The organism is Streptomyces coffeae, assembly GCF_016741875.1.
GTDB classification, from domain to species: Bacteria; Actinomycetota; Actinomycetes; order Streptomycetales; family Streptomycetaceae; genus Streptomyces; species Streptomyces coffeae.
The window spans coordinates 1-57671 of sequence record NZ_JAERRF010000018.1 but is presented as its reverse complement, the minus strand read 5'-3'; the positions used below and the strand labels follow the sequence as shown (position 1 = coordinate 57671).

At 69.4% G+C, this 57671-nt stretch carries 46 protein-coding genes and 1 pseudogene (1 of these 47 running past the window's edge); 23 read left to right on the top strand and 24 right to left on the bottom strand.

The genetic code is table 11. The features are described 5' to 3' along the window. From JK363_RS27085 to JK363_RS27075, 3 genes and pseudogenes are all read right to left on the bottom strand, one after another. On the bottom strand, nucleotides 1-745 hold the 5' portion of the coding sequence (locus tag JK363_RS27085; protein WP_201878047.1) for a DUF2268 domain-containing putative Zn-dependent protease. 143 nt of this gene lie to the left of the window's left edge; only the first 745 of its 888 coding nucleotides appear in the window; its start codon is at nucleotides 743-745; its stop codon lies off the left edge, out of view. A gap of 95 nt (nucleotides 746-840) precedes the next feature. After that, nucleotides 841-1020 (bottom strand): annotated as a pseudogene (locus JK363_RS27080) (SCO0607 family lipoprotein); the annotation flags it as partial. A gap of 42 nt (nucleotides 1021-1062) precedes the next feature. Beyond that, the gene (locus JK363_RS27075) at nucleotides 1063-1335 is read right to left on the bottom strand and encodes a hypothetical protein (protein ID WP_201878044.1); all 273 of its coding nucleotides are present in this window, start codon (nucleotides 1333-1335) and stop codon (nucleotides 1063-1065) included. 91 nt (nucleotides 1336-1426) lie between these two features. On the opposite strand from JK363_RS27075, the gene JK363_RS27070 reads away from it, so the two are divergent. Next, complete coding sequence (locus JK363_RS27070) at nucleotides 1427-1900, top strand: MarR family winged helix-turn-helix transcriptional regulator (protein ID WP_307821881.1); 474 nt, start codon at nucleotides 1427-1429, stop codon at nucleotides 1898-1900. Nucleotides 1901-1923: 23 nt separating this feature from the next. Here JK363_RS27070 and JK363_RS27065 read toward each other — a convergent pair whose 3' ends face one another. Next, nucleotides 1924-2685: a PIG-L deacetylase family protein gene (locus tag JK363_RS27065; RefSeq protein ID WP_201878042.1), complete on the bottom strand. Its 762-nt coding sequence runs from the start codon at nucleotides 2683-2685 to the stop codon at nucleotides 1924-1926. Nucleotides 2686-3027: 342 nt separating this feature from the next. On the opposite strand from JK363_RS27065, the gene JK363_RS27060 reads away from it, so the two are divergent. From JK363_RS27060 to JK363_RS27050, 3 genes are all read left to right on the top strand, one after another. Next, nucleotides 3028-3315: a glyoxalase/bleomycin resistance/dioxygenase family protein gene (locus tag JK363_RS27060; protein WP_201878035.1), complete on the top strand. Its 288-nt coding sequence runs from the start codon at nucleotides 3028-3030 to the stop codon at nucleotides 3313-3315. A gap of 127 nt (nucleotides 3316-3442) precedes the next feature. Beyond that, nucleotides 3443-4255, top strand: coding sequence for a class I SAM-dependent methyltransferase (locus tag JK363_RS27055; protein WP_201878033.1), 813 nt, complete (start codon nucleotides 3443-3445; stop codon nucleotides 4253-4255). A gap of 340 nt (nucleotides 4256-4595) precedes the next feature. Continuing rightward, on the top strand, nucleotides 4596-6011 hold the full coding sequence (locus JK363_RS27050; RefSeq protein ID WP_201878032.1) for an SMI1/KNR4 family protein: 1416 nt from the start codon (nucleotides 4596-4598) through the stop codon (nucleotides 6009-6011). Nucleotides 6012-6150: 139 nt separating this feature from the next. Here JK363_RS27050 and JK363_RS27045 read toward each other — a convergent pair whose 3' ends face one another. Further along, entirely contained in the window at nucleotides 6151-7047 is an 897-nt protein-coding gene (locus JK363_RS27045) for an IPT/TIG domain-containing protein (protein WP_236076133.1), read from the bottom strand. Nucleotides 7048-7765: 718 nt separating this feature from the next. Here JK363_RS27045 and JK363_RS27040 point away from each other — a divergent pair. Further along, nucleotides 7766-9853, top strand: a complete 2088-nt coding sequence (locus JK363_RS27040; RefSeq protein ID WP_504752279.1) for a HelD family protein — start codon at nucleotides 7766-7768, stop codon at nucleotides 9851-9853. A 159-nt stretch (nucleotides 9854-10012) separates the two neighbouring features. Here the strand turns inward: JK363_RS27040 and JK363_RS27035 are convergent, their stop codons facing one another. Continuing rightward, complete coding sequence (locus tag JK363_RS27035; RefSeq protein ID WP_307821880.1) at nucleotides 10013-10813, bottom strand: aminoglycoside adenylyltransferase domain-containing protein; 801 nt, start codon at nucleotides 10811-10813, stop codon at nucleotides 10013-10015. A 725-nt stretch (nucleotides 10814-11538) separates the two neighbouring features. Between JK363_RS27035 and JK363_RS27030 the strand changes: the two genes are divergently transcribed. Together JK363_RS27030 and JK363_RS44290 are read left to right on the top strand one after the other, a co-directional pair. Continuing rightward, a complete protein-coding gene (locus JK363_RS27030) occupies nucleotides 11539-11952 on the top strand; it encodes a hypothetical protein (RefSeq protein WP_201878025.1) in 414 nt (137 codons plus the stop codon). A gap of 329 nt (nucleotides 11953-12281) precedes the next feature. Next, nucleotides 12282-13958: an RICIN domain-containing protein gene (locus JK363_RS44290; RefSeq protein ID WP_201878024.1), complete on the top strand. Its 1677-nt coding sequence runs from the start codon at nucleotides 12282-12284 to the stop codon at nucleotides 13956-13958. Between the two features lie 92 nt (nucleotides 13959-14050). Here the strand turns inward: JK363_RS44290 and JK363_RS27020 are convergent, their stop codons facing one another. Beyond that, nucleotides 14051-14839, bottom strand: coding sequence for an MBL fold metallo-hydrolase (locus JK363_RS27020; RefSeq protein WP_201878022.1), 789 nt, complete (start codon nucleotides 14837-14839; stop codon nucleotides 14051-14053). An 86-nt stretch (nucleotides 14840-14925) separates the two neighbouring features. Between JK363_RS27020 and JK363_RS27015 the strand changes: the two genes are divergently transcribed. Then, complete coding sequence (locus JK363_RS27015; RefSeq protein WP_201878020.1) at nucleotides 14926-15525, top strand: CGNR zinc finger domain-containing protein; 600 nt, start codon at nucleotides 14926-14928, stop codon at nucleotides 15523-15525. A 123-nt stretch (nucleotides 15526-15648) separates the two neighbouring features. Here JK363_RS27015 and JK363_RS27010 read toward each other — a convergent pair whose 3' ends face one another. The 13 genes from JK363_RS27010 to gvpJ all read right to left on the bottom strand — a co-directional run bounded on the left by JK363_RS27010 (nucleotide 15649) and on the right by gvpJ (nucleotide 24493). Further along, nucleotides 15649-16203 carry a hypothetical protein gene (locus JK363_RS27010; protein ID WP_201878012.1) on the bottom strand — a complete coding sequence of 185 codons (555 nt, stop codon included), beginning with the start codon at nucleotides 16201-16203 and terminating at the stop codon, nucleotides 15649-15651. Nucleotides 16204-16273: 70 nt separating this feature from the next. After that, nucleotides 16274-18139, bottom strand: a complete 1866-nt coding sequence (locus tag JK363_RS27005) for an alpha/beta fold hydrolase (protein ID WP_201878011.1) — start codon at nucleotides 18137-18139, stop codon at nucleotides 16274-16276. A gap of 132 nt (nucleotides 18140-18271) precedes the next feature. Then, nucleotides 18272-18529 (bottom strand): hypothetical protein, encoded by a 258-nt coding sequence (locus tag JK363_RS27000; protein ID WP_201878006.1) that lies wholly within the window; start codon nucleotides 18527-18529, stop codon nucleotides 18272-18274. Nucleotides 18530-19013: 484 nt separating this feature from the next. Continuing rightward, on the bottom strand, nucleotides 19014-20054 hold the full coding sequence (locus JK363_RS26995; protein ID WP_201878004.1) for an iron-containing redox enzyme family protein: 1041 nt from the start codon (nucleotides 20052-20054) through the stop codon (nucleotides 19014-19016). Continuing rightward, the gene (locus JK363_RS26985) at nucleotides 20051-20857 is read right to left on the bottom strand and encodes a methyltransferase (RefSeq protein ID WP_372444854.1); all 807 of its coding nucleotides are present in this window, start codon (nucleotides 20855-20857) and stop codon (nucleotides 20051-20053) included. The genes JK363_RS26995 and JK363_RS26985 overlap by 4 nt, the downstream gene beginning before the upstream one ends. 19 nt (nucleotides 20858-20876) lie before the next feature. Then, nucleotides 20877-21233 carry a gas vesicle protein K gene (locus tag JK363_RS26980; RefSeq protein ID WP_201878000.1) on the bottom strand — a complete coding sequence of 119 codons (357 nt, stop codon included), beginning with the start codon at nucleotides 21231-21233 and terminating at the stop codon, nucleotides 20877-20879. Next, nucleotides 21223-21411 (bottom strand): gas vesicle protein, encoded by a 189-nt coding sequence (locus tag JK363_RS26975; RefSeq protein WP_201877998.1) that lies wholly within the window; start codon nucleotides 21409-21411, stop codon nucleotides 21223-21225. The genes JK363_RS26980 and JK363_RS26975 overlap by 11 nt, the downstream gene beginning before the upstream one ends. Next, nucleotides 21408-22199, bottom strand: a complete 792-nt coding sequence (locus JK363_RS26970; protein WP_201877996.1) for a GvpL/GvpF family gas vesicle protein — start codon at nucleotides 22197-22199, stop codon at nucleotides 21408-21410. Before JK363_RS26970 ends, JK363_RS26975 begins: the two co-directional genes overlap by 4 nt. Then, the gene (locus JK363_RS26965) at nucleotides 22196-22555 is read right to left on the bottom strand and encodes a gas vesicle protein (protein WP_201877994.1); all 360 of its coding nucleotides are present in this window, start codon (nucleotides 22553-22555) and stop codon (nucleotides 22196-22198) included. Before JK363_RS26965 ends, JK363_RS26970 begins: the two co-directional genes overlap by 4 nt. Beyond that, nucleotides 22552-22983, bottom strand: coding sequence for a gas vesicle protein GvpO (gene gvpO / locus JK363_RS44285; RefSeq protein ID WP_201877992.1), 432 nt, complete (start codon nucleotides 22981-22983; stop codon nucleotides 22552-22554). Before gvpO ends, JK363_RS26965 begins: the two co-directional genes overlap by 4 nt. Nucleotides 22984-22986: 3 nt before the next feature. Continuing rightward, nucleotides 22987-23238, bottom strand: coding sequence for a c-type cytochrome biogenesis protein CcmI (gene ccmI, locus JK363_RS26955; protein ID WP_201877984.1), 252 nt, complete (start codon nucleotides 23236-23238; stop codon nucleotides 22987-22989). 2 nt (nucleotides 23239-23240) lie between these two features. Then, nucleotides 23241-24044 carry a GvpL/GvpF family gas vesicle protein gene (locus JK363_RS26950; protein WP_201877977.1) on the bottom strand — a complete coding sequence of 268 codons (804 nt, stop codon included), beginning with the start codon at nucleotides 24042-24044 and terminating at the stop codon, nucleotides 23241-23243. After that, nucleotides 24044-24493, bottom strand: a complete 450-nt coding sequence (gene gvpJ / locus JK363_RS26945; protein ID WP_201877975.1) for a gas vesicle protein GvpJ — start codon at nucleotides 24491-24493, stop codon at nucleotides 24044-24046. Before gvpJ ends, JK363_RS26950 begins: the two co-directional genes overlap by 1 nt. 419 nt (nucleotides 24494-24912) lie before the next feature. On the opposite strand from gvpJ, the gene JK363_RS26940 reads away from it, so the two are divergent. From JK363_RS26940 to JK363_RS26930, 3 genes are all read left to right on the top strand, one after another. After that, a complete protein-coding gene (locus JK363_RS26940; RefSeq protein WP_201877973.1) occupies nucleotides 24913-25602 on the top strand; it encodes a DNA polymerase ligase N-terminal domain-containing protein in 690 nt (229 codons plus the stop codon). Between the two features lie 91 nt (nucleotides 25603-25693). After that, nucleotides 25694-26707 carry an ATP-binding cassette domain-containing protein gene (locus JK363_RS26935; RefSeq protein ID WP_201877972.1) on the top strand — a complete coding sequence of 338 codons (1014 nt, stop codon included), beginning with the start codon at nucleotides 25694-25696 and terminating at the stop codon, nucleotides 26705-26707. Next, entirely contained in the window at nucleotides 26704-27522 is an 819-nt protein-coding gene (locus tag JK363_RS26930) for an ABC transporter permease (protein ID WP_201877967.1), read from the top strand. The genes JK363_RS26935 and JK363_RS26930 overlap by 4 nt, the downstream gene beginning before the upstream one ends. 410 nt (nucleotides 27523-27932) lie before the next feature. Here the strand turns inward: JK363_RS26930 and JK363_RS26925 are convergent, their stop codons facing one another. Then, on the bottom strand, nucleotides 27933-28496 hold the full coding sequence (locus JK363_RS26925) for a diguanylate cyclase (protein ID WP_236076132.1): 564 nt from the start codon (nucleotides 28494-28496) through the stop codon (nucleotides 27933-27935). Nucleotides 28497-28886: 390 nt separating this feature from the next. Between JK363_RS26925 and JK363_RS26920 the strand changes: the two genes are divergently transcribed. Continuing rightward, nucleotides 28887-29567 (top strand): MOSC domain-containing protein, encoded by a 681-nt coding sequence (locus JK363_RS26920; RefSeq protein ID WP_201877957.1) that lies wholly within the window; start codon nucleotides 28887-28889, stop codon nucleotides 29565-29567. Nucleotides 29568-29607: 40 nt separating this feature from the next. Here JK363_RS26920 and JK363_RS26915 read toward each other — a convergent pair whose 3' ends face one another. From JK363_RS26915 to JK363_RS26905, 3 genes are read right to left on the bottom strand one after another with little or no spacing between them, the layout of a single operon-like run. Continuing rightward, on the bottom strand, nucleotides 29608-30729 hold the full coding sequence (locus JK363_RS26915) for an enolase C-terminal domain-like protein (RefSeq protein ID WP_201877955.1): 1122 nt from the start codon (nucleotides 30727-30729) through the stop codon (nucleotides 29608-29610). Then, nucleotides 30729-32537, bottom strand: a complete 1809-nt coding sequence (locus tag JK363_RS26910; RefSeq protein WP_201877953.1) for a thiamine pyrophosphate-requiring protein — start codon at nucleotides 32535-32537, stop codon at nucleotides 30729-30731. The genes JK363_RS26915 and JK363_RS26910 overlap by 1 nt, the downstream gene beginning before the upstream one ends. A 15-nt stretch (nucleotides 32538-32552) precedes the next feature. Further along, nucleotides 32553-35663 (bottom strand): FAD-binding and (Fe-S)-binding domain-containing protein, encoded by a 3111-nt coding sequence (locus JK363_RS26905; RefSeq protein ID WP_201877951.1) that lies wholly within the window; start codon nucleotides 35661-35663, stop codon nucleotides 32553-32555. 542 nt (nucleotides 35664-36205) lie between these two features. Here JK363_RS26905 and JK363_RS26900 point away from each other — a divergent pair. The 11 genes from JK363_RS26900 to JK363_RS26850 form a co-directional block, all read left to right on the top strand. After that, nucleotides 36206-36532 (top strand): plasmid stabilization protein, encoded by a 327-nt coding sequence (locus tag JK363_RS26900; RefSeq protein WP_201877946.1) that lies wholly within the window; start codon nucleotides 36206-36208, stop codon nucleotides 36530-36532. A gap of 270 nt (nucleotides 36533-36802) precedes the next feature. Continuing rightward, nucleotides 36803-37318 (top strand): DUF6328 family protein, encoded by a 516-nt coding sequence (locus tag JK363_RS26895; protein ID WP_201877944.1) that lies wholly within the window; start codon nucleotides 36803-36805, stop codon nucleotides 37316-37318. A gap of 717 nt (nucleotides 37319-38035) precedes the next feature. Beyond that, nucleotides 38036-38764 carry a 4'-phosphopantetheinyl transferase family protein gene (locus tag JK363_RS26890; RefSeq protein ID WP_307821886.1) on the top strand — a complete coding sequence of 243 codons (729 nt, stop codon included), beginning with the start codon at nucleotides 38036-38038 and terminating at the stop codon, nucleotides 38762-38764. A 200-nt stretch (nucleotides 38765-38964) separates the two neighbouring features. Continuing rightward, nucleotides 38965-39408, top strand: a complete 444-nt coding sequence (locus JK363_RS26885) for a cold-shock protein (protein ID WP_307821879.1) — start codon at nucleotides 38965-38967, stop codon at nucleotides 39406-39408. Nucleotides 39409-39634: 226 nt separating this feature from the next. Further along, nucleotides 39635-40003 (top strand): hypothetical protein, encoded by a 369-nt coding sequence (locus tag JK363_RS26880; RefSeq protein ID WP_201877932.1) that lies wholly within the window; start codon nucleotides 39635-39637, stop codon nucleotides 40001-40003. A gap of 262 nt (nucleotides 40004-40265) precedes the next feature. After that, nucleotides 40266-43091 (top strand): ATP-binding protein, encoded by a 2826-nt coding sequence (locus JK363_RS26875; protein ID WP_201877930.1) that lies wholly within the window; start codon nucleotides 40266-40268, stop codon nucleotides 43089-43091. A gap of 187 nt (nucleotides 43092-43278) precedes the next feature. Beyond that, nucleotides 43279-45852 (top strand): AAA family ATPase, encoded by a 2574-nt coding sequence (locus tag JK363_RS44280; RefSeq protein ID WP_201877928.1) that lies wholly within the window; start codon nucleotides 43279-43281, stop codon nucleotides 45850-45852. 5 nt (nucleotides 45853-45857) lie between these two features. After that, nucleotides 45858-48653, top strand: coding sequence for an AAA family ATPase (locus JK363_RS26865; RefSeq protein ID WP_201877926.1), 2796 nt, complete (start codon nucleotides 45858-45860; stop codon nucleotides 48651-48653). Between the two features lie 562 nt (nucleotides 48654-49215). Continuing rightward, complete coding sequence (locus JK363_RS26860; RefSeq protein WP_215911323.1) at nucleotides 49216-49923, top strand: LuxR C-terminal-related transcriptional regulator; 708 nt, start codon at nucleotides 49216-49218, stop codon at nucleotides 49921-49923. 57 nt (nucleotides 49924-49980) lie between these two features. Beyond that, nucleotides 49981-53046, top strand: a complete 3066-nt coding sequence (locus JK363_RS26855) for a helix-turn-helix transcriptional regulator (protein WP_201877919.1) — start codon at nucleotides 49981-49983, stop codon at nucleotides 53044-53046. Between the two features lie 307 nt (nucleotides 53047-53353). Beyond that, on the top strand, nucleotides 53354-57671 hold a 4318-nt coding region (locus JK363_RS26850; protein WP_201877917.1), incomplete at its 3' end, for a type I polyketide synthase.

Here is a 57671-nt window from a genome sequence, read left to right as displayed (position 1 = left end):
CCACGGGCTGTTGCCCCATGCGCTGCGCGGTCCCGTCGCCGAGGACGTACGCGGTCAGGTTCTGCATCCCTGCCACATCGATATCGGCGGTGATCCTTTCGTAGGCGCTGTCCAGCTCGGCGCCGGTCAGTGCCTGCGACCATGGGCCCATGGCCTGCTCACCGGCCAACTCGCGGACGAACGCCTCGGCCAGTCCCTCCGCGACGACATGTTCGCCGACCGTGACGGTCGTCGGATTCCAGACCACATTCGCATAGCGCACGTTGTGGTGGAGCTCGTGTGCGGCGGCGTGGCCGATCTTTGCGAGGCTTGTGTCGGTGGGCCACATCGTCAGATGGATCGCGCCGGGGATACCGCCCATACCGAAGTAACCGGCGCTGCGTACCGTCAGATGGTCGTCGTCGGGATCGCCGAGCACCGTGACGACGTGCACGGTCTCCGCATGCTTGATGCCGGGCACCGCCCCGCTGATCCGCTTCCACGCGGCGGCGAGGGAGTCCTCGATCCGGTTCCACACCCCCTCGTCCTGCATCCGGCGCAGCGCGGGCAGGTACCGCGGGTCCTCACGGTCGAGTCGGAAGCCACTGCCCATCTGGTGCATCTGGACCAGATCCATGTTTCCCACGGCCGGCATCACACTCTGGAGCGGGCCGAGCATGTCCCGGAGGGCGTCGGGCCGCTCGGCCGGCGGTCGCCGCAGGAGTTCGAGCATGGCGGACGCGGTGTCGTGAACAACGATTTTCATGACTCGGGACCGTAGGGCCTCACGCCACGTGAGGGGCAAGCCGTGTCGAGCCCATGTGCCCCACAGCCCCTGCGCCTCTGCCCGGCCGGCCGAGGTCACCGGTCATGAATCTTGATGATCTCGCCGTTCTCGTCGACGGTGTGGGTGTCCCCGTACGTGTCCCACGTGTCGCCGACATGCTCGGGAACCTTGCCCGAGGGGTAACGGGTGTATCCCTTGGGTGGCTTCTGGCCGCCGGGCACGCAGGTGCTATCGCTGCTCCCGACGGCCAGAACCGGATATTCCCGTGTGCACCACCGGTGCCCGTTCGCTCCGCGTCAGGCGGCGTCGGCGAAGATCCGCCTCACCTCGGGGGATCGGGGCTCGAAAACGTCGAGGAGGCCGATCGTGCGCAGGACCGGGGCGAGTTCCTGCATCTGTGTGATGAGGGTCGTGTACTCGGGGGTGCCCTCGGTGAGGCCGTCGAGCTGGATGGCGTTGGCGACGAACGCGGCCACCGAACCCTTACGCACAGTCTGTCCGTTGATCGCGGTCGTGTCGGCTCCGGCGGGCAGGACGTCTTCGGGCCGTACGGCGGTCTGGTGCGACATGACAGTTCTCCCTATGTGTTGAAAGCACGTGCTTTTTGCACGTACATTTACTGTAGCAGTGCTCCGTGTTTTTTGCACGTATCATCGGAGGGTGAGCGAACCGAGCCCTGACAACACCTCCGCCGCCCGCGTGGCCGCAGCCATCGGAGCCCTGGCCCAACGTGCCACCCGTGCCGGGCTCTACGACAAGCTGACCTCGGGAGTCGAGGGTGTGGACGCCACGACCTACCCGGTGCTTTCCGGGCTCGCCCGCTGCGGACCCGTGACCGCCACCAGGCTCGCCGAGGCGATCGGCATGGACCGCACCGTCACCACCCGCTATGCGACCCGCCTACAGGAGGCCGGGCTGATCGTCCGCCGCCCCGACCCCTCCGACGCCCGCGCCACGCAACTGGCCCTGACCGAGGACGGTGAGCAGGCGGTCCTGGCTCTGCGCGGCGCGATGGAATCCTTCGTGGCCGAGGAGCTGTCCACCTGGCCCCCGGGCGAGGCCGCCGCCTTCGCCACGCGCCTCGAACGGCTGACGGACGCGATCGCACGCCCCGACACGGGCCGCACGCCCTGAAAGGTCACCCGCCCGGCAGGAGTTCAGGAGGTCAGTTCCGTCTGAGCTGCCGCGGTGGAGACGAGGCTGCGGCGGATGTACCACTCCGTGGACAGCAGCCTCACCCGGTCGGTGGCGGGGAGCCCGGCTATCCGGCCCGGCAGGGCTCCCCGCTCCACTTCGGAGCGGTGGGCCAGCACGGCGCCCACCTTCTGCTCAAGCCACGGGCCCACATCCACAGTTGTGGTGATCCAGTCGTCCGGGACGCTGTACAGCGCCCTGCCTTCCCGGAGCAGGGGACCACCCAGCTCCCGAGCCGCGGTGTCCGGGTGCGTGGCGAGGTAGAGGGCGCTCGGCTGCCAGGAGGTACCGGTATCCGGGTAGAGCTGGTCCCACGCGGCGGCCTGGACCGCGAGGGTGGCCACCCGGTGGGTGTGGACATGGTCGGGATGGCCGGTCAGCCCGCCATGGGCGTCATGAGTGACGATGATGTCCGGGCGAAACTCCCGGATGTGCGTGACGAGCGCTCGCACCGCCTCATCAAGCGGCGCATCGCAGAACCGGGCACTGCCCGGAGCCGACTGCGGTACACGAGCATCGGCATAGCCGAGCATCCGCGGCTCGCCGGCGCCGAGGATGCGGAGGGCATCCGCCAACTCCTCAGCGCGCTGGGTGTCTTCAGCCCAGGTCGCCGTGACGACCGCGGTTCGACCTCCCAGGGCCGCGTGGCGAGCGAGCACACCTCCCGCCGTCAGAGACTCGTCGTCCGGGTGCGCGAAAACCGCGAGGAGGTTCGGAAGGGGCATGCTGGGTCACCCTCCAGTGCGGAAAGACGCGGTGATGGGCCAGGGCAGGCTACCTCTCGTTGCCGAGCTGGGACGACCTGGCGAAGCGGTCACACACTCCGCGAAGAGTCTGCCGAGGGCGTCACGGTGGACGGTGCGTGCCCCCGGGATAGGAGCACGCACCGTCACGGACTGCCGGGCGGACCAGCACCCAGAGTTGCCACTTACCGCTGGCCCCCCGCTTGCAGTCCCAGTCCTCATACGCGGAGTTTCTCCTGTCGGCCTGACATGCCGACAGGCTCCTGTAGGTGCTGACGTAGATCCAGTCGACGAAGTGCTCCTGTTCGGGCGCTCGCCACGAGAATGCCGAGCGGCAGGGCGCACGGCCTTACCAATCCGCGCCGCGCGTTCTGCACGGACCTGGGGCTGTCCTTCGTCCAGGAGCAGCACGGGGACGGCCCGGTCCACTACGCCGCCACTCTCCCGGACCGCACGGTGATGGAGCTCTACCCGGCCACGGCCAAGCGGCCCGCCTCCAGCCTGCGTCTGGGCTTCACCCTGGATGGCCGGACTCTGAGCCCGCGGCTGGCCCCCGGACGTCATGTCGTACAAGATCCAGACGGGCGGTCCGTGGAACTGTACGCACGCTGAAGCTCGTCGCCTTTCCCGCGCGGTGTGGCCCCTTCCACGTCGCTTCAGCCATATAGCCACACCACAACCGGCGCCGCGGGTGTAGCGCGAACACCATCCCCGGCCACGACAGAACAGAGATGACCTCATGACCATCAAACCACCCGCTACTACTGGCCAATTGGGAGAGGACGCCGCGCTTGAGCGTGCTCGTCTGGCGTCCATCCAACGCAACGTGGACGCTTTCACCATCGGCCTCATCGAAGACCTTGGCATCGAAGCCTCCTGGAACTGCCTGGAACTGGGCGCGGGTGCCGGTTCCATCGCCTACTGGCTTGCCGAGCGTTGCCCGGACGGCCACGTCGTCGCCGCGGACATCGACACCCGCCACCTGGATGTCGGTCGAGCCGCCAATCTCCGCGTCCAGGAAGCCGACATCTCCGAAGAGGACTACGCACCGGGCAGCTTCGACCTCATCCACGCCCGCTACCTGTTCTGTCACCTGGCCACGCGGGACGAAGTGATCAGGCGGGCCGCCGGCTGGCTCTCGCCCGGCGGCCGGCTCGTCGTCGAAGAGCCCTATCACCTACCGGCCGAGACCTCGCCCTTCCCTCTGGTCCAGCGACTCCTGGCCGCCTATCAGCGCAAATACAGTGAGCAGGGGGCCGATATGACGTGGGCACGTGGCCTTCCCGCCCACCTCGCCCGCTGTGGGCTGAGCGAAGTGTCCTATTCCGGGAATCTCGGCTGCATGGGCGGCCTCGACAAGGACCGCTGGCTTCCTCTCATCACGCAGGCAGCCCCGGCGCTCATCACTGATGGCCTCATCACCGAAACGGACCTGACCGCGTTCTCAGACCTGCTGGAGGACTCAGCGTTCATCGACATCCCACAGATCACCATCGCCGCATGGGGACGCCGCCCCCTTGAGCACGCGGCGGAACGCTCCTCAGCAGTCTGATACCCGTAGAGTCGCGGGTGCGTTGCTCGACCGAGTCGGGCCGATGTCTTCGACGGCAGCGGTTCCTTCACGGCCTCAATCCCCCGTCGCACAAGGGTAGATGGCCCTGATTGCCTCCGTACACCCAGGGCTTCGGGTGTCGGCGAAGGCTGCTACAAATGCGCACATGGCACGTCGACGAGAGATCAGCCTCGCTCAGCTCATCGAGCACCTTGCTCGTAAAGTCACCGAAGCCGCACCGAGAGGGTGGCAGCGTGGGCGAGTGAGGGTCTCAGGGAGCAGAACCAGGTCTTGCCGGCACGCTGCCTGGTACGACGTGCGCCATGGCCGCACTGCCGAGATGGACGTGGACATCATCGGTGACCCGTACTGGACGTTCTACTTCGACACGGTGGCGCCGGGCCCGCTCGACCTCGAACTCGTCGTCGAGTCATCCGGCCGCTTCGAGGCATTCACCAGCCCGGCTGCCGTACGTCCTTGGCCCAGCCCTGACACCCTGCTGCTGGTGCTCGAGCCCGAGAACCTCCCACCCGAACCGGGCGACCTGGAGGAAGGGCCGGCTGACCCGACGTTCGCGGGAGACCCGGAGGAGGCGGTCCGGCTGTTCCGTGAGTACCTCGGCCGTCGCACCGGGATTCTCGGACGGGAAGACGGCCTTCACCCGCCACTCGACGCGGCGGTCCGGGCCCGCCTCTCGCAGGGGTACGGCGTCACGATGCCGCCCGATCTGATGGCTTTGTACAGCGTGGCCGATGGCGAGAGTGGTGAGGGCATGCTCTGGGAGAACCAGACCTGGTTCGCGCTGGAGCACACCCTGGACCGGTCCGGCTTCTGGTCTCCCAAGCTGACGTGGACGGACGACCCCCTGTGGTCGGCCGTCGCCGACTCCGATCCGCCGGGGGCGGTGAAACGGTCCGCACACCGCGAAGGGTGGTTCCGGTTCGCCACGAACAGTGGCGGTGACTTCCTTGCCGTCGATCTGGACCCCGGCCCGTCCGGGCGTCCCGGTCAGGTTGTCCGTATCGGCAAGGACTACGGGGCCGTATACGTTGCCGACTCCGTCACCACGCTGCTGCGACGCCACATTGAGGCGCTGGGGCGCGGGGACTACACCCTTCGCACCGACGATCCCGCTCTCGAAGACCTCGACGATCTCGATCCGGAAGACATCGACCTCGAGGTACTGAACCAGTACCTGGACGAAGAGGACCTCGAACGCGAGGACATCGACCTCCGTCTGCACATCGAAACCGGGCTGCCGGGACAGCACCCGGCGGTCGGCGGCGACAACCGCCGCCGCGTGACGCTGACCGGCCGCGATGCCCCCGACCTCGCGGCCCTGCGCGAGGCCGGGGTCGAGGCGCTCCGGCTCGTCCTTGAGCCCGCCGACCAGGAGGTGGCGGATCTGGCACCGCTGGCAGGCCATCCGACGTTGCGCACGCTCACACTCTGCTCGCAGCAACCCGTCGCGATCCAGGTGCTGCGCACCCTCCCCCGGCTGAGTGGCCTTGACCTCTCTGGTGCGGAGGTCCGCGGTATCGAGGCGATCGCGGAGCTGGACGGGCTGCTCCACCTCTGTCTCCGGTACGAGCAGTGGCAGGAGTTGTGGGAATACCGCGTCAAGGTGCCCCCGCTCGCGGCCGTCGCTCTCGGGGGTGATCCGTCACCGCGCGAGGCGCACACATGGACCCTCCGGTTCGGGGCCGAGGCCGAGCACCACAAAGGTGATCTGCCTCGCTGTCCCGACCCCAGATAGGCGGTGACACGCGGCTTCGGTCCAGCGCCGTGGTGTGCGATCGCGGGTGCCGTGGACACATGACGGTGCCGGCCTCCGGAAGGGTCTTCCGGAGGCCGGCACCCACCGCCGACATGCTCAGTGGCAGTGGTTCAGCGGGTCACACGTAGGTGAACCCGCCCGGGACGGTCGCCGTGCCGCCGGCGGTGGTGACCACGACCGGCTGGACACCCACGGTGCCGGCCGGGGTGATGCCGACCAGCAGGGTCCCCGTGGCGTTGACGCTGACCCCGGTGGCCGCGGCGCCGCCGATGGTCACAGAGCCACCGGTCAGGCCGGTGCCGATGATCACGAACGGGGTGCCGCCGGCTGCCGGACCTGTGGCGGGCGTGATGCTGGCCGCGGTCGGGGGCACCCCGGTGTAGGTGAAGCCGCCGGGCACGGTGGTGATACCGGCCGGGGTCACCACGGAGACGGTGACGTTGCCAGGAGCGAGGCCCGCCGGAGTGATGCCGGTCAGCGAGGTGCCGGCCGGGTTGACGGTCACGCCGGTGGCGGGCAGACCGTTGAAGAGGACCACCGCGTTGGCCAGGTTGGTGCCGGTGATGGTGAACGGAGTGCCACCGGTGACCGGGCCTGTGGTCGGGTTGATCGACGCGGCGGTCGGCGGGAGGGTCAGCGCCCCGTAGGTGTAGTTCACCGCGTTGCTGGGGCCACTGGGGGTGATGACGGTCACGGGTACGGTGCCCGCGGCGTGGGCCGGCGCGGTGACGGCGATCGCCAGGCCGAAGGGGTCCCGAGCCAGAATGGTCGCCGGCGTGCCGCCGAAGGAAACACCGGTGGCGCTGCTCAGGCCCAGGCCGACGACCAGGACGATGTTGCCACCGGCCGTGGGGCCGGAGGCGGGTACGACCGCGAGCAACAGCGGCGTCGACGGCGGGAAGCCCCCGCCCGGCCAGCCCGGTCCCGGCCAGCCCGGGCCGGGACCCGGACCGGGCCAGCCGTCGCCACCCTGGCCGAGACGGCCGCCATCGTTCGCAAGCATCTGCAGGGACATGGATGTCCTCCTGTCGAACTGTCCGGAGTGACGGCGAGCGCAAGCCGTTTGCACAGCCGAGTACACGGGTTCGTCGGCTGCCGGTGCACGCCGGCACCTGGAGCAGGGGTGGAGTCCGCTGTCGGTGCGGCGGGACGCGCGTTCTCGTTCCGCCCCCGAGAAGTGAGGTAGGTGCACCCTCGCCGACACCGGAGTCGGGCCCGAAGTGGGCCTGTGACCCCTTCCAGAGGGAGCTCGCCGCGGGGCAGGGACCATGACCGCTGCACGCACACACACGCGGAACAACGGGCGGGTCGACTGCCGAACTCCCGGGAAGGGATGGGCGACCCACCGGTTGGATGCCTTCAGTAACCCATAGGGGCGACGGGACGGCAAGAAGGTTGACGAATGGTCACCCGGTCGGCGTAGCGCGCACGGATACCCTGCGGGCATTTCCTCTGCACCCCGGGGCGGCGGTGAGCGACGGCGCGGTGCGCATGTTCATCTCGTGCGGTCGTGATTCTCCTCGCGGTGTTGCCGTGGGCATGGCGCGACCGCGCACACGGGGCCACTGCGCGGGCAGCGCCGATTGCCGGGCAACGCATCGGTTCGGGCAGGCGCCCCGCTGAGCTGCTGCTTCTCGTCTCGGGCGGCTGACGGGGGCAGGTAAGTCAAGCCTTACTTTTGCGGGAATTCGGTCGCATAGTGGAGGCCCTGTCGAGGGAAGGGCTGACCGTTGGTGGGGTTCAACGACGATGTCGCTGCGTGCCAGATAGAGGCGGAGCAGACGCGGGTGTCCGCCATGTACGGGGTGTTGGACCAGCGGCTTGAGGACGCGCGGAAGCAGTTGAAGGATGTGCTGCTGTCCTCGGGCGGCAGCGCGGGCGACGTGCATGCGCGCGAGGTGGCTGCCGGGCGCCTGGCCGGGCAGATTCGCCGGCTGGAGAGGGCCGATGCGGGGATGGTCTTCGGCCGGATCGACCGGGCGGACGGGACGCTGCTGCACATCGGGCGGATCGGCCTGCACGCCGACGAGCACGATGTGCCGCTGCTGGTGGACTGGCGCGCGGAGGCGGCGCGGCCGTTCTACACGGCGACACCACTGCATCCGATGGGCCTACGACGCCGTCGCCACCTGCGCGTCGAAGGCCGCACGGTGCGAGCGGTGAGTGACGAGCTCCTGGACGGTTCCGCTCCGGCCACTGACGATGTTGTGGGCGACGACCCGCTGGCGCAGGCGCTGGAGGCTGGACGGACGGGACGGATGCGGGCTGCCGTGGCGACGCTCCAGGCGGAGCAGGACGCCATCGTGCGCTCTGCGCGTCGTGGGGTGACCGTGGTCCAGGGTGGCCCTGGCACGGGCAAGACCGTGGTCGCGCTGCATCGGGCCGCGTTCGCGCTCTATGCGCTTCCACGCGTCGCGGCGCAAGGGGTGCTGGTACTCGGGCCCAATCCGCGATTCCTCGACTACGTCTCCCAGGTGCTGCCCTCGCTCGGGGAGAACGACGTGGTCCTGGCGGAGTGTGCCGACCTCGCACAGGTGGTGCCCGACCGTGTGGAGCCGTTCGGCACCGCTCGCCTCAAGGGCCGCGCCGAGCTGGCCGATGCGCTGGCCGGCCTGCTCCGCTCCGCCCAAGCCACGGGCGGGGATTTCGCCGTGTGGGTGGGACGGGAACTGGTCCGTCTGCCGAACGAAGAGGTCGTGAGGGCGAGGGACGCCGCCGTCTCCAGCGGCCTGGCGCACAACCCCGCCAGAGAGGAGTTCAAACGGCACCTGGTGAATGCGGTCACCAGCGCCATGGAGCGGGCCACGATCGACACCCTCGAGGACTTCGACGCCGAGGCCCTGGCGAGCACAGGTATCGACCTCGACCAGACCGTCGAGGCCGACCTGCGCGCCCTCGGTCTCGACGACCCGCCGGCCGAGGGACCGGCCGCCGAGTTCGATGCCGACACCGTCCGCGCGGACCTGCTCGACAACGCCCACATCGACCGGGCGGTGGAATCACTGTGGCCGCGCCTGACCCCCGGAGCCCTTGTCCACGCCCTGCTGGCAGACACCGACGCGATGGGCATCCACCTGCCGTCGCTGACCGCTGACGAGCGATCCCGGCTGCTGCGCGCCCCCGGCGCCTCCTGGACCGACGCCGATGTGGCGTTGCTGGACGAGGCGGCGAGCCTGGTCGACGGCCCGCCCGAACGGACCTTCGGCCACGTCGTCGTCGACGAAGCCCAGGAACTGACCGCCATGCAGTGGCGGATGGTCCTGCGCCGCTGCCCCACCCAGTCGATGACACTGGTCGGCGACTTCGCCCAGGCCGGTCCCGCGGCGACGGCGCAGGACTGGACCGAGGCCCTGGGACCGCACCTGGGCACCCGATACGCCCTGCACACCCTGACCGTCAGCTACCGCACCACCCACGAGATCCTGGCAGCCACCCGCAGTCTGCTCACCCGCATCGCCCCAGGACAGACGCCGAGCCGCGCGATCCGCCACGGCCAGATGCCGCGCACCCTCAGCACCCACCGGCGGGATCTCACCGCCACCTTGACCGCGGACCTACGGGCACAGGCCACGGAGCACCCCGGCGACCTGCTGGCAGTCATCTGCGCGGACACCAGAACGGAACAGCTGGTAGCGGCAGGGATCACCCAGTGGGCACGCGTGGTGCCGGCGTCTCAGGTTCGCGGCCTGGAATTCGACGCGGTTGTGGTCGCCGACCCGCAGGAGATCGCCGCGGCCCGCCCCGGTGGCGAACGCGACCTGTACGTCGCCCTCACCCGCGCCACCAAGAGACTCTGCACCATCGCCATACAGCCCGCATGACACGATCACGGGCCGGATGCAGGGGCCCAACTTCGCGTTCTGGGCCGTCGATTGGCACGACCGAGCACCGCTCTGGACGTCGAGTCGGTCCGACGGGCCCGGTTGCCCGCATCGGTGCGGAATGCGGCGAGCCGTTCTGAGTACGGCTGGAGCTGAGGCTCAGACCCCGGCCGCCGAGGCGGTCTCGTCGACGCGTTCGCGGACCCAGGCCAAGAACGCCTGCACCTCGGCGGTGGGCAGGGGGACCGCGGATGAGCGGGGGCGCTCGAAGCTGTGCACAGCGCTCTCGATGAGCGGCCGGAAATCCTCTTCGGTCGTAGCGATTTCCTGCGCGGCCCCGCGCTTGGCCATCCAGCGACCCGTACGGCAGAACACCACTGAACGGCAGCCGTTGAGTACACGGTTGTCGGCGAGGTGACCTTCGCCGTCGCTGTGCTCGAGGACCGAAGCGCGGAGTGCGGCGAGCACATCCGCGCGATCCGGTGCGGCGACCCCCTCGCGTGCGGGCCGACCGAACAGCGAGAGTCCGGCCTGGTGCCCAACGGAGCGGTCGATGACATACCAGAACGACGGGGATTGCGCCGCGTCGAAGCTGACCCGGTTCGACAGCAGCGGGCCGGTGTTGAGGTCCAGAAGATACCCCGCTTCACCAGAAGGACGGCCGACGAAATCCCTTCCGTAGACCACCAGCTCCAGCCCCGCTGCGGGACAGGACAGATGAGGGTGGGCGAGGGCCCCGGCCAGGTCGTGCAGAGCTGATCCGGACAGTGACGGCTCCACGACGACCGTCACATCGACATCGCTGCGCCCGTGCCGGTAGTCCGCCAGCGCCAGAGAACCGACCGCGAAGACACTCACCAGATGCGGTCCGCACACCGCGCGTGTGCGTCGGAGGAGTTCCTCCAGGTAGGCATGCAGCTCGGTGGGTAGGGACTGCGGTTCTTCCGGAGTGTGGATCACTTGCCCAGTATCATCCGTGGAATCCCGGCCGCGAGCATCATCAAGCCGCTGAGTTACTTCAGCACGGACCGTGTGCAGGCGTTGCGGGCCCCCTCCCGCAGGGGCCGGCGATGGCAACGACGGTCTCGTCGGCCTCGGCCACCTGGGTCGGGATGACACCTCCCCCTGCGCGGAGCCGGATCGGGGCCGAAGGGTCACCCGTCTGGTGCCCGGCGACTTGGTGTTGTGGGACCCCGTGGGGCCCTTCGATGTGGCGGGGGTCGGCAGAGAGCAGCTGTCCCGGGCGATGATCCTGCACTTGCCGGGCACTGAGTTGCCCGTGTCCCATGACGCGCTGCGGTCCCTGGTGGCCCGGCCCGTCTCCTCGGAGGCCGGGGCAGGTACGTTTCTGGCGCGCTTCGTCGAGGGACTCGCCGGGCAGGCCGCGGCGCTCGGACGCCGCAGCTGGCCTGGCTGGGGCGCGCGGCGGTCGACCTGGCGGTCGCCTTCCTCACCAACGTGGCAGACCTGCAGGGCCCCGGGCCAACGCTGCCGTGACAGAAGGCACTTCGGCAGGAGATCAAGGGCTGCATCCACCGTCACCTGGTCGGGGGAGTGTCGGCCAGACCCGGGCACGGTGGGGTTTCCAGGACGCCGCCGCACGCTCGACGTGTCCGCACTGTCATGCCGACGCTCGAGGCGGCACGGCACCGGAGCCGTCCGGCGTCACCAGGGGGGAATCGACCATGCCCGTACACAAGCATCTCGCCGCAGCGGCGGCGGCCGTGGCTCTGGTCAGCGGAGCGCTTGCCGTCGGCCCGGCAGACGCGGCCAGTCGCTCCACCGGGTCGGCGTCCGGAGCGGCGGCCCAAGCCGGGACGAGCAGGGTGCCCTCCACCACGGTCTGGATTCACGGCAAGGCCGCCCACGTCTGGAAGACGTGGCACCACTACAGCGGCGGGGGTTACAAAGGGCACTTCGGGGCAACTTCCGTCGACCGAGACGTACAGGTCATGGCTGAGATCTACTGGAATTCCGGCCGCTACCAGATCGTCCCCGTCAAGCCGCGCTCCACACATACGTACAACGGGGCGCGAGCCGTCTACCTCCGGGCCTGGGACTGGCACGGCCAGAACATGTACTGCGGCGACCGTTGGTAGCAGCGCGTGTCCGAGTGCTGCGGATGAACGCGATCGCGGAACGCTGGATCTGATCAGGCCGACGCAAGGCAACCGATCGCATCCGGCGAGTAGACGGACAGCCAACTGAAATGTGGACGCTGTGCTATCGCCAGTGTCTCCAGTCGGGACAAAACTGACTGGACGCGCGCTATTGCGTGCGCCCGGACAAGGCTCCGGGGACAGTGAAAGAGGAACCCATGCGTCTTCAAGGGATCGCGAGGAAGGCTCTCGCGACCGGTACTGCGGCACCGGCACCGGCACCGGGCGGGAGGAGCGGCCGCCATCGCCGCCGCCGGGTGCGCTCCCTGGTGGCGGCACTCATCTCGCTCGCCGCGGTCGCGTTCGCCCTCACGACCGCAGGAACGGCTTCGGCCGAACCCGACACCATGGAAGGGCCGTTAACCGCTCTGCCCGCCTCCGAGTACAAGCAGTTCCGACTCAACATCGACCGCGCATCGAATTACGACGCTTACGGTGCCGCGATCCGCGGTGTGGAGAAGAGCGGCAAGGTCACCACGAACGGGCCACTCGGCGTGGCCCTGTCGGGGCAGCACGCCGGTCGCCCGCTGTGCCACACCACCGGGCTCAACGGTACGTTCCAGTACAACGGCTTCTGCTGGGACCCAGGCGACGACACATCGCCCGACTGGACCCCGCAGGGCCTCACCGCGTCGCACGACGCCGATCCCAGCGGCACCTACTCCGGTCACCACCTGTACGTGGCGACCTGGCACTACAAGAACGACGACGCGTACGCCCGGATCTCCATCGTCAACTCCACCGGCAAGGAATGGACTTACGGCCACGTCCTGCTGGTCGAGCCGACGGGCGACGAGAACAACGGGAACTTCAAGGAACTCACCAAGAACCACGCCGACGGCGCGGTCTGGTACGGCAACAAGCTGTTCGTGGCCAACGGCAACACGCTCCAGGTCTACGACTTCCAGCACCTGTGGAAGATGCAGACGATCTCCGAAGATGTCGGCATCAAGGACGGTGTCTCCTCCGCCGCTCATCACCAGTGGGCCCTCCCCATGGTGGGTAAGTACACCATCGACACCTCTAAGGACGACCCGCGCGCCTGCCCAGCACCCCATGTCACGGGACGCGCCTGCCTCGGCTCCCTGAGCCTGGACCGCAGTGGCTCGGTGGACCATCTTGTGTCCGGCGAGTACTACAAGCGCGACCACAAGGCGGTGGCCCATCTGGCACGCTGGCCCCTGAACCCGGCAACCGACCTGCCCGCGGCGGACAACGGTGACACCATCGGCTCGACCACGGCGAGCGGCGGCTTCAAGGCGCCGGTCAGACAGTTGCAGGGCGTTGCCACGGACGGCACTTACTACTACATGGCCGCCGAGTGCCCCGAGGGGTACATGGGTGAAAACCGCCCATGGGACAGCTACTCGTGCATCTATCAGGCGAAGCCCGGCGAGGTCGGAACGGTCCTGACTCGCTCACCGATGTACACACAGAACCTTTCCTACTCGCCTTCGTCCGGCCGCCTTTGGGGCCAGAACGAGGTCAAGGGTCAACGCTCCGTGTTCTCCCTCAAGCCCAGGGCGGCCGACCACAGCGTCTACCTGCGCAACTCCTATAGCGCCCTGTGCGCGGGTGGCGGCGGCAAGACCGGGAACGGTGCCCCCGTCATCCAGTGGGGCTGCAACAACGCCCGGGACGAGCGCTGGGTCTTCGAGAAGACCACGGACTCCAACGGCAAGACAGCGTATTTCGTGCGCAACGAGTACTCGGGCAAGTGCATGGGAGCCGCCTCGCACCTCAATGACGGCAGCGGGATGATCCAGTACACCTGCAACGGGGCGGTCGACGAGAAGTGGTGGTACGACAGCGGCACCAAGGCGCTGCGGAACGTGTATTCCGGTAAGTGCCTCGCTCTGGGCGCCACCGCCACGAAGGGTACGCAGCTGATCCAGTACACCTGCAACGGCAAACCGGATGAGAGCTGGGAGCAGATTCCCCGCTGAGTCCAACGCCCAGCCCTGCCCCCGGCCGAGCCTGAGAGGCGGGGGCAGGGCTGGGCACAGAAGGACAGCTGTGCAATGAGGTGGCTGTGGGGTCAGCCCCGGTTACCCAGGTCCAGGCGGTCACGGAGCCCGGCGTTGGTGAAGGCGGTGACCAGTTCGTCACGGCCCTCGGTGAAGTGGGCCCAGCTGTCGTAGTGGACGGGAACGACTCGGCGTGCGCCGAGGATCTGGGCAGCGGCGGCGGTTTGCGCGCTGTCGAGGACGATGAGCGCGCCGTCGAAGAGGTTGGGGAAGCGGGGAGCTCCGGCGAAGAGGATGGCGGTGTGCACCGGGCCGAACCGTTCGGCGATCTCCTTGACGAGATCGAGCGAGGCGTTGTCGCCGCTGACGTAGAGCGTGGGCATGCCCTCCCCGGTCAGGACGAAACCGACGACCTGACCGGTGATCGGTTCGACGTCCTCGCGCGGGCCGGGACCATGGATGGCGGGCACGCCTGTGACGGTGATCGTGCCGCCGCCGGGGCGGTCCAGCTCGGTCGACTCCCAGTCGGCCAGCCCCCTGGCCCTGGCTCCCAGGCGCTGCCCGCCCCCAGGGGTGGTCAGGGTCAGCGGGATGTCGGCGAGCAGCGCCCGGCCGGAGTCGTCGAGGTTGTCGGGGTGTTCGTCGTGGGAGAGCAGGACCACGTCGATACGGCCAAGGCCGGCCGGGGTGCCGACGGAGGGTGCTGTCTTGGTCAACTGGCCGCCCGGCACGTGGTAGTCGCGGGGTGCGTCGAAGGTCGGATCGGTCAGGAAGCGCAGGCCCCCGTATACGAAGAGGGCGGTCGGTCCGCCGAAGACGCGGATGGGGATCTGCTCAGTGGTGGTGCTGGTGCCAGCCATCGAGAACCTCACGGATAGAGAGACGTTTATCCGTGAGGGACAGTAGCGGCGTCTCACGGATAAACGCAAGACGTAACATGAGGTCTATGAGCGAGATCCCGACCGCCGAATCCGTGCCACCGCCCGCGCCGGGGGCGGAGGACTACCTCGCCCTCGACTTCGTCAACAGCGCCATCGCGCTGCCCGGAGGGCACTTCATCGATCTCCTCGGCACCCCCGAAGCAACAAATCGGTGGCTCACCGAGCACGGCCTTGCGCCCGCTGACGCCGGGGTGCGGGAGATGTGCGCGGCGCAACTGCGCTCCTTGCGCGAACACCTCAGATCGTTGTTCGCGGCTCGCGTGGCCGGGCTGCCCGCCCTGCCCGCGGCTCTGTCCGCTGTCAACGACGCGCTGAGCAAAGCTCCTACGGCCGCCCTGCTGTACTGGGACGAGAAGAACGGCCCCTACCGCGCGGCGCCGTGCCCCACCAACGAGATCCTCGACCGCGCGCTGGCGACCCTCGCGGCCAACGCGGCCGACCTCCTCACCGGCCCCGACGCCAAACGCCTCACCAGCTGCGATGCCACCCCCTGCCACCGCTACCTGCTGCGCCATGGGCGCCGCCAGTGGTGCTCCACCCGCTGCGGCGACCGCGTCCGCGCCGCCCGCGCCTACGCCCGACGTGCCCAGCCGAAAGCGGACTGACGAACCCCGTGCCGCCCGGGAGAGGCGCTCCCACACATCAGGGTGACGGGCTGTGCAACGAGGACGTGTGTGGTCCGGGGAGCGGCTGCCTCGGGCCGCCGCGCAGGAGCCCGTGACGCAGTCTCACCGACGGGCGGTACCGGCCGAGGGCCCGATGCCGTGGAGCGCGGAAGCCAGGAGCGTGGTGGGTTCTTCGTCCTCGTCGCACCCCGCCGAGGACACCAGCAGGAACTGCACCTGCGTGGCGTTCGGCACGTGTGCACACTGGTGCGTGACAAAGTTCAGGAGACTGAGATACGGGACGGTCATCTGGACGTACTCCACCCGCCGCTCCTCGCGCAGTACCGCTGTGAGGTCGGTGACGATGTCCAGCAGGGCCTTCTCGCCCCGCCGCCCCGGGTGCCAGACCATGTGCCGCGATGATCGGGCCTGTGTCATCGCGTGTTCCGCCCACTCGCTCATGCTCCCGTCGGCAAGCCGGTTCCGCGTCAGCAGGTGTGTGTCGTTGCTGCCGGGGTTCGGTGCGAAGAACGTCGAGATGGGAAGGGTCACATTGGCGGGATCGACCGCGTCGAGCAATCGCGGCCGCTTCTTGAACTGCTGGGCGACGGTGAGCCCGAACCAGGACAGCAGAAGCCCGTACAGGCCGTACCGGGGGAGCCGCGTGCGGAGGGCCATGATGGTTCCCCTCATAGGTGTCGGTGTCTGTTCCGGGTCTCAGCCGGCGTGGCCGTGGGCGAGCCCACGCTCAGCCGGCGTGGCCGTGGGCGAGCCCACGTGCGCGGGCGCGGACCCAATCGATGCTGTCGACCACTCCGGGCGCGTGCTCCGGTGCCATCACCAGGGCGTTGTGTCCGGCGTCCGCTACGAAGTCGTGCCGCGAGACCGTGGACAGGCCCGCCAGCTCGCGCTGGAGGGCCTCGTGTGCCGGGTCCGCCCGCACGGTCTCTCCCGCGGTGAGCACCGCAACGGGCCGGGAGACCGCCCGCAGGTGTGCCGCGTCGGGTGACCATGAGTGTTGCCAGTGGTGCATTTCCTGCCGGGTTGCCCACCAGGCGCCCGGTGCCGCCATGCATCGCTCGGTCGCCTCGGCCATGCCGTCGGGCAGGGAGCTGAACGGCCGGTACTCCTGCGACCGGCGCGGCGTTCCGGCCAGGGCCCGGAACCATGACGTGGTCACCTGCTGCCGGACCCACGGCAACGTCTGCCGCTGACCCGTTGACCGCCTGAGCTGATCCGGATGGGAGGAGTCGACGAACACGAGTCCCGCGACGAGTTCGGGGTGGCGGCGCGCGAAGCACCGGATCAGGACCCCTCCGACCGAGTGGCCGACGAGCAGGAACGGCGGTCGCGCACCGAGTGCGGTGAGCAATGCGCGCAGTCCCGCGCTACTGCGCTCCGCGTCCCGCGGAACCGACGCCGTCGCGCTCCAGCCGATGCCGGGCCGGTCGTAGGCCACATAGCTGATGCCGGGGCCGAGCTCGTCCAACACCCACCCCCACTCGGTGGCCGGGCAGGCCATGCCGTTCTCGAAGACGACCGTCGGCCCCACGCCGACCGTGTTCGCCAGCACATGTACATCGCGCCCGTTCACACGGACCAGCCGACCGGGTGCCGATGCCCTCCTCCGCTCCCGCCGTCGTTCGGCGACGCGGTGGACCGTCGCCCCCGCGAGCGCCGTGGCCCCCGCGGCCGCAAGCACGGCGTTACGCGCCACACCGGGCCTGGTTGCCGCGGCCACCAGGGACTTCAGCGGAGTACGACCGCGCGCGGGCTGGGACGCGGGCGCGTTGTCGCGTCCCAGCGCGCGCGACACATGGGCAACGGCCGGGTAGGTGGCGCCGAACGACCACACGAACCGGTTGAGTCCCATGAAGCGCGCATTGCCGAGATGGAAGGCCGCTCCGGTGGCCAGGATTCCACGGGCAACCGGCTTCGGGGCCACCAGGACCAGGGGGAAGGCCATCTCGCCGGCAATCGTGGACCAGGCCACCGCCTTGGCCAGCCACGGCCGGTCGCGGACCGTCCGGTAGAAGAGGCTGTCGCCGTACGTGGTGGTGCGGAAGATGCGGGGGATGGCGCTTCCGTCGCGCCACACCGGTGAGATCAGTTTGGCCGCCCCGGAAGTGAAATAGGACAGGCATGCCTGTGCGGCGAGGAAGGCCACCAGGGCCTCACGGGCACGCTCATCGTGGGGGAAGGCCTTCTCCAGGGCCGCGCAGGCGTAGTTCACGAAGGCGAAGTGGTCGGAGCCGTCGAACCCGTACCGCACACGCGTCTGCACCCCGTAGGCCGTCGCGCACATCGTGGCGGCGAGAACACCTCGTCGGGCGCGGCTCGCACCCGGCAGGAGCAGTCCGAGACCGGCGAGACCGCGGGTGTGCACCAGCGCCATGACATTCGGGTAGCCGAAGACCTTGTCCAGGCGGTCTCCTGCGGCAGGCCACGACTGGGACATGCGGAGCTTTCCGATACGCCAGCTGAAGAGGCCGTCGTCGGTGAACTGGGTGGAAGTGGCCAGCTGTTCGAGACTGCCGATGGTCTGGCCTATGGAGGTGAGGAGTTCAACCTTGCGGAACACGGCGTCAACGGCGTCGCGCTCTCCGAGATGCATGTGCTCTCCGGGGCAATGTCGCGGCGTGAGGGAGGGGCGGCATCGACGTGCCGGGAAGATCACCGCTCGGCGCCCCCGGCCGGTTCGGTGTTGCGCGGGGGACGCCGAGCGGTCAGATGCGGGATCTACCGATCAGATCCACCCCGGGTGGACCCGCAGCAGATCCTGAACGGATCCGCCCGGCTCCAGGCCAGTGCGGGGAAGGTTCTTGTCGCCGCCCTGGTAGCCGGTCCAGAAGGCGGTCGGGACCTCCGGGGGCGCGGCGGCGGCCACATCGGTGGCGCCCAGGGCGGGGACGGTCTCCGGGGCGTGGGGCACGTGGTAGTCAGTGTGCTCCGCGGCGTTGCTCCGGGCCCAACGGGCAATGCGGGATTCGTTGGTTGCGGACATCAGATTCACCTTCCTGGTCGTCCTTGCTCCGAATTCGAAGAATTCGGCGTCATCGGATGGTCGGCGGCGGAAGTGGGATGTTCGGAATCCCGGCAGCCGCCGTGACAGGTGACGTTCGCGGCTATTGCGCTATCGCCACCTGGTGGCTTGCATTCCCCCTGCCATCGGCTCTCTGCTCCGCAGGTGATGCCTGAAGAAGCCCTCGTGCCAACCAACATGACGAGGCATCAGCCAGCAACTCCTTCGATGCTCTGGGAACAAGAACCTTGCTCTGGGAACAAGAACCTTCATACGCCAGCAATGCTGGCTCGGGCTCGTTCGGCGGCGAGGGACTAGTGATTTCGGCAGAATTGGCTTCATCGGGCTTCACCCGGGCAGTAGGTGTTGGACACGCTGCCGAGCAGTAGGTGCCCCGCCGATACCGCTCGGTGTGGACGGACGACAACGCTGCGGCGGCGTCGCGCTGACTGAGACCGAGAGGCGGTCAGGGAGGTGGTGCCGCTGTGCGCGGGGGCAGCGGGGCCCGCAATGCGCTTCTGCCGTCCCGCCACGCGCTCAGCAGGCAGGCGCCCAGACGGTCCTCGAGGAAGCTGGTGGCTTCGATGCCGAACGCCACGTCCGGTGCCAGGCGGGGCTCGTCCCGCAGAAGGCCGCCGATCACTTCCCGGCGGACGACCTGCTCGTGCACCGCGTCGGCCTCGACGTGTTCGTCGTAGTACCGCTCCGCGGCGGGGCCCGCCCCGTTGCGTCGCATCGCAAGGGCCAGCCGCCGGGAAGCGGGGGAGGAGCTGACTTCCACCGCGGCGAAGTGGCCGACCAGGGCGCCGCGCAGCGCCCGGTGCAGCCCCAGCAGCGACATCAGGTTGACGGTGGCGAACGCCTCGGCCGGTGCGCTGCCCACGTACCTGCCGTACGCGGTATCCAGCCCCAGATCGTCCATCAGGTCGGCGAACAGCTGGGCGTGGATGTCCTCGGCACGTCCGCCACCGAACTCGTCGAACTCCACGGCCACCATCCCGGCCTTCGCGCGGCCGCGGAGCCGCGGAATGACCCAGGCGTGCGGATCGGCCTCCTTGAGGTGGTATAGGGACCGAAGCGCCGCGTACTCGCGCAACTGCCAGAGGTTCCCTTCGTGTTGCAGGTAGTGGCTGACACTGGTGCCGCTGTCGCCCAAGGGCTCGGCGAGCAGCGACTCCATGGCCGCATCGGGGTCGCTCGCACGGACATCGGCACGCAGAGCGTGCAGGAAGGTCTTCTCCAGGGCGCGGCGCAGCGACAGCAGCTCGGGGTCCCATTCCAGGTCGTCGTCGACTGAGCGGAAGCCGTGGTAGTGCAGTTCGTACAGCAGATACAGGGCGAGCTGGACATCCTCGCCGTAGGGGTTCGCGCGCTCCGCTTGCGCATCCGTGGGAAGGGCGCCCGTCCCCGTCCGGAGCCGTGGCACGAGGGTTGCTGACACCGGGCCGCGTGGCGGGGGTAGTTCGGGGCCCTGAGCCATCGCCCCGGGTGCCTGGGCGGTGGTCATCCGCTCTCCTCCTTCCGTTCGGCACAGGAGCGGGTCCGGCGGTTCTCCCCGCGCGGTGGTGTGCCGGCGCGGTGGCTGGTGTCGCACCAGGGGTAGATACCGCTGCGGTGGCATGTGCAGATCGCGGCGGCGAATCGGCGGGAGAGTACGGTTCCGTTCTCATCGACCACCTCCACCGGGCCCTCGATCACGAGCGGGCCGTCGGGGTCGATGGTGATGCGGCGGGGGCGTTCAGAGGCGTTGGCCACGGATGACCACCAGTTCTTCTCTGTCGTCGGTGTCCTTGAGCTTGCCTTGCTGCCGTAGCCACGGCAGTCGTGGACCATGAGGAGCACACCGTGAGTGCGGAGCACCGACGGTGCGGCGTCACAGAGCCGGTCAGCGACGGCCCGGCCGTCGCTGCCCGCGTCCCAGGCACGGGCCCTGCCACGCCTGGGCAGTCGGCCGTGCGGGTTCGGCAGGTACGGGGGGTTGGTGACCAGGATGTCGAACGAACGGTCTCGCACCGGGGCCGCCAGGTCGCCCCGGCGCACGTGGACACGTTGCCGGTGCAGCAGCGCGTTCACCCGGGTGGCGATCACGGCCCGCCAGGCGATGTCCACCGCTGTGACCCGTGCCCCGTGCCGCGCCGCCTCCAGCGCGAGGACACCGCTTCCGCTGCCGATGTCCAGCAGGTCGGTGCCGGTGTCGACGTGCTCTCGGCGCAGTGCGTGCAGCAGGAGAGCGGTGTCGTGCTGGGGCATGTACACACCGGGGAGTGTCATGACCCGCCGGGCCGATGGTGTTCCTGTGTCAACGGCCATGAACCATCGCCCCTTCGTGCTAGTCGCGAGGGAGGAGGGGGCCCAGTGGGCCGAGGTCGAGGTTGAGGTCCTCCTCGGTCAGGCCGAAGTGCTCGCGCAGTTCGGTCATGTTCTCCTCCAGAGCCATCAGGGTCAGTCCGAGCTTCTCGATCTGCTCGTCGCTGAGGCCACCCTGGTCGATCCGCCGCAGTGCCTGACGCTCCATCAACTGGCGCAGAAGCTCCACGATGGTGAGCACCAGGCCGGCCAGGCTCTGGCGTGCCGACTCCTTGTCGACCTCGATCCGGCGGGGCACCTCGCCGGAAGGACCGAGCCGGTTGGCGCGGCCGGGCAGGTCCGGACGGCCACCGTGGGTGGGGGTGGGGTCAGTGGCCATCGTCGCCGTCCTGGTCCTCCATGCGCACCGAGGCGATCAGCGCGCGCAGGGAGATCCGCACCAGATCCACATCGGCGATGGTCAGGGTGATCTCCCCGGCGATCACCACGCCCCCTGCCAGAACCCGGTCCAGGAGGTCCACGAGCGCCACTTCCCGCCGTTCGACCGCGTGTGTCATGGCGACTCCTCGGGCGGAGCGGTGAACGAATAAGGCGGCCACGGGCCGCTGAGCTCCAGGGTGATGTCCGGGTAGCGCTCCCGGAGGGCGTCCACGATGGCGGTGAAGTCGTCCGTGGCGTTGTCGGGCACCAGATAGGAGTTGTTGAGCACCATCCACCCCTCGTACGCGGCCAGCGCGGTGTCCTGCGGAGGATGCGCGGCCGTGGCCACCGCCGGCGCGGCCAGTGCGGTGTGGATCTCCTCCGCCCGCGCGGCGGCGCGGTCGTGCGCGGTATCCCGCTCCTGCCGCTGGGCGCGGCGGCGCATCAGATAGGCGGTTCCCGGGCGGTCACCACCGCCTGTGTCCTCGGCAGGGGCGGCGGCGAAGGCACCGGGGTCGACATACGCCTTGACGCCCCACTCGGTCCGGCCCTCCACCCTGCCGAGGGTGTCCATGAGGTCGTCCCGGCGCTCGTCGAGCATGGCCCGGACGCGGTCGTCGTCGTGGTAGAGCGTGGCGAAGCGCAGTGGGACCACCTGCCCGTGGTGGGCCGACTCGTTGATCACGCGGTGGTGTGCGCGGGCCGTCCGTTCCAGCCATCGCAGATCCTCCAGGTGGTCGCGCAACGCCTCCTCGGCGAAGTCGCTGAGCGGTACGGAGCCGACGACGGCCGCCAGCCCCGAGCCCACGACCAGGCGCACCGGTTCATGCGCCACTCCGGTCACACCGGTGAGCGCCTGCGGCGGGCCGTTGCCGGGCGGGGCGGTGGTCACCGCGTACAGCCAGGTGGCGTGGGATTCGTTCACCGCTCGTCCTCCCCGTCCGCGTCACGGCCCGCCTCCAGCTCCCCGACGCGTCGCCGGAGCCGTTCGTTCTCCTCCAGGACGTCCCGGGCACCGGAGGAGAGGGTGGGATCGTGCTCCCACCAGTCGATGCCCATTTCCTTGGCCCGGTCCACCGACGCGACCAGCAGCCGGATCTTGATCGTCAGCAGTTCGATGTCCAGCAGATTGATCTGGATGTCCCCGGCGATGACGATGCCCTTGTCCAGCACCCGTTCCAGGATGTCGGCGAGGCTCGACGGCTCGGTGCCACGGCGGACCGGTTCGCGTGAGGGCTCCGCGCGCCGGGTCGGCACGTTCCAGTCCGAGCTCTGGCTCATGTCCGCTCCTCCGACCTGCCCCGGTAGTAGCGGTGGTCGCGCCGGTAGGTGAGGAGCTCGCCGTCGTTGTCCACCTCGACGCGGTACTCGGCGAGGATGTCGGTGGAGTCCGGTACGCGGTGGGTCTCCACCACCTCGATGCCGACCACCCAGCCGTCCTCCCGGCGCTCCAGCGATGTGACCCCTTCCGGATCGCGCCCGGTGAGCTCTTGTACCTGGCGAGCGGCGCTCAGGGCCGCGTCACGGGCACCGATGCCCTGGCTGCTCCGCTCCCGACGGGGGCGGGCCTGCTTCCGTGCACGTGCGCGTTCCGGCTCCCGCTCGCGGCCGTGTTCCTCGCGTGCGCGTTCCGGTTTCCGCTCGCGGCCGCGTTCCGCGTTCTCCTCACGGCCGTGTTCCTCGCGTGCGCGCCGTTGCTCTCGGGGCACGGCTCAGCCCTCCAAGCCCCCGGAGGGCGGGCCGCCGGACATCAGGCGGCGGACCAGCTCGCTCTCCAGCTCGGCCGCCTCCTCCTCACCGAGCTCACCGCTGTCCCGAGCCTGGGCGACCTCCTCGAGGCGCTGCTGGATGACGGCGGGGTCGTAGAGCTGTCGACGGGCTTCCTCGCGGATCTGCTCGGCGATCCAGGCAACGCCACGCACCGGTGCGAGGGGCAGGGTGAGCAGTCCGGTGAACAGTCCCATGGCTAACCGCCCTCGTCCGTCCCGGGCGCCGATTCCTGCCCTGCTTCGAGCGCGTCGGCGACGAAGTCGTAGGGGGCCAGTGGTCCGAGCAGCCGGAGGTGCACCCGCTCGCGCCAGTGGCCGGCCAGCTTCTCGGCAGCCTGCTCGAACTCCGCCCGCCGCGCGTCCTCGACCAGGAAGGAGGCATTGACCAGACCTTCGGCGGACGACGGTTCCGAGGTGACCGACGCCAGTGCCAACGGCCCCAGCCGCCGGACCACTTCGAGCGTGTCCACTTCCCGCTTGGTGGCGAGGGTGTCCATCACCAGCTGCCCGAGCTGGATCCGCTCGTTGTAGCCCGCCTCCTCGGGAAGCCCCTGGAGCTCTTCCCTGAGTCGTTTGGCCTCCGGCTGTTCGTCCAGCACCTCACGCAGCACCGCGTCCTGCACATAGCGCGCCCGCAGGGTGAACTGCGAGCGGCCCCGCAGCCGTTCGAGCGCCCGGTCGAAGTCGTCGTGCCCCTCGGTCAGCAGCTCGTCGGCGACCGCGTCGGTGTCGCGGACCACGGTGCCGAAGCGGAAGGGGAGAACGGGCGAGGCGTCGGCTGCCAGGGCATCCAGCACCTGGGCATGCGTCCGCAGATCGTCGGGGGTGCCCAGTGGTTTGTCGGTGGGCACCTCGCTGACCACGGCGGCCTGACCTTCGTGGCGTACCAGCATGACCGCTGCATCCGGAGTGCCGACCGCGGGCAGATCCTTGACGCTGTCGTCGCTGCGGTCGCCCGTCACGACACCGTAGACATAACAGGCACGTCCGTTATCCGCCATCACCGCTCGCGCTCCCTATGGGCCGTGGAACTCCGCTTGCGCCGGGGCCGTTCCTTCTCCTCGGCGCGTTCCACGTCCTCGTCCTCCGTGCCTTCGTCGTCGCTCTGGATCAGGTCGGAGACCGTCTCCTTGACGCCTTCCAGCGCTCCCTTGGTCTTCTTCCGGCTGCCGCCTTCGCGCAACTCGTCCATCAGACCGGGCAGACCGTGGGTTTCGGTGCCGCTGCGGGCGAGGTCGAGACGATTCGTCGCCTCCGCGAAGCGCAGATACGTGTCGACACTGGCGACCACGACGCGGGCGTCGATGGTCAACAGCTCGATCCCCACCAGGGACACCCGGACATACACATCGATGACCAGGCCTTTGTCCAGGATGAGGTCGACCACGTCGACCAAGCTGCTGGAGCCGGACCGGTCCAGATACTGACCTTGCTGGCTTACTACGGTCACCACGCTCACCTGTTCCAGGGGCGGGTTCCGTCAGCGGCACGAACACCGCCGCGGGCCTCGTCCTCAGCTGCCTCTTTCTCTCAACCTATTGTCGAGTATGTCCCATGTGGGCGTTATAGGTTATTTTGCTGAGGTGTGACCTTCCGACCTGCGGCTGTGACGCGTGGTATTGCATCGTGACGCTCAGTGTTGAGGTCGCCGTGTGCCACGAGCGGGTGGGCCCCGGGAGACCGTCTCGTCCTCGACATTGCGCCCGGTTAGTGGCACCTCGGCCGGGTACCTGCCCGGTTGGGAATGCGTCTACCCGCGAGTTTGCGTCGCGGCGGCCCCGTGGTGTCCCGGTGTCCCGGCGAGCGCCGGTCGCCGGCCGGGCGGACATGACCCTGGTGCGCGTGGCACTGCGCCGGAAGGAGGGAACCATGCCGACGACCGATGGCCTCGAGGAATATCGACGCAAGCGGGACTTCGCGAAGTCAGCGGAGCCGAGGGGCGGCGCGAGCCGCGGCGGACGTCCAGGTCAGCGACCCTCCTTCGTCGTGCAGATCCATGACGCCACGACCACGCACTTCGATTTCCGTCTCGAGGTGGACGGCGTCCTCAAGTCCTGGGCCGTACCCAAGGGGCCCTCGGGCGATCCCCAGGAAAAGCGGCTCGCGATGCCCACAGAAGACCATCCGCTCGACTACGCGGACTTCGAGGGCACCATCGCCGAAGGCGAGTACGGAGCGGGCACCGTCATTCTGTGGGACGAGGGGACGTACCGCAGCACCTCGGCGGACCGCCGTGGCAAGGAGGTTCCGTTCGCGGATGCTCTGGAACGTGGCCATGCCTCGTTTCTGCTGCACGGCCACAAACTCCATGGCGGATACGCGCTCACCCGTATCCGCCAGGGCACGGACCGGGAGGCGTGGCTGCTGGTGAAGAAGGACGACGCCCGCGGCTCCCGGCACCGTACCCCCGATCCCACACGGGCCCGATCCGTACGTACGCGGCGCACCCTTCGCCAGGTGGCTGCTCACCGGTCTCCGGGGCACGGGCTTCGCGGGGTGAGACATCATTTGCGGATGCTCGCGCGCCTTGTTAGCGTCACCTGCGACATCTCACCGTAGGGTTCAGCCAGCCCTCGCCATTCAGCCTCCTTGTGTCCGGTGACGCAAGGAAGGTGAGAGTCACACCAGATTCTGACAAAGGTGTGCGGCGATGGTTGCAGTGAGGCGATCAGAAGCGGCTCTGGAAGCCGTTGATCTGGTCAAGACCTACTCGACAGGCAGGAACAAACCCCCGGTCACCGCGTTGCAGGGGCTGAGCTTCTGGGCGGCGAAGGGGACCGTCTTCGGGCTGCTCGGTCCGAACGGGGCAGGCAAATCAACCACGGTGAAGATTCTTTCCACGCTGGCGGTCGCCGACTCGGGGTCGGCACGCATCGCCGGCATCGATGTTGCGGCAAGGCCGGACCGGGTGCGCCAGGCGATCGGATTCGTGGCTCAGAAGCCCGGCACGGACCCGATGGAGACCGCGACCGAGAACCTGCTGCTTGCGGGCCGCCTCCACGGGATGTCCCGTCGCGACGCCAAGGCGCGGGCGCGGGAGCTCATCGACAGGTTCGGCCTGGCCGACGCCGCGAACCGGCCGGTCAGCACCTACTCCGGCGGCATGGCGCGCAAGTTGGACGTCGCACTCGGGCTGATGCACCGCCCGCAGGTCCTGTTCCTCGACGAGCCGACCACGGGTCTGGATCCCCAGGCTCGGAGCGAGATGTGGCACGAGATCGCCAGGATGGCCGGGGATGAGCAGATGACGGTCCTGCTCACGACGCACTACCTCGACGAGGCCGACCGCCTCGCCGACCGGCTCGCGATCGTCGACCACGGCACCGTCGTCGCGGAAGGCACCCCGGAGGACCTCAAGAGCGACCTGCGCGGCGACGCGGTACAGGTCGAGCTCGCCGCGACCGACAGCAGAGCACCCGCGGTGCTGCAACGGGTGCCGGTGCTACGCGAGATCACCCTGGACGGGTGCACGGTCCGCGGCCGCACCGACGACGGTGCCCGTGCGTTGCCGCCCGTGCTGGCCGCACTCGAAGAAGCAGGCATCGCCGTGACCTCTGCGACACTTGCCCGCCCATCACTCGATGACGTCTACCTCCGGCACGTCGGCCACAGCCCTCTGACCGTCGGCGACGAGGACCCGAAGGCCCTGGAGGCGGCGAAATGAGCACCGTACACACCAAGCCGCTCTGCACGCGTCCGATGACGGTGCTCGCACACTCCGTGTTCCTCACCGGCCGCCTGCTGCGCACACTGCGGCGGATGCCCACCTTCCTCGTGATGGGGCTCGTGCAGCCGGTGATCTGGCTGCTGTTGTTCGGACAGCTTTTCCGTGCGGTCGTGAACCTGCCCGGATTCGCGCACGGTGGCGGCGGATTCCTCCAATTCCTCACGCCTGGTGTGGTGATGATGACCGCGCTGTTCGCGAGCGCCTGGTCGGGGACGGCATATCTCCAGGACATCGACCGGGGTGTGATGGACCGGCTGCTCACCTCCCCTGCCAGCCGAGGCGCCATGATGTGCGCGACCATGGCCTACCAGGGAATCCAGACCGTCATCCAAAGTTTGATCATCGTGGTCATCGCGCTGCTCGCCGGCGCCCCCTTCCCCGGTGGCCCATCAGGCGTCGGTGTCACCATCCTCGCCGCGGTACTGCTGACGCTGATCTTCTCGGCACTGTCCAATGCCATCGCACTGCTGACCCGTCAGCAGGCCACGCTGATCGCCATTTCCCAATTCACCACGCTGCCGCTGATGTTCCTCAGCTCCGCTGTGATGGACCTGCACCTCGCTCCGAGCTGGGTCGGGCACGTCGCCGAGTACAACCCCATGGAATGGGCGGTCGTCGCGGCGCGGCAGGCGATGCTCGCACACCCCGACTGGAGCACGGTCTGGGCACATCTGGGACTGCTCGCGGCGGCGGTCCTCGTGATGGCCTTCCTGGCCACACGGGCGTTCCGGACCTACCGGAAGTCGACGTAGCAGCGGCGAGCCCGCCTCTCCCACCGGGCGGACCGGTCTCCCTTTAGCTGGCCCCAACCGCAAGGCGAGGCGAGGAGATCGGCCACGGCGGCGGGCGGTGGGGTCGCTCCCGGCAACCTGCTGGGCGGCCACACCGCCCCCGCCCCGTGATCGAACACGGAGCCCCCGCCCGGCCGACTCAGACGCTCAGAGAAGGCCCGAAGGCCGGGGCTGCGTTTCCAGGTGCTGCACACCGAGGACGCGGCCGCGGCGTACCGGGCCGCGGTCACCCGGGACGTGCGCGGCGCGCGGGCTCCCCGGAGCTGTTCGACGTGGTGCTCCGCCGGCGGCCGACTCGCCCGCGGGCCGTGTGCACGAGGTGGCCGGCGGGGTGGGCAAGCGGCCCTGAACGGTGAGCGGCCCCGCGGCGGTCACCCGGCCGTACGTGCCCTGCTCGCTCTGAGGCAGCGGGTCATCTCCTCGGCATACGGCAGGGCGACGAACGCTCCGATAGCCAGCCCGATGCCCGTCAGATAGCGGGCGGGAAGCGGGTTCTCCTTCGGGAGCAGCTTCCAGTCCTGGGGTTCCTCGCCGCCGTGCAGAACGCGGCGGACCTGGTCCCAGTGCAGACAGGATGTGAAGGCCAGCGCCGAGAGCGGCAGGACCTCCAGGAAGCTGTGGATGTGCTGTTCCACCGGACGCACGTCGCGTTCGCCGGTGGCCAGGCTGACGTCCCACAGGGCGGTGGCGCCGTGTGCGACGGCCGCCCCTCCCAGGACCGAGAGAACCAGGGGATTGATCCGCGCCAGCAGCCCCATCGCGACCGGGACGCCCGCTTCGGTCATCATCAGTGCGTGAAGGGCCGATTCGCGTGTTCCGGAGGTGTGCTCGATTCGGGTTCTGCGGTGCATGATCCAGTCCGCCACGGCCGGTACGAACCACAGCGGCAGCACCCCGTACATCAGAAAGCGCCGGTTGGCGTCCTCGACATTCATCGGGTTCCGTGACACCCGCAGGTCACGGGGGTGCCTCCAGCGCCGCCAGGCACGGGCAACCGGGCTACGGGCGAGAGCCATAGTGCCTCCAGGGTCGTAACCCTCCGGGGTCGGACTGCGGCACTACGAGTTCCCTCCGCCTGGCGCGAGGAAACGGACCCGTGCATCTGGCCCATGGTCATGGCCTCCGGTGGGGGAGCACTCTGGGGCCTGAACGTCGAGACAGTTCGGAGGCATCCATCAGGAGGGTGTTTTGCGGCTGGCTGGGAGAGGGAACCCGTGGCATTCCACCGCAAGCAGTCCCCTGACTCAACGAGAGGATCGGTGGAGTCACCGTGACAACCAAGGCTGTAGTCCGTCTCCAGGATCGCTCCATCGATTGACACTCCCATGAAGATCCTCAGTGTGAACGTCGGGTCGGCCAAGCCCGTGGCCTTCACCGATGCCGCTTCCGGCATGACGGGCATCGACAAGCAGCCGGTCGAAGGGCCGGTCCGGGTGAGTGCGCCAGGCCGCCCCGGGGTGGGAGCGAGTGGTGTGGCCGGGGACGCGGTGTGCGATCTGCGCTCCCACGGCGGGGACGACCGGGCCGTCTACGCGTTCGCCCGCGAGGACCTGGACAGCTGGGAGCCCGAACTGGGGCGCCCGCTGGCCAACGGTGGCTTCGGCGAGAACCTCACCACCCTCGGCATCGACCTGCGCGAGGCGCTGGTCGGCGAACGCTGGCGGATAGGCCCCAAGGTGGTGCTGGAGGTGACCGGCGGCCGTATCCCGTGCCGCACCTTCGCGGGCTGGCTCGGAGAGAAGGGCTGGCTGCGGCGCTTCACCCAAGCCGCCTCGCCCGGGGCCATGCTGCGTGTCGTCGAACCGGGCGAGCTGGGTGTCGGCGATCCGATTGAGGTGATGTACCGGCCCGACCACGATGTGACCGTCTCCCGACTTTTCCGCGCGGTGACCACGGACCGCGAGGCGCTGCCCAGCGTGCTGGTGGCGGCCCCGTGGATGGAACGAGAGCAGTTGCGGATCGCCCGTTCCTACACGGCGAAGTACGGGAAGCGACCCGGCCGCTGAGGCGGGGGCGGGGCTCCAGCCACCACGGCCGTCGCTCCGCTCAGCCGACGCGGAAACGCGCGGCCCGGGTATGCCGGAAGCCGAGTCCGTGACCCGGCTTCCCCGACAGGCCCGGACGCACGCTGCCGCCGGAAGGATCGAGTGTCCCCTCGAACAACTCTTCCTCGATGCGCACATGGTCGTGAAACCACTCCAGGTGGCGGAGGTTGGGGATGGTGGCTGCCGCGTGGGCGTGCAGGTGAGGGGCGCAGTGTCCGGAGATCTGGAGGCCGAGGCCCTCGGCGACGGCGGCCGCGCGCAGCCAAACGGTGATGCCCCCGCAGCGGGTGACATCGGCCTGGAGGCAGTCCACGGCGCCACGTGCCGCCATACGGGTCAGGTACGGCAGATCGTAGCCGTACTCGCCCGCGGCGACATCGGACCGGACGGCGTCGCGCACCATCCGCAGCCCGGTCAGGTCGTCGGAGGAGACCGGTTCCTCGTACCAGCTGACGTTCTGGTCGGCGAAGGCATGGACTATCCGAACGGCCTGTTTGCGGGTGTAGGCGCCGTTGGCGTCGACGTAGAGCTCGCAGGAGTCTCCGACGACCTCGCGCGCCTGGCGCACGCGGGCGAGGTCCCGTTCCGGCTCCCGCCCCCAGGACTCACCGATCTTGATCTTGACGCGCGGAATTCCCCGCTCCTGCGTCCAGCCGCGCAACTGCCGGGTGAGTCGCTCCTGGTCATACGTAGTGAAGCCGCCGCTGCCGTACACCGGGACGTCGGTGACGGTGGCGCCGAGAAGGCGGATCAAGGGCAGTCCGAGCAACCGTGCCTTGAGGTCCCACAGGGCGATGTCGACGGCCGAGATCGCTCCGGCGACGAGGCCGGGCCGCCCGGCGTTGCGCACCGCGCGGGCCATGGCCTCGTTCGCCCGTGGCACATCGAGTACGGGATGCCCGGTCACGACGTCGGCCAGTTCCTTGCTGACCACCTCGGCGGTGGCGGGGGAGCCGTAGGTCCAGCCCGTTCCGGTCGTCGGCCCGCTGACGGCCTGGACGAGAACCAGTGTGGTGGAGTTCCAGGCGAGTGTGCCGTCCGCTTCTGACGTGTCCGTCGGGACGGTGTAGACGGACACGTCCACCCGTTCCACCGTCGGGGTGTCCGGTGCCGTGCTGGGCATCAGTCCTTCCGTTCCTGACGGCGGCTCTTGCCCGGCAGGAACTCCTGGATCTTGGCCTTGACGCCCTGCCGGACCACGTCCGCACGGTCGCTGTCGCCCTGGAAGACGGCCGTGGCGGCGGCTTCGATCTGGTCGAGGGTGGCGTGCGGGGGAATCGGCGGTACGGCGGGGTCGGTGCGGAAGTCGATGACGAAGGGACGGTCCGCGCCGAGCGCCTTGTGCCAGGCGGATTCCACTCCCTCCGGTGTCTCCACCCGCACACCCTCCAGGCCGATGGAGCGGGCGAAGTCCGCGTACGGCACATCGGGGAGGGCCTGGGAGGGGAGGAACTGCGGAGCGCCGGACATCGCGCGCATCTCCCAGGTGACCTGGTTGAGGTCGTGGTTGTTGAGTACGGCGACGATCAGCCGGGGGTCCTGCCACTCGGACCAGTACTTGGCCGCGGTGATGAGCTCGGCCATGCCGTTCATCTGCATCGCCCCGTCGCCCACCAGGGCCAGTGCGGGCCGGTCGGGATGGGCGAACTTGGCGCCGATGACATACGGGACGCCCGGCCCCATGGTGGCCAGCGTGCCGGAGAGCGAGCCGCGCATGGCCCCGCGGATGCGGAGGTGACGTGCGTACCAGTTGGCGGCGGAGCCGGAGTCGGCGGCCAGGATCACATCGTGGGGGAGGAGGGCGTCGAGCGCGTGGACGACGTACTCGGGGTTGATGGGGTCGGCGTCCACGGCGGCGCGCCGTTCCATGACCTTCCACCAGCGGGCGGTGTTCTTCTCGATCTTCTTGCGCCATGAGCCGTGCTTCTTCCGCTTCAGCTTCGGAAGCAGGGCCTTGAGCGTCTCCCGGGCGTCTCCGACAAGATTGACTTCGAAGGGGTAGCGCAGGCCGACCATGAAGGGGTCGATGTCGATCTGCACGGCCCGGGCCTGGTCGAGTTCGGGCAGGAACTGGGTGTAGGGGAAGCTGGATCCGATGACGAGCAGGGTGTCGCACTCCTGCATCAGTTCATAGGAGGGGCGGGTGCCCAGCAACCCGATGGCACCGGTGACATAGGGCAGATCGTCGGGGAACGCGTCCTTGCCCAGGAGCGCCTTGGCCACCCCGGCCCCCATCAGCTCGGCGAGTTGCTCGACCTCGGCGCGTGCTCCGCGCGCGCCCTGGCCGATGAGGATGGCCACTTTCTCCCCGGCGTTGAGCACCTCGGCGGCGCGGTCCAGATCAGTGGCGCCCGGGAGGGGCGCGTAGGAGGCCATACCGAGGCTTGACGGGACCATCTTGAACGTGTGAGTCGGCGGTGAGTAGTCGAGTTCCTGTACGTCGGCGGGGATGATGATGGCGGTCACCGTGCGTTTGGCGCGGGCCGTGCGCATCGCCCGGTCGATGACGTTGGGGAGCTGCTCGGGGACGGTGACCATCTCACAGAAGTCGGCCGCCACGTCCTTGTACAGGCTCAGCAGATCGACTTCCTGCTGGTAGGAACCGCCCATGGCGCTGCGGTTGGTCTGGCCGACGATCGCCACCACCGGTACGTGGTCGAGCTTGGCGTCGTACAGGCCGTTGAGCAGGTGGATGGCGCCGGGGCCCGAGGTCGCCGCGCACACACCGACCCGCCCGGAGAACTTGGCGTAGCCGACGGCCTCGAAGGCCGACATCTCCTCATGTCGGGACTGGATGAACCGTGGCTTGTTGTCGGCCCGTCCCCAGGCGGCGAGCAGGCCGTTGATCCCGTCTCCCGCGTAGGCGAAGACATGCTCGACCTCCCATGCGCGCAGTCGCTGGAGGATGTAGTCGGACACTTTGAGTGACACAGGTGCTTCCTCTCGTCAATGCGTGTGGGGGAATGCGGTGCACCGTCCACGGCGGCGGCGGACGAAGGCGCAAATGCCGCCGGCAGCAGCTACGGCCGCGATGAGCGCCGTGGCCGCGGCCACACGCGCATCGCGGGGGGAGGGCTCTGGGCGGAGGGCGAGCTTCTCCGGCAGATGCGCGGGCAGGTGTGCGGTGTCCAGGCCGAGCGCCAGCACCTCGGCCAGATGCATCGCCCGACGGCCCGTGGCGCCCTGCTCGATCTGGACGCGGCAGCTGAAGCCGTCGGCGAGGACCAGAGCACCGGGAGCGGTGTCGCGTACGGCCGGCAGGACACCCAGTTCGGCGATGGTCATGGAAAGGTCGTGGTGTCCGCGCTCGAATCCGAAGTTGCCGGCGAGCCCGCAGCAACCCTCGTCCAGGACATCGGCGTCGATACCGGCACGACGCATCAGCTCGCGGTCGGCATCGGCTTTCATCACGGCGTGCTGATGACAGTGCGTCTGCACCGTCGCCGCTCTCCCGATGGCCGGGGGCTGCCAGCCATCGGCGTCCTGGAGGAGCAGTTCGGAGAGCGTGCGGAACTGCCGTGCGAGCCGCAGGACGTCCTGGTCCTGTGGCAGCAACTCGGGTGCGTCGGCCCGGAAGACGGCGGTGCAGGAGGGCTCCAGACCGACGATCGGGGCGCCCGTCTCGATCCACGGCCGCAGCACCTCGACCGTGCGACGAAGGGCACGTTCGGCCAAGCCGAGCTGTCCGGTGGAGATCCATGTCAGCCCGCAGCACACCGCCTGACTCGGTACCGCCACGCGGAACCCCGCGTCCTCCAGCACCCGGACCGCCGAGCGCGCGATGTCCGGGTGGAAGAACGTGCTGAAGGTGTCAGGCCACAGAACGACCGCGTTGTCGTCTCCCGGCTCCGGCTGCGGTGTGCCCCTGCCCCGCCACCACTGAAGGAAGGACTCCTCGGCGAAGACGGGCGCCTCCCGCTCCGCCGCCACCCCGGCCACCAGCTTGCCGATCCGGGCCAGCCCCGGAGCGTGCAGCGCCGCGTTGACCAGCCGTGGGGAGAGACGGGAAACCCGCGCCCACAACGGCAGCCACCCCATCGAATAGTGTGCGGCCGGTCGCGGCCGCCCCGCGTAGTGGTGGGAGAGGAACTCCGCCTTGTAGGTGGCCATGTCGACCCCGACCGGGCAGTCCGACTTGCAGCCCTTGCACGCCAGGCACAGGTCCAACGCGTCACGGACCTCGGTGGCGCGCCACCCGTCGCTGACCGGCGAGTCGCTGTGTCCTTCCAGCATCTCGAACAGCAGCCGAGCCCGGCCCCGGGTGGAGTGCTCCTCCTCGCCGGTCGCGCGGAAGGACGGACACATGACACCACCCCGGTGCGCACGGCAGTTGCCGACACCCACACACCGCATCACCGCTCGGGTGAAGGACCCCTGGTCATGGGGATAACCGAACCGCGCCGGCAGGGAGCGCGGCCGCCACCGCGGGCCGAGCCGGAGGTTCTCGTCCACACCGTCCGGCGCCACCACCTTTCCGGGATTCATCCGGTTGTCCGGGTCGAAGAGGGCCTTCACCTCACCGAACGCGGCAACCAGGCGGTCGCCGAACATCCGCGGCAAGAGCTCGCCCCGGGCCTGACCGTCCCCGTGCTCACCGGAGAGCGACCCACGGTAGGAGACCACCAGATCGGCGGCCCGGCCGAGGAAGGTGCGGAAGGTGGCCACCCCCTCGGCGCTCTTCAGCTCGAAGGGGATGCGGGTGTGGACACACCCCTGCCCGAAGTGACCGTAGAGCGAGGACTGGCCGTACCCGAACTCGTCGAAGAGCCGCTTGAGGTCACGCAGGTAATCCCCGAGCCGATCGGGCGGCACGGCGGAGTCCTCCCACCCCTCCCAGGTCTCCCGCCCGTCCGGTGGACGGGCGGTCACCCCCAGTCCCGCCTCCCGGGCCCGGAGCACCTTCTCCTCCCGGCGCGGATCGTCGGAGAACGCCACCGTGCCGTCATCCTCGCCGCGGCCGAGCGCACGCAGCAGATCACGCCCCTGCCCGTCGACGTCCTCCTGACTGTCACCGCTGAACTGCACCAACAGCCAGCTCTCACCTGCCGGGAACTGGTCCAGGGAATCGAGAAACGCCCTCTCTTCCCGCATCAGCTGCGCCATCCGTCCGTCCAGCGCCTCCAGCTGGGTGGGGCGGCTGTGCTCGAGCAGCCGAGGTACGTCGTCCGCCGCGGAGCAGATGTCGGGATAGCCCAGGACGAGGACCGCCTCGTACGGCGGTACGGGCACCAGCTCCAATTCGGCGCGCAGCACGGTCACGAGGGTGCCCTCGCTGCCCACCAGGGCGCGGGCCACATCGAAGCCGTTCTCGGGGAGCAGTGAGTCCAGGTTGTATCCCGACACCCGGCGCGGAACCGCCGGGTAACCCTCCCGGACGTCCGCGAGGTAGTGATCGATGATCTCCTTCAGCCCCCGGTACAGCTCCGCGCGCCGGCCCCCGGCGGCCATGATTGCCTGGAACTCGTCATCCGGGGTCCGGCCGACCCAGCAACGGGTGCCGTCGTAGGTCAGCACCTCCAGCCGCCGCACGTTGTCCACGGTCTTTCCGTACGCCTGTGCCGAAGCCCCGCAGGAGTTGTTGCCGATCATGCCGCCCAGAGAACAGTGGCTGTGCGTGGACGGTTTGGGGCCGAACTTCAGCTGATGGGGTTCGAGTAACCGGTTCAGCTCGTCCAGCACGATGCCGGGCTCCACCACACAGGTCCGCCGCTCGGCATCGACCGACGCCAGACGGTCGCAGTACTTCGTCCAGTCGATCACGACCGCCTCATTGGTGCACTGGCCCGCCAGGCTGGTCCCGCCGCCCCGGCTGAGTACGGGGACGCCGGACTCCGCGCAGACCGCGACCGCCTCGGCCCCGGCCTCCACGTTCCTGGGCACGACCACGCCGATCGGCACCTGCCGGTAGTTCGAGCCGTCGGTGGAGTACGCGCCACGGCTGCCCGCGTCAAAGCGCACTTCACCGTCCACACGGGCGCGCAGAGCCTTCGCCAGTGCGGCAGGGTTTCCCCTCGACCCGCTGCTACCGGGCGCTGTCTGCCGATCTTCGGTGGCCATCGACGCCTTCCTGTCCTCCGTCGTGCTCGTCACCGGTGCGGATATCGGTACCAAGATCTACACATTGCGCGTCCGGGCTCCCAGCACCACGCCGACATGCGCATTCGGCCGAAGCGGGACTCGTGGCCGCGCGCCGCGAAGAAACGTCGGCCGCGTGACATGGCCCGAGCCGACCGTCTCACCCGCTCGGGCGTGCCAGGGGAAGCGAGCTGCGCGCCGATGGGAGGCTGAGGAAACGGCGTGCGGTGCCGGGCGCCGTACAGCACACATAACCCCGGGGTTCCCAGCAATCCGGGCCCCACTCGTACGACCGAAGCCCGAGGCGCTGGGCACTCCCGGCCGCGATGCCGACGTCGTCCGTCCGGGAGGTTCCGGACTTCGACCCCGGGGAACCCGTCCTAAGGTTGAAGACGGAGAAAGCAAGCCGTGTCCGCCACCGGACCAGCATCAGGTGCCCGGGGCGATCGCCCGGAGCGTTGCCCCTTCATCTGGAGGTCCGATCGGGCGAAGGCGGCGCGCCGACGGGAAAGAGAGGCTGAGCCATGCCTGCCGGATCCAGCCGCAAGCGTGAACGCCAATACGAGCACATCAAGAAGGGTCAGGAGGAGCGCGGTACCTCCACCTCCCGGGCGAAGGAGATCGCCGCCCGGACCGTCAACAAGGAACGCGCCCGTGCGGGCGAGGCCAAGACCGCCAGCAGGACCTCCGTGAAGGACCCGAAGTCCGCGCCGGAGCGGGGCGGGATGCGCTCGCACAGCGGGGCGAAGGGCCCCACCCGTGATCAGCTGTACAACGAGGCGAAGCAGCGAGGCATCGAGGGCCGCTCCCAGATGAACAAGGAGCAGCTGGCGAAGGCGCTCGGCCGCTGACACGGGGGCTCATGTGGTCGCAGGCGGTCGGGCGGCCAGGCGGCCGGCTCCACGCCTCGCGTACGCGTGGTATTCGCTCCAGCGCTCGTCGGGGCGTAGGTCGACCGCTGCCCGCGTCGGCCGTACTTCCCTCTGCTGGGCCGGTCGGGCATGGGGAGCGCGGCGGGAGCCCGGGTTCTCTGGAACGGCCGTTGTCTGCGCGCCTCGTGACGACCGGACCGCGCAGTGCCGACCGCCCAGGAACGCGTGGGCGGAAAGGGAGAGCCGCCGATGCATGAGGACCCTCGGCCCTCGACCGGCCGCAGCGAGTCTCCGGAGGAGCGGGCGGACCGCAAGTGGGCCGAGCTGCTGCAAGAGGTGAGAGTGACCCAGACGGGTGTGCAGATCCTCTTCGCTTTCCTGCTCACGGTCGCCTTCACGCCGCGTTTCGCGGAACTGGGCGCGACGGAGAAGGTCATCTACATCGTGACCGTTCTCCTGGGCGCGGCGGCGACCGGTGCGCTGATCGCCCCGGTCTCCTTGCACCGGTTTGTCACGGGACGCCGACTGAAGCCGGAGACCGTGGTCTGGGCGTCCGGGTTCACACTGGCCGGGCTTGTCCTGCTGTTGTTCACCGTGGCGTCGGCGCTCCTATTGATCCTGCGCGTCGTGGCCTCCGACAGTGTGGCCTTGTGGCTGGTGGCCGCAGTACTGCTGTGGTTCGCCCTCTGCTGGTTCGTCCCCGCCGTCTTGCTCCGGCGCCGCTCGCGCAAGGACCGCCTGACGGTGCGGAACCGCTCGCGCTAGGCGAGGCGTGCCAGGGCAGGGGTGTGCCCCCGGTGGCATGGACGATCTCCGCGGTGATGTAGCCGGCCTGCTGCGCGGCCAGGAACACATGGGCGGGGGTGCCATCTCGGCGGGCTGTGCGGGGCGGCTGTCCTCCTCACGGTGGCTCGCCCTCAGTCCCGTACGATGCGGTGTCCGTGCCGGGGGTGTCGCCGGGGCCCGGGGGCTGCACCAGCCATGTTCACGACCCGCTCAACGTTGTCAGCCGTGGACTGCACGGCATCGGAGAGCATGGCTACGCGCCCACGACCGCGTCCGATGTGCGCACCCTGACCGATCCGGCAGCCCGCTACCCGAAGGTTCCGTCGGCCGAGCTACTGCGTCTGTCCCGATCAAGGCGGCGGGGGCACCTCGCTGGAGCAAGCGCCGACATTCACCGTGCCCGAGGCGGACCACTATGTGATCAGTGGGCTGCGAGGCGGCCGTACGGCATCGGGCGGGTGCATGCACATCGGCTGCGCGGCCGGTCCGTCGAGCGCACGACGGTCTCGTTCTCCACGGAAGTCTGGTCATTTTCTCGGGCCCAGGCGTCCCATGCCCCTTTCGGTGGGCCGGACGGCGAACGGGGCCTAGGCTCGCCCTTGCACGGGACAGCGAGGGTCGTGCGGGTTCGGCACATGGTCAGGGCAAGTGGCTGGAGCAGCGGCGATGGCAGGGGAAACCGCAAGCGGGACGGCGTTGCTCGGCGCGTTGCTGCCGGACACCGTCTCGGTGGCCGAGACCTTCGGCCAACCACCGGCCGGTGCGCTTCTGCCCCCGGAAGAGGACCTCGTGGCGCATGCGGTCGACAAGCGGAAGCGGGAGTTCGCCGCCGGCCGCTGGTGCGCCCGCCGGGCACTGGCCGGTATCGGCTCGCCGCCCGTACCGATCCTTCCCGGGCCGCGCGGCGAGCCCCGATGGCCGTCCGGCATCACCGGCGCGATCACCCACTGCGAGGGGTATGCCGCCGCTGTCGTCGCGCCCAGCACGGAGCTGCTCGCCCTCGGCATCGACGCCGAGCCCGCGAAGCCGCTTCCGGACGGGGTGTTGGAGGCCGTGGCACTGCCCGATGAGCGCGCCGGGCTGCCGCTGTACCGCCCCGGATCGCCGCCGCTCCCCTGGGACACCCTGCTGTTCAGCGCCAAAGAGGCGGTGTACAAGGCGTGGTTTCCGCTGACCGGGCGCCCGCTGGGGTTCGAGGATGCCTTCCTCACCTTCGACCCGGTCGGCGAAACCTTCGCCGCACGGCTTCTGGTACCCGGATGGCAGCTCGGTGACCGCGTCCTGAACGGATTCGAGGGGCGCTGGGCCGTACGGTCGGGCCTGGTGATGACCACGGTCACGGTACCCGCCGCCGTTCCCCGCACCGATCCCGCCGACGCTCCCATGGGTCCAGGTCTGGATGGCTCTTCATGGCACACGCGGTGACCGTGCGCGCTACGGCCCATGGGCCTTACGACACCATGAGGAAGCACCGTGCGAGGGGCCGGACGGCGGTCAACTGCCGTGCCCCGCCCGTCGAATGTCGGCCCGAGGATTTGAGCGGTATCCGGTGCGGGGTGTCAAAGACCGGCTCCGGGACGTGTGTTGGTGACAGTGTGTAGTGGTTGATGTGAGGGGAAGCTGTGGTGGCTACAGGTACCGTGGTGCGCTTTGACGACGTGCGCGGATATGGCTTTATCACCCCCGATTCCGGCGGTGAGGATGTCTTCGTACATGCCAATGACTTGAGGGACGAGAAGCATCTGTTCCGCAGTGGACTCCGGGTGGAGTACACGGCGGAGGTGGGGGAGCGCGGGCTCAAGGCCAGCGATGTGCAGATGTTGGAGCAGCAGCCCGCGCGGGCGGTCGTCGTACGGCGGCCGACTCCGGTTGCCGCGGGGGCGGAACGGGCGGTCGCCGCGGATTCCGACGAGGACCTGATGTGCGACGTCCTGTCCCAGGCTGAGTTCCGGAACGAGCTGACCGAGGCGCTGCTCGAAGCGGCGCCGTCGCTCACCGCGGCCCAGCTCGTCCAGGTACGCAAGCGCGTGCTGGAACTGGTCCAGGCACACAACTGGATCGACGCCTGACCCGCCGCCCCGGTCACGGGGCGGAAGCAGGGCGGATGACGCGGTGATGCCCGGGTGCCTTGGGGCCCCGGGCATCACTGTGTCTCCCTCCCCGACGGCTCGGGCCGTCTACGGGCACGTCCGCCCGGCCCCCTGCCGGCGTGCGGCACCGCGAGGCGGGGCGCGCCAGGCGATGGACCGCTGTCGCGGGTGGTCACCGGGGTCGAGGAGGTGCCTCGCGTCGGTCGTGGCCGAAACTGATCAAGCGGCTGCAATGGCCCCGGAGGATGGGTGGCGATTGGCCCGAGAAGCCCTTTCGCTGTTGACGGACGATCGGTCAACGAACGTGCGGGAGCGGATGATCCGCGGACGGTATGAAATTCTCCAGGAAACCTGGGTCTTGCAGATCCGTATTCAGATCCCGCGGATTTCTCCGCAGCGTCGCATTCACCGCTCGATTCGGGATCCGCGGAGCCTCGGCCGTCCCGCATACGTCACCACGGTGATGTCGGGCACATGCCGCGGCGATGGGAACACCTATCGCTCCCGTATCGAGAAGCGGACCGCGCCGGGCACCGCGCACCGGTCCATCGAGCGATACAAGAACTGCGGATGAACAGCAGGAGAAGGGACTCGACTGACTTCTCCTGACCTGGCCTCTGAGTGCCCCGGGGGGAGCCTGATTCCATGCACCATACGAGCAAGTAGTGTTACGGACAGTTCCGTGCACGCCCGAGGTGAAGGCCGATGGGCACCACGGGGTCCGTAATCCGGACACCCGAGCCGGTATTATCGGCCAGCAAGCGAATCGGCATCCAAACTCATCAACATCAACGGCCAGTTGACGTCCCCCCGCAATGCAGCACACAGGAGTCTCGATGGCCGCTCATAGCAGCGTGCAGTCGCAAACAGCCACGGAACTCATCGGCCGGGACTGGGAATTGTCCCTTCTCGTCGAACGCGCCCGCCGGGCGTCGCCCGGCGCGGGTCAAGCGGTGCTGGTCCGCGGCCCGGCCGGTATCGGCAAGACCCGACTGCTCTCCGCCGTGCTCAACGAACTCGAACCCCTCGCGAAGACGGTGCTGTCCGTCACGTGTCCGGAAGGCCGTTCAACGGGGTACGAAACCGTCCGTGGCTTGTTCGAGCCGTTGTGGCGCACCGGGGACGGCCCCGCGAGCTCCCCTCTGCTCAGCGGCAGCGCCCGCCTCGCCCTCCCCGCGCTCCTGCCGCATACGGAGGAGACCGGCCCAGCCGACGCGTACGCGGTCATGTACGGCCTGCACTGGCTGACCGCCGGGCTCAGCGCCGACGGCCTGGTGGTGCTCGCCATCGACGACATCCAGTGGTGCGACGAGACCTCCCTGCGCTGGCTGGGATTTCTGCTCCGCCGTGCAGAGGACCTTCCGCTCCTGGTGGTGATGACCCAGCGCACCGGCGCTGATCAGCCCGAACTGCTCGACGAGATCAGTGACGCCCTGGGCTGTCTGACCCTGGATCTGCCTCCGCTGACCGCCGATGCCGTCGGCGACGTCCTGCACTCCGCGTTCGGCGTCGAGACCGCCCCGGCATTCGTCGCCACCTGCACGGACATCACCGGCGGAAGCCCGTTCCTGCTCCAGCGGGTCGTCACCCGGCTGCGCGCCGAGGCGATTCCGCCCGGCGTCGAACAGGTGGCCCTGCTCGACGAGCTCGGGCGGTGCGTGGTCACGCGGTCTCAGCTCGACCGGCTCCCCGAGGACGCCTACGCCGTCGCCAAGGCGATCGCGGTGCTGGGCGGCGAGAGCATCGAGATGACCGCGGCCCTCGCCGGCACCCGACCGGGCCCGGCGGGAATCGCGGTGGAGGCGCTGCGCGCCCAGGACCTGCTGCTCGGCGACGGCGTCGACTACGCACACGACCTGATCCGGCAGGCGGTGCTCGACGCGACCCCCGCCGAGGAACTCGTGGCCCTGCGCCGGCGCGCCGCGCGGCTGCTCAACGACGCCGGCCGCCCGGCCGAGGAAATCGCTGTCCAGCTGATGCGGCTGCCCGGCGACCCGACGCCGTGGATGGTCGGTGTGCTGCGCGCGGCAGCCGCGAGCGCGGAGCACCGGGGCGCGCCCGGTGTCGCCGCGCGCTACCTCTCCCACGCGCTCAAACACGACCCGGACGACGTGGGCCTGCTGGCCGCCTCCGGCAAGGTGCTCGCACAGAGCGACCCGGCCAAGGGCCTCGAACACCTGGAGCGCGCGCTCGGCCTGGTATCCGATCCACGGATCCGAAGCCAGTTGGTGGTGCAGTACGCCCTGACCTCGCTGGGGGCGCAGAATTCGCTGCGGGCCTTCGCGTTGGTGGGGGAGACGCTCGACACCATCGACGCCGAGCTGGGCGAGAACCCCGACCCGGCGGACCGCGCCCTGCGCACGCTCGTGGAGTCCGTGTACCTGCTCTCCGGCCTCGACGAGAAGTCCACCGTGGAAGCGGTGAGCCGGCGGTTCGCCGACTACGTTCCGCCGCCGGGAGACACCCCCGAGGAACGCCAGCTGCTGGCCATGCTGTCCTCGCTGGGCACCCTGAAGGCCAGGCCCGCCCCGGAGGTCGCCGCCCAGGCGCGCAAGGTCCTGGACATCGGCGAGATCGCACCCGGCGGATGGGCGGTGCTGGGTTCCAGCCTCTCGCTCTTCCTCGCCGACGAGATCGACCTCCCGCTGCGCGCCCTCACCGACCTGATCGAGCACGCGCAGGGCCGCGGTGAGGCGTGGACGTACGTCCTCAGCACCAGCGTGCGCGCCGAGGTCCACCTCTGGGCGGGCAATGTGGGAGAGGCGCTGTCCGACGCGCAGAGCGCCTTCGACGTGATGGTGCAGGAAGCCTGGGCCCCGACCGTGGTGATGCCGCAGACCGCCCTGGCGGGGGCGCTGATCCGCCGGGGAGAGCCGAAGCGGGCGCAGGATCTGCTCGACCTGGTCACCCGGCCACGACTGGACCGGTTCGCCATCGAATACCACCACTTCACGATGGCGCGGGCACGGACCCGGGCTGCGCTGGGAGACCTGGAGGGCGCGCTCACCCACCTTCTCCACTGCGGCGACAGCCTGGCCGAGGCCGGCATCGACAACCCCGTACTGGCCCCCTGGTGGCTCGATGCGGCGGAGGCGCTCGCCGGACTCGGCCGCGCCCACGAAGGGCTGGATCTCCTCGAACGGGTGGAGGAGCCCGTACGACGCTGGGGAACCTGCCGGGCGCTGGGCATGATCCGCATGGCGCGCGGTGTGCTGACCGCGGGAGACTCCGGGATCGACCTGCTCATCGACGCGGTGAACATGCTCGCGGACTCCCCCGGCAGACTTCAGCAGTCCCGGGCGGAGTACCTGCTCGGCCGCAGACTGCACCGCCGGGGCGACGCCGAGGGCGCTCGCGAACGGCTGCGCCGCTCGATCGACCTGGCCGTGCTGTGCCGGGACAAGCAGCAGCTGGACCAGTCCCTGCCCGCGCTGACCGAAGCCGGCGGGCGGTTGTGGCACGGCACCGACTCGCCCGCCGACGCGCTGAGCGGCAGCGAGCGCCGGGTCGCCGAGCAGGCCGCCGCGGGAGCGACCAACAGGGAGATAGCCGAGTCACTGTTCCTCACCCAGCGGACCGTTGAGTTCCACCTCACCAGCGTGTACCGGAAGCTCGGCATCCGGAGCCGCCTGGAGCTGCCTGCCGCGCTGATGAGAGTTTGATGAGACCGTTCCAACGCCGACTTCGGGCTGTGACCAGCGGAGTTGTAGTGTGGAAAAGCATCGCTTCCGGCGGGGAGCGACCGGTGGCAAGGGGGTACGAGGTGGCGGCGCGCAACGGCCACAGGCGGCTCGGAGCCGAAGCGGAAGCCCACCGAGCCGCGGGGACCGGTGCCGGGCGGCTGCCCCGGTGAGCCCCGCATCCCGCGACACCCAACTCGTGGGCCGCGACACCGTCCTGACCCGGCTCGACGAAGTGATCGAGACGCTCACCGCCGGCGAGTCGGGCGTCCTCGGCCTGACCGGTCCGCTCGGCGCCGGACGCAGCGCGCTGATCACCCGGGCGGTGGCCCGGGCGCGGGCCGCCGGAAGCGCCGTCGGCCACGTCCGCTGCTCACCGGTCGAGTCGCAGCTCCCGTACGCCGCCATGAGCCACCTGTTCATCGCACTCCGCCCGCCGCCACGCGTGGTCGAACTGGCGGCCATCTGCCTCCGCGGCGGCAGCACCGAGGCCTTGATAGCGCTGCTGTGCGACGAGTTCCTCGCACTCGCCGCGGACCGCCCCCTGACCCTCGCCGTCGACGACGTCCAGTGGGCCGACGTGTGGTCGCTGCACTGGTTCGCCGCCATGACCCGCCGGGTCCAGGACGCCCCGGTGCTCCTCATCGGGGCGTCCCACGGCCCGCTCTCCGGCCACCTCGGCGAGGACTGCATCGTGAACACGGGCTGCGCCGCCGTTCACGAACTCCCGCTGCCGCCACTGACTCCACAGGATTCCCAAAGGCTCCTCACAGCGGTGGTGGGACGGGAGGTCGACGCATCGGTGGCCGCCACGGCGACCGATCTGACCATGGGCCGCCCCGCCGTGCTGCACGCCGTGGCCGAACACTTCGCCGCCCGGGACCTGCCGCTGACCCCCGAACGGGTCGGGGAGCTGACACTGGCGGCCCGCAGTGCCTGGTCCGAGCGCAACGCCCGGGCCGTCCGGGGCCTGCCCGCCGACGCGCTGGCGTTGCTGCGCGTGCTGTGCCTCGGAGGAGGCGCCACCTTCGAGTACGAGATCGTCGGTTCCCTCACCGGCTTGGGTACGACCAGCCTGGAGCGCGCACTCGACATACTGCTCGCCGCCGGGCTGGTGACCGGCCCCGACGCCCCCCGGCCGGCCTGCTCCTCGCTCCCCGAGGATGTGCTCGCGGGCATGGACGCCGTCGAGCGGAACACGTTGTGCCTGCGGGCGGCGGAACTCGGCTGGAAGGTGGGTGCCGACGCCGACACCGTCGCCGGCCTTCTCGGCGCCGCACCCGCGACCGGCCTGCCCTGGGCCCCCGAGGTGCTGGCCGAGGCGTCCATGTACCGCCTGCGGCAAGGCAGGCCGGACTCCGCGGTCGCGGCGCTGCGCCGCGCCCTGCGTGAGCCCATGCCCGATGCCGACCGGGCGCGCCTGCTCAACCGCCTCGCCTCGGTCGAGGTCGCGACGGCGCCGCAGGCCAGCGACGGCAGGCTGTGCCAAGTCCTGGTGCGCTACCCGCACCGCGAGGTCTTGCCGTCCGTCGTCGAGGCGGCCGACCTGCTGCTGAGCCGCGGCGACGCGGCGACCGCACACCGAACGATCGCGGACGCCTACCGGGCTTGGAACGGCTCCATGGCGGAAGAGACCCGCTCCCCGCTGCTCGCTCTGGGCCGGCTCGCACAGGAAGAGTCCGGCCCGGAACCGCGTGGCCCGGTGGCCCCGTTGCCCCCGCCCATCGAGCGCCCGGCGGACCCGGCTCAAGCCGCGGTGCTCGCCTGGCAGTTGGCCACCCGGGCCGTGGAGCCCGACCGGGCACGGAAGCTGGCCAGGGCCGCGCTCACCGCGTACACCGACCTTCCGCTGATGTGCCGGATCGCGGCATCCAGCGCACTGCGGTGCACCGACGACCAGGAAGCGGCCCTGGCCGGACTGGACGCCGTCGTGGTCGAGGCGCGCAGACGCAACGCCCGCGCGAGCGCCGCACAGGCACTGCTCCATCGGGCGCGCGTCGCGCTGGGTGTCCACGGCGCCGAGGTGGCACGGCAGGATCTGGCCGCCGCCGCTCGGGAGCTGCCCCTGAGCTCCTGGCATCCGATGCTGCTGGCGCGCTTCGTGGCCGGCGAGATCGTCACCGAACTCCGTTGCGGGAGGCTGGACGACGCGCAACGGGCCGCGGCCCGCCCGCTCGCCGCGGGGGCGGACCAGGGCATCGGCTGGGGACTGCTGTGCTACGCGAAGGGCGAGCTCTGCCTCGTGACCGGCGACCCCGAACGTGCCCTGGTGTACCTGGACGAGTGCGGCAGGCTGCTGCGTGCTCGACGGTGGCGCAATCCGATGCTCGTGCACTGGCGGTCGACGGCCGCGTTGGCCCACCGGATGCTCGGCGCTCCCGAGAGCGCCGCCCGGCTGCTCGCGGAGGAGCGTGCGCTGCTGCACGGATGGGGCACCGGCGGGGCTCTCGAGCGAGCCCACGCACGGCTCACGGACATGCTGAGCGCGTTCGGCGTCGAGCTCCCCGCCGCACCGGAGACGATGGAAGAGCCGGAGCCCCTGCCCCTCGCCGAGCTGGCACCACCCGAGTGGGACGTCCTGCAACTCGCCCTGAGCGGACTGGCCAACCGGGAGATCGCCGACGAACTCGGCGTCGCCACCCGGACCGTGGAGCTGCGACTGACCAAGGTGTACCGCAAGCTCGGCGTCCGGGGCAGAACAGAGCTGGCGGCCCGCTTCGCCCCCGCGGTCCGGAAGGTGTGAGACCCATGCTCGTGCAGCGGGAATCCGAACTGACCGTCCTGCGCCAGGCCTTGCGGCAGGCCGAGTCCGGTGAGGGAGCGCTGCTGCTGCTGGAGGGCGAGACCGGGGCGGGCACGACGGTCTTGCTGCGTGAGCTGGCACAGCTCGCCGAGGACTCCGGCGCGTGCGTGCTGCGGTCCAGCGGCGCACAGGGCGAGCGTGACCTGCCGCTGGGCGTCGTACGCCAATGGGCGCTGCCCCTGCTCACCTCGCCGGAGGACGTGGTGCCCGCCCCTTCGCGGGCCCTGCTCGGCGCCGTGGAGGACGGGAGCGGAGTGCACGAGGTCATCGGCGTCGATGTGCTCACCCCGGTGCTCTACGGTCTGTACATCCTGATGGTCGGTCTCAGCGGCAACCAGACTGTAGTGCTCGTGATCGACGACCTGCACTGGGCGGACGAACCATCGCTGCGCGCGCTGGCCTTCCTGGCCGCGCGGCTGAACGGTACGCGCGTGCTCATCGGTGTGGTGGTGCACGACTGGGAGGGCACGCGGGACCCACACCTCCTCGAGATCATGGGCGCGGCGACCCATCGGCTGCGCGCGGAACCGCTGCCCAAGGAGGCGACGGCGAAGCTGCTGTCCTCGTGGCTGGGTGACGGCTGCGCCACCGCGTTTGCCCTGGCCTGCCACGATGTGACCGGCGGCAACCCGAAAGAGCTCCGTGTGCTGCTCGACCGTGCCGTGGGGCAGCGGTTGCGCGGAACAGCGGCGGAGGTGGCGCGGGTCCGTGACCTCGGGGCGTCGCTCCAGGCTGAGCGGATGCTGCTGCGGCTGCGGCGCGATCCTGCCATCGCAGCCTTCGCCAAGGCGGTGGTGGTGCTGGCGGACCAGGCGACCGAAGAGCTGGTCGAGCGGCTGAGCGGGGTGAGCCGGCAGGACAGCCGAGCCGCGCAGGCGGCGCTCCGGAAAGCCCTGGTGCGCGGCGGATCCGGCAGACTCGCCTTCCGCGACCCAGCCATGACCCAGGCGATCGCGGAGTCCCTCGGAGCGGAGGAGTACTCGCGTCTGCACCGGTCCGCCGCGGCCCTGCTGGAGGAGTGCGGCGCCGAGCCGGAGGAGATCGCGGCGCAGTTGGTGCACGTTGCCGAACTGCCCGACCGCTGGGAGATCGCTCAGCTCAGGGCGGCGGCGGTGGCCGCGCGGAGACGGGGCGCACCCGAGGATGCCGTTCGCTATCTGCGCCAGGCCCTGCTGGACCTGAGCGTCGACGGCCGCAAACGCGCCGAGCAACTCGCCGAGCTGGCCGTCGCCGAGCTGGAAGCCGAATCGGACTCGGCGGTCCGGCACCTCGCACAGGCCGCGCGGCTGATGCCGGACCACCGCAGACGCGCCGCGGTGCTCTCCTGGGCACCGCCGCACGTGGTGGGCCGCGACACGCAACTCGCCGAACTGGTCCGCGAGGTCTCCGGGCGGTACGGAGCCCCCGAGACCCTGCACGGTGACGACCGGGAGCTGGCCCTGCGAATGGAGGCGCGCTCGCGCTACGCGGGGATCCAGGACCCCGCGGTCCTGGCGTCGGCCGGAGAACGGCTGATGGCACTCGGGGACACCACCCCGGTCGGCATCGGAGAGCGGGAACTGCGCATGGTGCTCCTGCACTCCGCGGTGCTGAGCGGGCAGGTCGGCTGCCGGGACGTGGTGAGGATGGCACGTCAGGTACTCGACCATCAACCGACCAACTCACTGCAACTCAGCTCCGCTCTGCTGACCCTTCCCTGGGTGCTGTTCGCCGCAGACGCCGGAGACGCCGCCGCGTCCTGGCTCGATGCGGCGCTGGCCCACGTCCGGCGACAGGGCCCCCCGACACTCATCGCGATCGCCGAAGCACAAAGCGGGCTGGTGCTTCTCGGCCGCGGTCAGGTTGCGACGGCGCGGGAGAGCGCGCTGCGCGCGGTGGCGCTGGCCGACCGGGATGTGCCGGAGTCGATGGAGACGGCGGCTTTCTCGCTGGGCGCGGTCGCGGTCGAGCAGCGGGACCTCACGCTGGCCGGGCAAGCGGTGGAGATGACGGCCCCCTACGGCGACCTGCTGATGTTCGCCCTGCGGCGGCATCTGCGGGGCGAACTGGCGGCGGCGCGCGGGGACCTCCCGGCGGCGCGGGCACAGTTCCTCGACTGCGGTCGTCTGCTCGACCGGGCCGGATGGCTCAACCCGGCCGTGTCACCGTGGCAGGTCTCGGCGGCGCTGATCCACCACCGGCTGGGCAGGACCGCGGACGCGGCCGAGCTCGCCGAGGACACTCACCGGCGTGCGGAGGCCTGGGGCGCTCCGACGGTGCTCGGCAGGGCGTTGCGGGTGCGCGGGACCGTGACCGACGGACCACAAGGGACCGTATGGATGCGGCAGGCGGTCGAGGTGCTCCAGGACGTGGGCACCACGCTGGAACTGTCCCGGGCTCTGATCGCGCTCGGGAAACGCTTGCAGCATACGACCGCGCCGGCCGAGGGCGAACGGCTGCTGACCCGCGGCCGACGGCTGGCCGAGCAGGTGCAGAGGTCCGGATCGGGCGCTCGGGACAGAGGACTGGTCGGTGCTGCCGCGGCTGCCTCGGCCCCGATGGTCAGATCCGTGCTCACCCCTGGCGAGGCCACTGTTGCGGAATTCGCCGCACGGGGTCACAGCAACCAGGAGATTGCCGACCGGCTGGAGATCAGTAAGCGTGCGGTCGAGAAGCACCTGACGCGTTCCTACCGGAAACTCGGTATCGAGGGCCGGTCCGCGCTCGCCGCAGCGCTCGCGGGTGAGAGCCGTAGCGCATGAGCAGCGCCGGTCCGAGGCACAGCCTTTCCGGCAGGCGCCTTCCGGGGCAGGAAGAAAGCCTCGTGGAACTGGCGAGGAAGGGACAGCCTTCTGCCCCGGGCGGCCTTTGGTCGCACGATGGGTCTCTCGCTCTCGGGTAGCGGGACGGCTCTCCCTGTATGAGGAAGGACCGGGTTTCGTCGCACAGCAATTCTAGCTATGCGCGTAGACAATAAAGAAAATGTCAAAGGCGGCATATTCGCCCGGTGTTTCGTGTGCCGTCAGATGGCGGTCGACCTGCGGTATCACCCGCTGCATGGGGGGCGGCGTCGCGTCCGCACCGAGTCGGCATTTCCGTACGTCAGCGGCGCCCGTACCGCGAGGAACCGTACCGCGAGGAACCGTACCGTGCGGCACCGAACCGTACGGTCCGAAGCCCGCAGTATTAAGCGGGAAAAGTTTCCCTCAGTCCGCTGAGCTTGACTTCTGATCGATATCTATAGACGATGAAAATCGGGGAGGGACTTCTTGGAGCAAAGAAGTCGGTCGCTGCTGGATCATCGGCCTGTGGGGAGCCGAGGAAATGGTCGACAAACTCGTGAGTAACACCAGTCTCGCATCAAAAGTAATTATCCCGGAGATAACTCGGGATCGCTGCTCGGAGCAGTATCGCGACATTTATTGGTCGCTCTTCGAGCAGTCCGGACTCTGCATGGCGAACCTCGATCTCGAACTGAGGATCCAAGAGGCCAACCACCTCTTCTTGCAGCAGTTCGGTTGGCATTCAGGCGATATTCAAGGGCGCGATATATGTGAATTCATGCATCCGAGTGTCCAGGGCAAGCTCAAAAATGAATTCATTCGCCTGGCCGACGGGCAGAATGCGCGCTTCGCCGACCAGATCGTCGCGATGGGGGCCGAGGACCTGATCTTCCAGGGTGAGCTCACCGGCATCGCGGTGCGCGGCAGTGTGGGCAGGGTCGACACGATCATGGTGTTGGTGCAGCCACAGGAAGCCGAGAGCGGCCCACAAATGATCACTGACCGCCGGAAGATGTTCAGCCCCATGCATGCCCGGATCCTGGAAGGCGTGGCCGCGGGCGAGTCCACGGTGCAGCTCGCAGCGAAACTCTTCCTCAGCCGCGGCGGTGTCGAATACCACGTGACGTCCCTGCTACGGAAACTCAAGGTCACCAACCGGCCCGCGCTGATATCGAAGGGCTACTCCATGGGCGTCTTTTCCGTCGGCCAGTGGCCGCCGCGCGTATGCCCCGAGTACGTATCCTCATAATCCACCGCCCGCTGCGCGGGGCCGGATTCCAGAAAACCCGGAGCCGGGAAAGGACTTGTGCTGATCGAACGTGAGCGCGAGCTCGCCCTCCTACAGCGGACGCTGCATCGCAGCGCCCGCGACGAGCAGGGCGCGCTCGTGACCGTGTCGGGCCCCTTCGGAGTCGGGCGGTCGGCCCTGCTGGGCGAACTCGCCATGCGGACGCAGCCGTCCGAGGCGCTGGTGCTCCGCGCCGGGGGCGACCGTACCGAGAGCGGAGCCGTGTTCGGGCTCGCCCGACGCATGCTGCTCGGCAGGGATCCGTACGCCGACCCGCCGGTCGGCGCGACGGAGGAGAACGAAGCACTCCGACTGCGCGACCTGACGCTCGGCCTCGCCCGCCGCCAACCGCTGCTGCTGCTCTGCGACGACCTGCGCTGGGCGGACGCGGCCTCACTGCGCTGGCTGACGCTGATCGGCGAGAAGCTCTCCGACGCACCGGTCGTGATCGTGGCCGTGTCACCGCATCCGGGCGACCCGGCGGCACACGCACCACCGTTGAAAGACCTCCTCGCCCGCGCCACGGACCAGGTGGCACTCCGGCCCCTGTCGCCGGACGGAGCGTCCGCGATGGTCTCCCAGGCCCTCGACAAGCCGGACCCGGCACTCGTCCGCGCCTGTGTCGAGATGTCGGGTGGCAGACCGCTGTTCCTTGCCACGCTGCTGAGCGAGCTCCGCCGAGCCCGACGCCCGCCCATGCTCGAGCACCTACAGGCGCTACGGCCCGCCGCACTTGGCCGGCACGCTGTACGGGCCCTGGCCGAACTGCCCGAAGCAGCACGCCAGACCGCCACCGCGCTGGCATTCCTCGGCCCGAGGACCGACACGCTGTACTCTCTGGCCCGACTGACCGTGGCGCAGGGCACGGCCGCACTGGACACGCTGGTATCGGCCGGTCTGCTCGCCACCGGCCCGGACCCGCGGTGGGCCCACCACGCCATCGGCGACGCCGTCAAAGGCTCCCTCGACGCCGTGACCCGGGGGCACTGGCACGCAAGAACCGCCCGCACCCTGCACAACGCGGGCAGCCCGTCCCCGGTGGTGGCGAAACACATCCTGGCCATGGGCGATCCGCCGGGCGGCTGGCAGATCGACGTACTCCGGACCGCCGCGTGGGCGGAGTACACGGGCGGAGACCTCGGTCTGGCGAGGAGATACCTGCTGCGAGCCCTGCTCGGCTCCGCCGCTCAGGGCCACGAGCGTGCGGAGCTGCTCGTGGACCTGGCCAAGGCCGAGCTGCCCGTGGCCCCGGTCAGCGGGATCCGGCGCCTGACCCAGGCGCTGCCACGACTGGCGACACCGGCCCGACGCACCCATGAACTCGCCCGCATCCCCGTACTGGCCTGCGAGCTCCCGCCCGTGGGGCTCACCACCCAGCTCACCGAAGCGGCCTCGGCAGCGGGCGATCCCGCGCTGCTGGACGGCACCGAACGGGAGACCGCGCTCGCGCTGGACGTGCGTATGCGCTTCACACACTTCGGACACCGCCGGTGGTTCACCGAGACTGTTGGCACATTCCGGCGCGAAGGTACGCCCCGTCCACTGCGGACGGCCGCCGATCGGGACCGGTCCGCCCTGCTCGCCTACGCCGGCATGCTCGCCGGAGTTGACCACGGCGCGGCGGGCGCCCTGGCCGGCCAAGCACTGCACGCCCAACCACCGGAGGTGCAGGACCTGCGCACGGCTGTCCCCCTGGCGGCCCGCACCCTGCTCGCCGCCGACCAACCCCACCAGGCCGAGACCTGGCTCGCATCGGTGGCCGAAGCAGCCCTCCACACCCACGGTGAGCGGGGCACAAGCACTCAATTCGTCCGAGCGGAAAGGGCCTTCCTCCTGGCCCGCCGCGGCCGGCACGGCGAAGCGGCGCTCCTCGCCGCTGACGCCCTGACGCACGCCGACCCCGAGTTCACCCAGGTCACGGGACGCTGCTGCGAGGCGCTGGCCCTGATCATCGCCGAAGGCGGGCAACCCGATCTCGCATGGCACGCCCTCGCCGCATTCCGCGCCCAGGGCAAAGCCCTGCTCGTGCCCGCCATCCGACACCTCGTCGACGGGATGCTCGCCTTGCGGATGGGGGCTGTGGCCACCGCACTCGACCATCTACTGGAAGCCGGGCGGGAACACCAACTGCGGGGCTGGACGAACCCCGCCCTCATGCCCTGGCGTTCCTGGGCCGCCCAACTGCACCATCAGCTCGGACGCCCCGACCTCGCGCAGGCCCTCGTCGCGCACGAGTACGAGCTCGCGACGGCCTGGGGCGCGCCCAGTGCCGTCGGACGCTCGTTGCGGGTCTGGGCCGCGGTAACCGAAGGCCGGGCGGGGACCGAGCTGGCGCGGCGCGCGGTGGAGATCCTCAAGGACTCCGTCGACCGGAGGGAACTGGCCAAGGCGAAGGAGCAGCTCGGACACAAGCTGTCCGGCTCCGGCCGCACGGCTGACTCCGACCGTACTGCTGCCCCTGACGGTGCTGACGTCTCCGTCGGCCGGGCCGCGGTCTCTGACGACGGTGCCGGTGTCTTGGGCGGTACCGGCCTCGTGGGCAGTACCGGCGCCTACGACGGTGCCACGGCTCTTGAGGGCGCCGTGGCTCAACAGGGCGCTGCGGCTCGTGACGATGCCGCGATCTCCCGCCGCGCCACTGTGCCCCACCGTGCCAGTGGCCCCCACCGCGCCGCCGCCACCGACCGGGCCGACGCCTCGGCCCAGGCCACTCTCGCCGCGGACCTCACACCGAGCGATCCGCCGGAGCCTCCCGGTGTGGCCGACCCTGGGCCTCCCCGGACCCCCGGCCCACGGGAGGCCACCGCGACCGTCGCCGCACTCACCCCCGGCGAGCGCCGGGTCGCAGTGCTGGCGGCGGCCGGTCGCGGAAACCAGCAGATCGCGGCCGAACTCGGGATCAGCCTCCGCGCCGTGGAGAAGCACCTCACCAAGGTGTACCGCAAGTTCGGCATCGCCGGCCGTGCTCAGCTCACGGAGCTGGCTCTTCTCGACAGTTCCGAAAGCGGGGAGAGCGCCGACGGCGGTGGCCACGACGGTGGCGGACCCGACACCGGTGGCGGCGGGACCAACACCGCTGACTGACTCCGAACTTCTGCCCATGACTACGGTTTTTCCCGTGATCGTCCGATGAGACTCAGCGCATGATCTGTGGGAGTCACCATGTCGGCTGAGCCGTCCCCCGCGATGGTGTGGACAGGCATTGCGACGCCGTCGACCGGGGGACATGTGCCGAAACCTGGGCGGACGCCGAGCGTGCGCCAGGTCCCGTGCAAACGCCGTACCCCTGCCGTACCGCACCGCCACGCGCACCAGCCCGCGCGTGACGTGTGAGGGACAACCGTCCTCGGGTGAATATCCGCTCCAGCAACCGCCGTTGAGATGAGCTGAGATGGACAACGAACAGAAGCTCAGGGACTACCTCAAGCGTGCCACCGCAGATCTTCGGCAGACCCGACAGCGGGTGCACGAGCTGGAGGCGGCGGCCCAGGAGCCGATCGCCATCGTCGGTATGTCCTGCCGCTATCCGGGTGGGGTGTCGAACCCCGAGGACCTGTGGCGCCTGGTCGCCGGCGGCGAGCACGGTGTCGGTGGCTTCCCCGACGACCGGGGATGGGACATCGAGGCGCTCGCCACGTCCTCCACCACATCCGGAGGCTTCCTCTACGGCGCCACCGACTTCGACGCGGACTTCTTCGGCATCTCACCTCGCGAAGCCGTCGCCATGGACCCGCAGCAGCGGGTCCTCCTGGAAGCGGCCTGGGAGGCCTTCGAGCAGGCGGGGCTCGACCCGATGTCCCTCCGGGGCAGCGAGACCGGTGTGTTCATGGGCGCCATGGCCCAGGACTACCGTGCCGACGAGGGGAACGGATTCCAACTCACCGGCAACACAGGCAGTGTGCTCTCCGGCCGGATCGCCTACACCTTCGGCCTGACCGGGCCCGCTCTGACCGTGGACACCGCCTGCTCGTCCTCGCTCGTCGCCTTGCACCTCGCCGACCAGGCACTGCGGGGCGGTGAGTGCTCACTCGCACTGGCTGGTGGCATCACGGTCATGTCGAGTCCGGCGACCTTCGTCGAATTCAGCCGCCAGGGCGGGTTGTCCCCGGACGGGCTGTGCCGATCGTTCGCCGAATCCGCCGATGGCACCGGCTGGGCGGAGGGTGTGGGCGTCCTTGTCCTGGAACGGTTGTCGGACGCACAGCGCAAGGGACATCCGGTCCTGGCGGTGATCCGCGGCAGCGCGGTCAACCAGGACGGTGCGTCCAACGGTCTGACCGCGCCGAACGGCCCCTCGCAGCAACGGGTGATCCAGCAAGCACTGATCAACGCCCGGCTGTCGGCCGATCAGGTCGATGTCGTCGAGGCACACGGCACCGGCACAACCCTGGGTGACCCGGTCGAGGCCCAGGCACTGCTCGCAACCTACGGCCGGAACCGGGAGGAGACCCGGCCGCTTCTGCTGGGCTCGATCAAGTCGAACCTCAGCCACACCCAGGCGGCGGCCGGTGTCGCCGGTGTGATCAAGATGGTCATGGCCATGAGGCACGGAGTGGTGCCGAGCACCCTGCATGTGGACACGCCTTCGTCCCATGTGGAGTGGGGCCAGGGCGCTGTCCGACTGGTCACGGAGAACGTCGACTGGCTTGAGAAGAATGGAGACCGGAGGCGGGCGGCCGTCTCGTCGTTCGGTATCAGCGGCACCAACACACACGTGATCATCGAACAGGCACCGGATGCCGAGCTCCTCGCGCGTGCGAGTGGCGGGGCGGACACGGAGCAGGCGGCGGATGCGCCAGGGGCGGTCGTATCGGATGCGGTGGGGGACGGGGCGCGAGACGTGGTGCCTCATGTGATGCCTGTGCTCCTCTCCGGTCGCACGCCGGAGGCGCTACGCGCGCAGGCGGCGCGGCTCCTTGCCCACGTGGGTGGTGACGGCGACGGAGACGGCAACGGTGTAGGCGATGCCGATTCCGGGCCGCTGAGCATTCTCGATACCGCATTCTCCCTGGCCACCACACGGTCGTCCTTCGAACAACGTGCGGCCTTCGTCGCCTCCGACCGTGACGAGTTCATCGCAGGTCTGACCGCGCTGTCGATGGGGGAACCGGCACCCGGGCTCATCCAAGCGGGCACAGAGCGGGGTGCATACAAGTCGGTGTTCCTGTTCTCGGGGCAGGGCGCGCAGCGGTTGGGGATGGGCCGGGAGCTGTATGACCGGTTCCCGGTGTTTGCCGAGGTGCTCGACAGTGTGCTTGCGCAGCTGGACGGTTCTGTGCGGGAGGTGATGTGGGGTGAGGACGCGGAGGCGTTGAGCCGCACGGGTTGTGCGCAGCAGGCGCTTTTCGCGGTTGAGGTGGCGTTGTTCCGTCTGGTGGAGTCGTGGGGTGTGCAGCCGGACTTCGTGGCGGGGCATTCGGTGGGTGAGGTGGTGGCGGCGCATGTGGCGGGTGTGTTGTCACTGGTTGATGCGTGTGTGTTGGTGGGGGCGCGGGCTCGGTTGATGCAGGCGTTGCCGTCGGGTGGGGTGATGGTGGCGATCCAGGCTGGTGAGGGTGAGGTGGTGCCGCTGGTGGAGGCGTCGGAGGCGGCGGGGCGGGTGTCGGTGGCGGCGGTGAATGGGCCGTCGTCGGTGGTGATCTCCGGTGAGGAAGCGGCGGTGCTGGAGGTCGCTGCTTGTTTGGAGGCTGAGGGGCGTAGGACGAGGCGGTTGGCTGTCAGCCATGCGTTCCATTCGCCGTTGATGGATTCGATGTTGGATGAGTTCCGGTCGGTGGTGGAGGGGCTGGAGTTCGGTGCACCGTCGATTCCGGTGGTGTCGAATCTGTCGGGTGCTGTGGCTGTGACGGAGGAGATCTGTTCGCCGGAGTACTGGGTGCGGCATGTGCGGGAGACGGTGCGCTTCGCTGATGGCGTCCAGGCGCTGCGGGCGGAGGGCGTGCGGACGTTTGTGGAGCTGGGGCCGGATGGTGTGCTGTCGGCGCTCGTGGGGGAGTCGGCGCCGGATGCTGCGGTGGTGGTTCCGGTGCTGCGTAAGGACCGGCCGGAGGAGTCAGCGGCGGTTAGTGCGTTGGCACAGTTGCATGTGAGTGGTGTGGCTGTGGAGTGGCGTGCGTTCTTTGCTGGGAGCGGGGCACGTCGGACGGATCTGCCGACGTATGCCTTTCAGCGGCGTCGGTTTTGGCCTGTTGGTTCGGTGGGTGTGGGGGATGTGCGGGCTGCTGGTTTGGTGTCTGCGGAGCATCCGTTGTTGGGTGCGGCGGTGTCGTTGGCGGATTCCGATGGTGTGGTGTTCGCGGGTCGTTTGTCGTTGGCGTCGCATCCGTGGCTGTCCGATCACGTGGTGATGGGGCACGTTCTGCTGCCGGGTACCGCGTTCGTTGAGTTGGCTGTCCGGGCCGGTGACGAGGTGGGGTGCGAGCGGATCGAGGAGCTGACCCTGTCGGCACCGCTGGTGCTGCCCGAGCAGGGCGCGGTGCAGATCCAGGTGTTCGTCAGCGCTGCCGATGACTCCGGGCGCCGCTCCGTCAAGGTCTTCTCCCGAGCGGATGGCTCGGCCCACATTCCGTGGACTCAGCACGCCATGGGCGTGCTCGCCGTAGCAGAAGAGCCGATTGACATCGACCTAGGTTTCGACTCGTCCGTCTGGCCGCCGGCGGACGCGCAGTCGGTTGACCTCGGGGACTGCTACGAGCAGTTGAGCGCGTCCGGCTTCCAGTACGGACCGGCGTTCCAGGGCCTGCGCGCGGTATGGCGACGCGGCTCCGAGCTCTTCGTAGACGTGGCTTTGCCGGAAGGCGTCGACACTGGCAGGTTCGGTGCTCACCCGGCACTGCTGGATGCCGTACTGCATGCCGCAGCATTCGCTGACAGCAACACGGAACGCGGCCTGCCGTTTGCATGGGAGGGAGTTTCCTTCCACGCCTTTGGGGCGGCGGCAGTGCGGGCTCGACTGTCTTACGGCGAGGATGGCGCCCTCGCGATCGCGATCGCGGACACGGAGAGTAACCCCGTTGCCTCGATCGCCTCTCTCGTCACCCGCCCGGTCTCCATTGACCAACTCAGCGATGACCCCACGTTGAGCCGCGATTCGTTGTTCCGGGTGGAGTGGACGCCTGTGGTCGAGCGGGCGGGCGCGGGTGTGTCGGGTGTTGCGGTGGTTGGTTCGGGTGTGGTTGTGGATCTTGGTGTGGTTGAGGGGTTGCGGGGAGTTGGGGTGGAGGTGGCGGCGTATCGGGATCTGGCTGCGTTGGCTGCGGCGGGTGGTGCGGTACCTGATGTGGTGATGGTCGGGGTCGATGTTGCTGTGGAAGTGGCGGCTGGTGGTGTGGTGGGTGGTGTGCGGGCTGGGGTGTTTTCGGTTTTGGAGTTGGTGCAGGAGTGGTTGGCGGACGAGCGCTTCGTTGATTCCCGGTTGGTGGTGGTGAGCCGGGGTGCGGTTGCTGCGCGGGATGTTGATGGTCTGGCGGTGGCGTCCGTGTGGGGTCTGTTGCGGTCGGCGCAGACGGAGCATCCAGGCCGGATTGCGTTGCTGGACCTTGCTGACGATGCGGTGTCGGCGCCTGTGCTGTCACAGGCGGTGGCGGTGGCGGTGACCGAGCCGGAGCTGGTGGTGAGTGGCGGTCAAGTGCTGGCTGCACGTTTGGCGCGGTTGCCACAGGGCGGAGCTGGGATGGCGGACAGCCTTTGGTCTGGGTCTGGGTCTGGGC

Coding starts and splice junctions, on each gene's coding strand:
- JK363_RS27075 (WP_201878044.1), bottom strand. CDS start 1,335: ATGTCGCACCAGACCGCCGTACGGCCCGAAGACGTCCTGCCCGCCGGA.
- JK363_RS27065 (WP_201878042.1), bottom strand. CDS start 2,685: ATGCCCCTTCCGAACCTCCTCGCGGTTTTCGCGCACCCGGACGACGAG.
- JK363_RS27060 (WP_201878035.1), top strand. CDS start 3,028: ATGCCGAGCGGCAGGGCGCACGGCCTTACCAATCCGCGCCGCGCGTTC.
- JK363_RS27055 (WP_201878033.1), top strand. CDS start 3,443: ATGACCATCAAACCACCCGCTACTACTGGCCAATTGGGAGAGGACGCC.
- JK363_RS27050 (WP_201878032.1), top strand. CDS start 4,596: ATGGACGTGGACATCATCGGTGACCCGTACTGGACGTTCTACTTCGAC.
- JK363_RS27045 (WP_236076133.1), bottom strand. CDS start 7,047: ATGTCCCTGCAGATGCTTGCGAACGATGGCGGCCGTCTCGGCCAGGGT.
- JK363_RS27030 (WP_201878025.1), top strand. CDS start 11,539: ATGCCCGTACACAAGCATCTCGCCGCAGCGGCGGCGGCCGTGGCTCTG.
- JK363_RS27020 (WP_201878022.1), bottom strand. CDS start 14,839: ATGGCTGGCACCAGCACCACCACTGAGCAGATCCCCATCCGCGTCTTC.
- JK363_RS27015 (WP_201878020.1), top strand. CDS start 14,926: ATGAGCGAGATCCCGACCGCCGAATCCGTGCCACCGCCCGCGCCGGGG.
- JK363_RS27010 (WP_201878012.1), bottom strand. CDS start 16,203: ATGGCCCTCCGCACGCGGCTCCCCCGGTACGGCCTGTACGGGCTTCTG.
- JK363_RS27005 (WP_201878011.1), bottom strand. CDS start 18,139: ATGCATCTCGGAGAGCGCGACGCCGTTGACGCCGTGTTCCGCAAGGTT.
- JK363_RS27000 (WP_201878006.1), bottom strand. CDS start 18,529: ATGTCCGCAACCAACGAATCCCGCATTGCCCGTTGGGCCCGGAGCAAC.
- JK363_RS26995 (WP_201878004.1), bottom strand. CDS start 20,054: ATGACCACCGCCCAGGCACCCGGGGCGATGGCTCAGGGCCCCGAACTA.
- JK363_RS26985 (WP_372444854.1), bottom strand. CDS start 20,857: ATGGCCGTTGACACAGGAACACCATCGGCCCGGCGGGTCATGACACTC.
- JK363_RS26980 (WP_201878000.1), bottom strand. CDS start 21,233: ATGGCCACTGACCCCACCCCCACCCACGGTGGCCGTCCGGACCTGCCC.
- JK363_RS26975 (WP_201877998.1), bottom strand. CDS start 21,411: ATGACACACGCGGTCGAACGGCGGGAAGTGGCGCTCGTGGACCTCCTG.
- JK363_RS26965 (WP_201877994.1), bottom strand. CDS start 22,555: ATGAGCCAGAGCTCGGACTGGAACGTGCCGACCCGGCGCGCGGAGCCC.
- ccmI (WP_201877984.1), bottom strand. CDS start 23,238: ATGGGACTGTTCACCGGACTGCTCACCCTGCCCCTCGCACCGGTGCGT.
- JK363_RS26950 (WP_201877977.1), bottom strand. CDS start 24,044: ATGGCGGATAACGGACGTGCCTGTTATGTCTACGGTGTCGTGACGGGC.
- JK363_RS26940 (WP_201877973.1), top strand. CDS start 24,913: ATGCCGACGACCGATGGCCTCGAGGAATATCGACGCAAGCGGGACTTC.
- JK363_RS26935 (WP_201877972.1), top strand. CDS start 25,694: ATGGTTGCAGTGAGGCGATCAGAAGCGGCTCTGGAAGCCGTTGATCTG.
- JK363_RS26930 (WP_201877967.1), top strand. CDS start 26,704: ATGAGCACCGTACACACCAAGCCGCTCTGCACGCGTCCGATGACGGTG.
- JK363_RS26925 (WP_236076132.1), bottom strand. CDS start 28,496: ATGAATGTCGAGGACGCCAACCGGCGCTTTCTGATGTACGGGGTGCTG.
- JK363_RS26920 (WP_201877957.1), top strand. CDS start 28,887: ATGAAGATCCTCAGTGTGAACGTCGGGTCGGCCAAGCCCGTGGCCTTC.
- JK363_RS26915 (WP_201877955.1), bottom strand. CDS start 30,729: ATGCCCAGCACGGCACCGGACACCCCGACGGTGGAACGGGTGGACGTG.
- JK363_RS26905 (WP_201877951.1), bottom strand. CDS start 35,663: ATGGCCACCGAAGATCGGCAGACAGCGCCCGGTAGCAGCGGGTCGAGG.
- JK363_RS26900 (WP_201877946.1), top strand. CDS start 36,206: ATGCCTGCCGGATCCAGCCGCAAGCGTGAACGCCAATACGAGCACATC.
- JK363_RS26895 (WP_201877944.1), top strand. CDS start 36,803: ATGCATGAGGACCCTCGGCCCTCGACCGGCCGCAGCGAGTCTCCGGAG.
- JK363_RS26875 (WP_201877930.1), top strand. CDS start 40,266: ATGGCCGCTCATAGCAGCGTGCAGTCGCAAACAGCCACGGAACTCATC.
- JK363_RS26865 (WP_201877926.1), top strand. CDS start 45,858: ATGCTCGTGCAGCGGGAATCCGAACTGACCGTCCTGCGCCAGGCCTTG.
- JK363_RS26860 (WP_215911323.1), top strand. CDS start 49,216: ATGGTCGACAAACTCGTGAGTAACACCAGTCTCGCATCAAAAGTAATT.